This is a genomic window from Desulfosarcina widdelii (assembly GCF_009688965.1).
Classification (GTDB): Bacteria; Desulfobacterota; Desulfobacteria; order Desulfobacterales; family Desulfosarcinaceae; genus Desulfosarcina; species Desulfosarcina widdelii.
Map to the genome: position 1 here is coordinate 1,554,287 of NZ_AP021875.1, position 57,671 is coordinate 1,611,957.

The 57,671-nt window shown below is 55.6% G+C and carries 54 protein-coding genes and 1 pseudogene (2 of these 55 running past the window's edge); 28 read left to right on the forward strand and 27 right to left on the reverse strand.

Annotated elements, in window-relative coordinates:
- A protein-coding gene (locus GN111_RS07200; protein ID WP_155303108.1) for a dynamin family protein crosses the window boundary here: on the reverse strand, positions 1–849 show its start. The gene continues 1,395 nt to the left of window position 1, outside the view; only the first 849 of its 2,244 coding nucleotides appear in the window; its start codon is at positions 847–849; the stop codon falls past the left edge of the window.
- A gap of 302 nt (positions 850–1,151) precedes the next feature.
- Here GN111_RS07200 and GN111_RS34150 point away from each other — a divergent pair, with 302 nt between their 5' ends.
- Positions 1,152–1,274: a hypothetical protein gene (locus GN111_RS34150; RefSeq protein ID WP_269433819.1), complete on the forward strand. Its 123-nt coding sequence runs from the start codon at positions 1,152–1,154 to the stop codon at positions 1,272–1,274.
- Between the two features lie 89 nt (positions 1,275–1,363).
- Here the strand turns inward: GN111_RS34150 and GN111_RS07205 are convergent, their stop codons facing one another.
- A complete protein-coding gene (locus GN111_RS07205; protein ID WP_155303109.1) occupies positions 1,364–1,930 on the reverse strand; it encodes a YqgE/AlgH family protein in 567 nt (188 codons plus the stop codon).
- Positions 1,931–2,262: 332 nt separating this feature from the next.
- Between GN111_RS07205 and ilvD the strand changes: the two genes are divergently transcribed.
- The 6 genes and pseudogenes from ilvD to GN111_RS07235 all read left to right on the forward strand — a co-directional run.
- Positions 2,263–3,930, forward strand: a complete 1,668-nt coding sequence (gene ilvD, locus GN111_RS07210) for a dihydroxy-acid dehydratase (RefSeq protein ID WP_155303110.1) — start codon at positions 2,263–2,265, stop codon at positions 3,928–3,930.
- Positions 3,931–4,030: 100 nt separating this feature from the next.
- Positions 4,031–5,719, forward strand: coding sequence for a biosynthetic-type acetolactate synthase large subunit (gene ilvB, locus GN111_RS07215; RefSeq protein WP_155303111.1), 1,689 nt, complete (start codon positions 4,031–4,033; stop codon positions 5,717–5,719).
- A 9-nt stretch (positions 5,720–5,728) separates the two neighbouring features.
- A complete protein-coding gene (ilvN, locus tag GN111_RS07220; RefSeq protein WP_155303112.1) occupies positions 5,729–6,217 on the forward strand; it encodes an acetolactate synthase small subunit in 489 nt (162 codons plus the stop codon).
- Positions 6,218–6,326: 109 nt separating this feature from the next.
- A complete protein-coding gene (ilvC, locus tag GN111_RS07225; protein WP_155303113.1) occupies positions 6,327–7,379 on the forward strand; it encodes a ketol-acid reductoisomerase in 1,053 nt (350 codons plus the stop codon).
- 72 nt (positions 7,380–7,451) lie between these two features.
- A complete protein-coding gene (gene cimA / locus GN111_RS07230) occupies positions 7,452–9,113 on the forward strand; it encodes a citramalate synthase (RefSeq protein ID WP_155303114.1) in 1,662 nt (553 codons plus the stop codon).
- Between the two features lie 314 nt (positions 9,114–9,427).
- A pseudogene (locus GN111_RS07235) lies at positions 9,428–10,969 on the forward strand (2-isopropylmalate synthase); the annotation flags it as partial.
- A gap of 288 nt (positions 10,970–11,257) precedes the next feature.
- Here the strand turns inward: GN111_RS07235 and GN111_RS33635 are convergent.
- The 4 genes from GN111_RS33635 to GN111_RS07255 all read right to left on the reverse strand — a co-directional run bounded on the left by GN111_RS33635 (position 11,258) and on the right by GN111_RS07255 (position 15,317).
- On the reverse strand, positions 11,258–11,824 hold the full coding sequence (locus GN111_RS33635) for a PEP-CTERM sorting domain-containing protein (RefSeq protein ID WP_197740509.1): 567 nt from the start codon (positions 11,822–11,824) through the stop codon (positions 11,258–11,260).
- Between the two features lie 823 nt (positions 11,825–12,647).
- Positions 12,648–13,229 carry a chalcone isomerase family protein gene (locus tag GN111_RS07245; protein ID WP_170302180.1) on the reverse strand — a complete coding sequence of 194 codons (582 nt, stop codon included), beginning with the start codon at positions 13,227–13,229 and terminating at the stop codon, positions 12,648–12,650.
- Positions 13,230–13,491: 262 nt separating this feature from the next.
- Positions 13,492–14,412, reverse strand: a complete 921-nt coding sequence (locus tag GN111_RS07250; protein ID WP_155303117.1) for a dihydroorotate dehydrogenase — start codon at positions 14,410–14,412, stop codon at positions 13,492–13,494.
- Positions 14,409–15,317 (reverse strand): MBL fold metallo-hydrolase, encoded by a 909-nt coding sequence (locus tag GN111_RS07255; RefSeq protein WP_155303118.1) that lies wholly within the window; start codon positions 15,315–15,317, stop codon positions 14,409–14,411. Before GN111_RS07255 ends, GN111_RS07250 begins: the two co-directional genes overlap by 4 nt.
- Positions 15,318–15,613: 296 nt before the next feature.
- Here GN111_RS07255 and GN111_RS07260 point away from each other — a divergent pair, with 296 nt between their 5' ends.
- The 11 genes from GN111_RS07260 (at position 15,614) to GN111_RS07310 (ending at position 24,751) form a co-directional block, all read left to right on the forward strand.
- Positions 15,614–16,138 carry an NfeD family protein gene (locus GN111_RS07260; RefSeq protein ID WP_197740511.1) on the forward strand — a complete coding sequence of 175 codons (525 nt, stop codon included), beginning with the start codon at positions 15,614–15,616 and terminating at the stop codon, positions 16,136–16,138.
- Positions 16,139–16,153: 15 nt separating this feature from the next.
- Entirely contained in the window at positions 16,154–17,005 is an 852-nt protein-coding gene (locus tag GN111_RS07265) for an SPFH domain-containing protein (RefSeq protein WP_155303119.1), read from the forward strand.
- Positions 17,005–17,886 carry a flavodoxin family protein gene (locus GN111_RS07270; RefSeq protein WP_155303120.1) on the forward strand — a complete coding sequence of 294 codons (882 nt, stop codon included), beginning with the start codon at positions 17,005–17,007 and terminating at the stop codon, positions 17,884–17,886. The genes GN111_RS07265 and GN111_RS07270 overlap by 1 nt, the downstream gene beginning before the upstream one ends.
- Positions 17,883–18,971 (forward strand): GGDEF domain-containing protein, encoded by a 1,089-nt coding sequence (locus GN111_RS07275; RefSeq protein WP_155303121.1) that lies wholly within the window; start codon positions 17,883–17,885, stop codon positions 18,969–18,971. Before GN111_RS07270 ends, GN111_RS07275 begins: the two co-directional genes overlap by 4 nt.
- A gap of 134 nt (positions 18,972–19,105) precedes the next feature.
- Complete coding sequence (locus GN111_RS07280; RefSeq protein WP_155303122.1) at positions 19,106–19,597, forward strand: hypothetical protein; 492 nt, start codon at positions 19,106–19,108, stop codon at positions 19,595–19,597.
- A 15-nt stretch (positions 19,598–19,612) separates the two neighbouring features.
- Positions 19,613–19,996: a hypothetical protein gene (locus tag GN111_RS07285; protein WP_155303123.1), complete on the forward strand. Its 384-nt coding sequence runs from the start codon at positions 19,613–19,615 to the stop codon at positions 19,994–19,996.
- A gap of 160 nt (positions 19,997–20,156) precedes the next feature.
- Entirely contained in the window at positions 20,157–21,626 is a 1,470-nt protein-coding gene (locus GN111_RS07290; RefSeq protein WP_155303124.1) for a dynamin family protein, read from the forward strand.
- 34 nt (positions 21,627–21,660) lie between these two features.
- Positions 21,661–22,509 (forward strand): molybdate ABC transporter substrate-binding protein, encoded by an 849-nt coding sequence (locus GN111_RS07295; protein WP_155303125.1) that lies wholly within the window; start codon positions 21,661–21,663, stop codon positions 22,507–22,509.
- Positions 22,510–22,554: 45 nt separating this feature from the next.
- Positions 22,555–23,775, forward strand: coding sequence for an aminotransferase class I/II-fold pyridoxal phosphate-dependent enzyme (locus GN111_RS07300; protein ID WP_155303126.1), 1,221 nt, complete (start codon positions 22,555–22,557; stop codon positions 23,773–23,775).
- A gap of 32 nt (positions 23,776–23,807) precedes the next feature.
- A complete protein-coding gene (locus GN111_RS07305; RefSeq protein WP_155303127.1) occupies positions 23,808–24,299 on the forward strand; it encodes a pyridoxamine 5'-phosphate oxidase family protein in 492 nt (163 codons plus the stop codon).
- Between the two features lie 101 nt (positions 24,300–24,400).
- Entirely contained in the window at positions 24,401–24,751 is a 351-nt protein-coding gene (locus GN111_RS07310; RefSeq protein WP_155303128.1) for a DsrE family protein, read from the forward strand.
- Positions 24,752–24,869: 118 nt separating this feature from the next.
- Here GN111_RS07310 and GN111_RS07315 read toward each other — a convergent pair whose 3' ends face one another.
- The 6 genes from GN111_RS07315 to GN111_RS07340 all read right to left on the reverse strand — a co-directional run bounded on the left by GN111_RS07315 (position 24,870) and on the right by GN111_RS07340 (position 32,332).
- Entirely contained in the window at positions 24,870–25,232 is a 363-nt protein-coding gene (locus GN111_RS07315) for a hypothetical protein (protein WP_155303129.1), read from the reverse strand.
- A gap of 61 nt (positions 25,233–25,293) precedes the next feature.
- Positions 25,294–30,024: a pilus assembly protein gene (locus GN111_RS07320; protein WP_155303130.1), complete on the reverse strand. Its 4,731-nt coding sequence runs from the start codon at positions 30,022–30,024 to the stop codon at positions 25,294–25,296.
- Positions 30,024–30,614: a pilus assembly PilX N-terminal domain-containing protein gene (locus GN111_RS07325; protein WP_155303131.1), complete on the reverse strand. Its 591-nt coding sequence runs from the start codon at positions 30,612–30,614 to the stop codon at positions 30,024–30,026. The genes GN111_RS07320 and GN111_RS07325 overlap by 1 nt, the downstream gene beginning before the upstream one ends.
- A gap of 10 nt (positions 30,615–30,624) precedes the next feature.
- A complete protein-coding gene (locus tag GN111_RS07330) occupies positions 30,625–31,107 on the reverse strand; it encodes a prepilin-type N-terminal cleavage/methylation domain-containing protein (protein ID WP_155303132.1) in 483 nt (160 codons plus the stop codon).
- Positions 31,108–31,130: 23 nt separating this feature from the next.
- A complete protein-coding gene (locus GN111_RS07335; protein ID WP_155303133.1) occupies positions 31,131–31,790 on the reverse strand; it encodes a prepilin-type N-terminal cleavage/methylation domain-containing protein in 660 nt (219 codons plus the stop codon).
- Positions 31,791–31,813: 23 nt separating this feature from the next.
- Positions 31,814–32,332, reverse strand: a complete 519-nt coding sequence (locus GN111_RS07340) for a GspH/FimT family pseudopilin (protein WP_155303134.1) — start codon at positions 32,330–32,332, stop codon at positions 31,814–31,816.
- 951 nt (positions 32,333–33,283) lie between these two features.
- Here GN111_RS07340 and GN111_RS07345 point away from each other — a divergent pair.
- The 6 genes from GN111_RS07345 to GN111_RS07370 are packed head-to-tail and all read left to right on the forward strand — an operon-like array spanning position 33,284 to position 39,100.
- Entirely contained in the window at positions 33,284–33,790 is a 507-nt protein-coding gene (locus GN111_RS07345; protein WP_170302181.1) for a GspH/FimT family pseudopilin, read from the forward strand.
- A gap of 18 nt (positions 33,791–33,808) precedes the next feature.
- A complete protein-coding gene (locus GN111_RS07350) occupies positions 33,809–34,315 on the forward strand; it encodes a type IV pilus modification PilV family protein (protein ID WP_155303135.1) in 507 nt (168 codons plus the stop codon).
- Positions 34,312–34,917 (forward strand): PilW family protein, encoded by a 606-nt coding sequence (locus tag GN111_RS07355; RefSeq protein WP_155303136.1) that lies wholly within the window; start codon positions 34,312–34,314, stop codon positions 34,915–34,917. The genes GN111_RS07350 and GN111_RS07355 overlap by 4 nt, the downstream gene beginning before the upstream one ends.
- A 27-nt stretch (positions 34,918–34,944) precedes the next feature.
- The gene (locus GN111_RS07360) at positions 34,945–35,481 is read left to right on the forward strand and encodes a pilus assembly PilX family protein (protein WP_155303137.1); all 537 of its coding nucleotides are present in this window, start codon (positions 34,945–34,947) and stop codon (positions 35,479–35,481) included.
- Positions 35,482–35,538: 57 nt separating this feature from the next.
- Positions 35,539–38,664 (forward strand): pilus assembly protein, encoded by a 3,126-nt coding sequence (locus tag GN111_RS07365; protein ID WP_155303138.1) that lies wholly within the window; start codon positions 35,539–35,541, stop codon positions 38,662–38,664.
- Between the two features lie 13 nt (positions 38,665–38,677).
- Positions 38,678–39,100, forward strand: coding sequence for a hypothetical protein (locus GN111_RS07370; protein ID WP_155303139.1), 423 nt, complete (start codon positions 38,678–38,680; stop codon positions 39,098–39,100).
- A gap of 93 nt (positions 39,101–39,193) precedes the next feature.
- Here the strand turns inward: GN111_RS07370 and lpxK are convergent, their stop codons facing one another.
- The 10 genes from lpxK to GN111_RS07420 form a co-directional block, all read right to left on the reverse strand.
- Positions 39,194–40,330: a tetraacyldisaccharide 4'-kinase gene (gene lpxK / locus GN111_RS07375; protein WP_155303140.1), complete on the reverse strand. Its 1,137-nt coding sequence runs from the start codon at positions 40,328–40,330 to the stop codon at positions 39,194–39,196.
- Positions 40,305–41,642: a 3-deoxy-D-manno-octulosonic acid transferase gene (locus GN111_RS07380; RefSeq protein ID WP_155303141.1), complete on the reverse strand. Its 1,338-nt coding sequence runs from the start codon at positions 41,640–41,642 to the stop codon at positions 40,305–40,307. Before GN111_RS07380 ends, lpxK begins: the two co-directional genes overlap by 26 nt.
- 37 nt (positions 41,643–41,679) lie before the next feature.
- A complete protein-coding gene (gene lptG / locus GN111_RS07385) occupies positions 41,680–42,756 on the reverse strand; it encodes an LPS export ABC transporter permease LptG (protein WP_155303142.1) in 1,077 nt (358 codons plus the stop codon).
- Positions 42,753–43,934, reverse strand: a complete 1,182-nt coding sequence (lptF, locus tag GN111_RS07390; RefSeq protein ID WP_231715693.1) for an LPS export ABC transporter permease LptF — start codon at positions 43,932–43,934, stop codon at positions 42,753–42,755. Before lptF ends, lptG begins: the two co-directional genes overlap by 4 nt.
- A gap of 14 nt (positions 43,935–43,948) precedes the next feature.
- Positions 43,949–45,433, reverse strand: coding sequence for a helicase HerA-like domain-containing protein (locus tag GN111_RS07395; RefSeq protein ID WP_155303143.1), 1,485 nt, complete (start codon positions 45,431–45,433; stop codon positions 43,949–43,951).
- 119 nt (positions 45,434–45,552) lie between these two features.
- Positions 45,553–47,109, reverse strand: coding sequence for an NAD(P)/FAD-dependent oxidoreductase (locus GN111_RS07400; protein WP_155303144.1), 1,557 nt, complete (start codon positions 47,107–47,109; stop codon positions 45,553–45,555).
- On the reverse strand, positions 47,102–47,815 hold the full coding sequence (locus GN111_RS07405) for a TerC family protein (protein WP_155303145.1): 714 nt from the start codon (positions 47,813–47,815) through the stop codon (positions 47,102–47,104). The genes GN111_RS07400 and GN111_RS07405 overlap by 8 nt, the downstream gene beginning before the upstream one ends.
- A 603-nt stretch (positions 47,816–48,418) precedes the next feature.
- Positions 48,419–49,297 (reverse strand): hypothetical protein, encoded by an 879-nt coding sequence (locus GN111_RS07410; RefSeq protein ID WP_155303146.1) that lies wholly within the window; start codon positions 49,295–49,297, stop codon positions 48,419–48,421.
- 59 nt (positions 49,298–49,356) lie between these two features.
- A complete protein-coding gene (locus GN111_RS07415) occupies positions 49,357–49,713 on the reverse strand; it encodes a hypothetical protein (RefSeq protein WP_155303147.1) in 357 nt (118 codons plus the stop codon).
- Between the two features lie 554 nt (positions 49,714–50,267).
- Positions 50,268–50,684: a DUF3617 domain-containing protein gene (locus GN111_RS07420; protein WP_155303148.1), complete on the reverse strand. Its 417-nt coding sequence runs from the start codon at positions 50,682–50,684 to the stop codon at positions 50,268–50,270.
- A 173-nt stretch (positions 50,685–50,857) separates the two neighbouring features.
- On the opposite strand from GN111_RS07420, the gene GN111_RS07425 reads away from it, so the two are divergent.
- Positions 50,858–51,046, forward strand: coding sequence for a hypothetical protein (locus GN111_RS07425; RefSeq protein WP_155303149.1), 189 nt, complete (start codon positions 50,858–50,860; stop codon positions 51,044–51,046).
- Between the two features lie 33 nt (positions 51,047–51,079).
- Here GN111_RS07425 and GN111_RS07430 read toward each other — a convergent pair whose 3' ends face one another.
- The 4 genes from GN111_RS07430 to argJ form a co-directional block, all read right to left on the reverse strand.
- Complete coding sequence (locus GN111_RS07430) at positions 51,080–52,390, reverse strand: nucleotide sugar dehydrogenase (protein ID WP_155307939.1); 1,311 nt, start codon at positions 52,388–52,390, stop codon at positions 51,080–51,082.
- Between the two features lie 158 nt (positions 52,391–52,548).
- Positions 52,549–53,424: a radical SAM protein gene (locus GN111_RS07435; RefSeq protein ID WP_155303150.1), complete on the reverse strand. Its 876-nt coding sequence runs from the start codon at positions 53,422–53,424 to the stop codon at positions 52,549–52,551.
- Positions 53,425–53,478: 54 nt separating this feature from the next.
- A complete protein-coding gene (locus GN111_RS07440) occupies positions 53,479–54,198 on the reverse strand; it encodes a pseudouridine synthase (protein WP_155303151.1) in 720 nt (239 codons plus the stop codon).
- Positions 54,199–54,252: 54 nt separating this feature from the next.
- The gene (gene argJ / locus GN111_RS07445; RefSeq protein WP_155303152.1) at positions 54,253–55,437 is read right to left on the reverse strand and encodes a bifunctional glutamate N-acetyltransferase/amino-acid acetyltransferase ArgJ; all 1,185 of its coding nucleotides are present in this window, start codon (positions 55,435–55,437) and stop codon (positions 54,253–54,255) included.
- Between the two features lie 270 nt (positions 55,438–55,707).
- On the opposite strand from argJ, the gene GN111_RS34155 reads away from it, so the two are divergent.
- From GN111_RS34155 to truA, 3 genes are read left to right on the forward strand one after another with little or no spacing between them, the layout of a single operon-like run.
- The gene (locus GN111_RS34155; RefSeq protein WP_269433820.1) at positions 55,708–55,821 is read left to right on the forward strand and encodes a dual CXXC motif small (seleno)protein; all 114 of its coding nucleotides are present in this window, start codon (positions 55,708–55,710) and stop codon (positions 55,819–55,821) included.
- Between the two features lie 37 nt (positions 55,822–55,858).
- A complete protein-coding gene (locus GN111_RS07450) occupies positions 55,859–56,779 on the forward strand; it encodes an AEC family transporter (RefSeq protein ID WP_231715694.1) in 921 nt (306 codons plus the stop codon).
- Between the two features lie 19 nt (positions 56,780–56,798).
- Positions 56,799–57,560 carry a tRNA pseudouridine(38-40) synthase TruA gene (gene truA, locus GN111_RS07455; protein WP_155303153.1) on the forward strand — a complete coding sequence of 254 codons (762 nt, stop codon included), beginning with the start codon at positions 56,799–56,801 and terminating at the stop codon, positions 57,558–57,560.
- Positions 57,561–57,618: 58 nt separating this feature from the next.
- Here truA and GN111_RS07460 read toward each other — a convergent pair whose 3' ends face one another.
- A protein-coding gene (locus tag GN111_RS07460) for a universal stress protein (RefSeq protein ID WP_170302182.1) crosses the window boundary here: on the reverse strand, positions 57,619–57,671 show its 3' portion. It continues 415 nt past the right edge of the window; 53 of the gene's 468 nt are visible here — the last part of the coding sequence; its start codon lies off the right edge, out of view — the gene reads right to left on this strand; the stop codon is at positions 57,619–57,621.

The following is a 57,671-nucleotide window of genomic DNA, read 5'->3' on the forward strand; positions in this document are numbered from 1 at the left end:
TTTGCGAATCATGGACAAAAACCGGATGTCCGCCTGGCGCAGGCCCGTGCGGCTGCTGATCACGTACAGAGTCAGGTGGGCCATCATCAGATAGTCCTGAATCATGGCCAGGTGCAGCGGGTTGGGAGAATCGCTGCCCTGGCAGTCGGCAATCTCTACCCCCTGACCCAAACCGGACCTGTCGATTTCCAGTTGAATATCCTTGAGGTAGACGGCCATGGCGTCGTCGCCGACAAAATCGCGATGTTCGGGAAAACGTCCGTTTTCGAAAATGACGGTCCGCTGGTCCGCTTCGACCAGTTCCCTGACACGCTCGTACCCGTTCAGACAGCATTCCAGAAGCACGCTTCCGGCGCTGCGGGTGTCGTTGGAAATCAATTGGTCGGCGGCCAGATCGTCCAGGGCCGCGGAAAGAACTTGGCGATCCTTTTCTCTTCGAATATCGAAGGGTTGTGTCTCTCCGGATTGGCTATTCGAAGGTAAGAGCACCGACGCCTGATCGATCTCCCGGTTCACCTCGTCCCAGCTTTTCAGGTAGAGGATGGCCCGCAGTCCGGAACCGATTCTCACCCGGGTGACAATGGAGGTCACCACGCCGGCGCCGCGTTTCAGGTAGTCACCGCCAAAAAGGGTGTTGACGAAGGTACTCTTCCCGGACTTGATGGCGCCCACCACGGCCACGCGCATGGTCTCTTGCGATATCTGCTCCGAAATGGTCCGGCAGGTTGACCTCCAATGAGCGATCCCTTCATCGACGCGTTCGGTAATCTCCTCGGCATCGTCGAGAAGACGAGCCGTGTCATTGCTGATTTCGGCGAGCTGGTGCTTCAGGGTTTCGTAAGCGGGCATATCGATCAGTTCTCAGGTTCGGTAACGATTTAGGAAAAAGAGGAATTGCATGTAAATCGGCCGGAATCGGCCCGCGGGCTCCATCCGGACCTCGACGGCAAATGTTTACCGTTAAACGAATCGATTGTCAAAGCCTTACAGACCCGGGACAGACAGCGGCCGGAACTCTTCAAACAAACACAAAGGCTTGTAAATCTTATGAGTTAATGCTATATAGGGCTTTCGTGCGTGTTGAGATGGGCGGATCGCCGTCGCCAAATCCACATAAGGAATACCAGACACATGTCAGAAAAACATCCTGAATGTCCATTATACAACCCCCTGAACTGCAAGGAGTACTACAATCCCAAACTCTGCGCATTCGTCAGGAAGGACAAGGTTTGCCTGAAGAAGAAAAAGCCGAAGCAAAAACCCAAAAAGAATGACGCCCAATAAAAAAACCGCGGTACAATTTCACGCAAACCGCTTTTTTACGGTTACTGCCATTTTGTCGACGACTTCCTGAAGTTTTCCACTAAGCGTGACCCGGTATATCGGAAAGCAGCGCCGGGTCGATACCGATCGTTTTCATGGCCGCCTCCCAGCGTTGATCCACATCCAGCCGAAAGGCGATCTCCTCCGAATAAGAACATGTGATCCAGGCATTGCCACGAATTTCACCCTCCAGTTGACCGGGCCCCCAACCGGCGCATCCCAGAGAGATAATAAAAGACCGGGGCCCTTTGCCCATGGCGATGGCTTGAAGAATATCCCGTGAATTGCTCAACGCCAGTTCTTCGGTAACCATCATGCTGCCTTCCCAGTCAAAAGGTTCGCCGTGAAGGACAAAAAGCTCGTTGGCATGGACCGGTCCCCCGATGTGAACCGGAATGCGGTGGGCTTCGGCAAAAGTCGGGATCTGCAGTTCGTCGAAAATCATTTGCCCGTTGACTTCCGGATGAATCCGCGTGATTACGATCCCCATGGCCCCTTTCTGATTGTGCTCGGACAGGCAGGTCACGCTCTGGTAAAAATTGGGGTCGGCCAGTCCGGGCATGGCGATGAGAAATTTGCCTTTCAAAGATTGCCATGTCTGGTCCATATCGGGAGTCTCCCCGGTCTGAAGGTTGCAGAGGTTGCCACAGTGTAGCTGCGCATCGGCCCAAAGGCAAGAAAAAGCTTGACTTGCCGGAAGCGTACTGTTAGGGGTGAGCCCATATTCGGAAGGCTTGTAGAATCTATGAAAAATCGTTTCGCCCTTATCAGCATTATTGGTCTTATTCTTATCCTCGTAGTGGGTGTCCTTATCCACCACGAGGAAACGGGGGCGATAATGGCCTAAACCAGCCAACACCGGAAATCACAAAATCCGTTATCTCCCCTAAGAGGCGATAACGGATTTTTTTTTGTTTTTTTGGAAAGGAAATATCCGGAATGAAAAGCGACGCGGCTAAAAAAGGAATCGAACGGGCACCGCACAGGGCCCTTTTCAAAGCGATCGGGTACACGGACGAAGAAATCGGGCGACCACTGGTCGGCATTGCCAATGCCGTCAACACCGCCATTCCCGGTCACGTTCATCTCAATACCCTGTCACAGGCGGTAAAGGCCGGAATCTACATAGCTGGCGGGACGCCGGTGGAATTCGGAACCATCGGCGTATGCGATGGCATCGCCATGAACCATATGGGTATGAAGTACTCTCTGGCCAGCCGCGAACTCATTGCCGACTCCGTCGAAGTGATGGCCACCGGCCATGCCCTGGACGCCCTGGTCATGATTCCCAACTGCGATAAAATCGTCCCCGGCATGCTCATGGCCGCCGCCCGTCTGGACCTGCCCACCATTTTCGTCAGCGGGGGGCCCATGCTGGCCGGGGAACATCCGGAAGTTCCCGGCCGCAAAATCGACCTGATTACTGTATTCGAGGCCGTCGGGGCCGTAAAAGCGGGAAAAATGGAAGCCGGGAGCCTTACGGCCATCGAAGACGCCGCGTGCCCCACCTGCGGCTCGTGCGCCGGAATGTTCACGGCGAACTCCATGAACTGCCTTACCGAAGTGATCGGCATGGGCCTGCCGGGCAACGGGACCATCCCGGCCGTCTACTCGGCCCGGGTGCGCCTGGCCAAGCAGGCCGGAATTCGGATTCTCGATTTATGGAAACACGGGATTACTGCCCGAAGCATTATGACCGCCAGGTCCTTTCATAACGCCCTGACCGTGGATATGGCCCTGGGGTGTTCGACGAACACGGTGCTGCATCTGCCGGCCATCGCCGCCGAAGCCGGGGTAGAACTGGATTTGAACCGGATCAACACCATCAGTGAAAAAACGCCTCACATCTGCTCGCTCAGCCCCGGCGGCACCCATCACATTCAGGACCTGAACCGAGCTGGCGGAATCGGTGCCGTTCTCAAAACCCTGGCCGCCGGAGGAATGATCCATGACGACTGCCTCACGGCCACGGGCAAAACCGTTTCCGAAAATATCGCCGAAGTCGGCGTCTTCGACCCCGAGGTGATCCGCCCCCTGGACAACCCCTACCATCGTCAGGGGGGCCTGGCGGTTCTCTACGGCAACCTGGCGCCCGAGGGATGCGTGGTCAAACAGTCCGCCGTTCTGGAATCGATGATGCGCCACGAAGGACCGGCCCGGGTTTTCGATTCGGAAGAGGAGGCGACCCGGGCCATCATGGAGGGCCGCATTGTAAAAGGCGATGTAGTCGTTGTCCGTTACGAAGGACCCAGGGGCGGACCCGGCATGCGTGAAATGCTCACCCCGACCTCGGCCATCGCAGGCATGGGGCTGGACGCTTACGTCGCGTTGATCACCGACGGGCGCTTTTCGGGCGGCTCCCGTGGGGCTGCCATCGGCCATGTCTCGCCGGAAGCGGCCCAGGGCGGGGCCATTGCCCTGGTAAAAGAAGGCGACCGCATCGCCATCGACATCCCCGGCAAGGCGATTCGCCTGATGGTTCCTGACGATGAGATCGAACGGCGCCGATCGGACTGGCAGCCACCGGAGCCCAAGATTCGCCAAGGATACATGGCGCGTTATGCACGGCAGGTTTCTTCGGCCAGTCAGGGGGCCATTGTCCGATGACGGAGGCCGGATGGCGGAAGACGGAGGTCGGAGGCCGGAAGACAGAAACCTGACATTAGAACTCCGACACCGAAAAATTAGAATAATAAGGAATAGATCAATGAAGCTCAAGGGAGCACAGATTCTGATGGAAGTCCTCAAGGAAGAGGGCGTGGATTCCGTTTTCGGGTTTCCCGGCGGCGCCACCATCGACATTCACGACAGCCTGGAGGGAACCGATATCCGCCACTACCTGGTGCGTCACGAGCAGGGGGCCGTGCATGCCGCCGACGGCTACGCCCGCGTCACCGGCAAGGTCGGTGTCTGTATCGTCACTTCCGGGCCGGGCGCCACCAATGCCGTCACCGGAGTGGCCACCGCTTACATGGATTCGATTCCCCTGGTGATCGTCTGCGGCCAGGTGCCCACCCATCTGATCGGCAACGACGCCTTTCAGGAGGTGGATATCGTCGGCATCACCCGACCCTGCACCAAGCACAACTACCTGGTGCCTTCCGTGGAGGAACTTCCCAGAATTCTCAAGGAGGCCTTTCACATTGCCCGCTCCGGTCGGCCGGGTCCGGTGCTGGTGGACATCCCGAAAAATGTGCAGCAGGCGATGACCAACTTCAAGCCCAAGCAGAAGGTCAAGCTCAAATCCTACAACCCGACTTACAAACCCAACGCCAAGCAACTGCGCAAAGTGGTCGATCTGATTAAAGCCGCCCAACGCCCGCTGATCTTTGCCGGCGGCGGCGTGATTCTTTCCAAGGGAGCCGGGGAGTTGACCCACCTGGCCCGCACGGCCCGTATTCCTGTCACCATGTCCCTCATGGGGCTGGGCGCTTTTCCCGGTTCCGATCCCCTCTCACTGGGGATGATCGGTATGCACGGCACCTATCGGGCCAACATGAGCACGGCCGAATGCGATCTGCTTATCGGCATCGGCGTGCGTTTCGACGACCGGGTGACCGGCAAGACGGACTGTTTTGCCTCCCAGGCCAAGATCGTGCACATCGACATCGATCCCACCTCAATCCGCAAGAACGTGCCGGTGAGCATTCCCGTTGTGGGCGACTGTAAAAGCAGCCTGCAAACCATCAACAAATTTCTGGCAGAAGAGGATATGGACGCCATCACGGCCAATCGCGGCCCCTGGCTGGATCAGATCGAGCAGTGGCGACAAAACTACAAACTGGCCTACGACCAGGGAGAAACGGAAATCAAGCCGCAGTATGTGATCGAAAGACTCTACGAACTGACCCAGGGGAAAGCCATTATCACCACGGAAGTGGGTCAGAACCAGATGTGGGCGGCCCAGTACTACCACTTCGACCAACCGGGACATTTCGTCACTTCCGGCGGTCTGGGGACCATGGGATTCGGTCTGCCTGCGGCCATCGGCGCCCAGGTGGCCTTCCCCGATGCCCTGGTGGTGGATGTGGCCGGAGACGGCAGCATCCAGATGAACATTCAGGAAATGGCCACGGCCGTGCAGTATGGGCTGCCGGTCAAGGTGGTAATCCTGAACAACTGTTATCTGGGCATGGTTCGCCAGTGGCAGGAACTGTTTTACGACAAGCGCTACGCCTGTACCTGCATGGATCATGCGCCCGACTTCGTCAAACTGGCCGAGGCCTTTGGCGCCGCGGGACTGCGGGCTACCCGTCCGGACGAAGTGGAAACGGTTCTGCGCCGGGGTCTGGAAACGCCCGGGCCGGTAATCATGGATTTCCAGGTGACCAAGGAAGAGTGCGTCTACCCCATGGTTCCGGCGGGGGCGCCTATAACGGAAATGCTGCTGGTTTAGAGGATTGTGATGGAAGAGAAAAAACATATATTGACCATGCTGGTGGACAACGAACCGGGTGTGCTCTCCCGAATCGTTGGATTGTTCAGCGGCCGGGGATTCAACATAGAAAGCCTGTGCGTGGCGGAAACCATCGATCCTAAGGTATCCCGGATCACTATTGTCACCAAAGCCAACGAACCGCTCGTTGAACAGATCGAAAAGCAGCTTCGAAAACTCATCAATGTGATCAAGCTCAGGGACCTTACCGGGTCACGATCGGTTCAACGGGAAATGGCGCTGATCTGTGTGCGGGCCAAACCGGAGGCTCGCGACGAGATTCTGCGGATCGTGGACATTTTCAGATGCAAGGTGGTCGACGTGGGGCCCGAATATTACATCATCGAGGCCACCGGGACCGAGGACAAGATGCGGGCGCTGGTCAATCTGCTCAAACCCATGGGCATCAAGAAAATCGCCCGCACCGGCACTATCGCCCTGTTCAGGGAACCCAACTGATCCGGTTGCCTGGCCGCCGTCGGGGCGGCAGGCAAAACCGGTGAAACCGACCCGGTAGTGACTGACTGCAGACCTGCCGGTGAAAAATGAACATTTCAAGGAGTATTCGATGGCAAATATCGATTTTGGCGGAACGATTGAAGAAGTGATCACCTCGGAAGAATTCACCCTCCAGCGAGCTCGGGAGGTACTGGAAAACGAAACCGTGGCCGTTCTCGGCTACGGCGTGCAGGGGCCGGGCCAGGCACTGAACATGCGCGACAACGGGATTGCCGTAATTGTCGGCCAGCGGGAAGGGACCGCTTCATGGGACAAGGCCGTGGCCGACGGTTTCGTTCCGGGTAAGACCCTCTTATCCATCGAAGAGGCGGCCCGCAAGGCCACCGTGATCCAGTACCTGCTCTCCGATGCCGGCCAGGTGGCCATGTGGCCCACCATCAAAGATTGCCTCAACGAAGGCGACGCCCTGTACTTCTCACACGGATTCGGCATCGTTTATCGCGAGCAGACCGGTATCGTGCCCCCGGAAAATGTGGACGTGATCCTGGCGGCACCCAAAGGCTCCGGAACCACGGTTCGAACCAACTTTCTGGACGGCAGCGGAATCAACTCCAGTTTCGCCGTTCACCAGGACTTTACCGGCCGGGCCAAGGATCGGACTCTCGCCCTGGGCATCGCCATCGGCTCCGGCTACCTGTTTCCAACCACCTTCGAAAAAGAAGTTCACAGCGACCTCACCGGAGAGCGCGGGGTTCTCATGGGCTGCCTGGCCGGCGTCATGGAAGCCCAGTACAACGTGCTGCGTAAAAATGGCCACAGCCCCAGCGAGGCCTTCAACGAAACCGTGGAAGAACTCACCCAGAGCCTGATTCGCCTGGTGGCCCAAAACGGCATGGACTGGATGTACGCCAATTGCAGCACCACGGCCCAGCGCGGTGCTCTGGACTGGGCTCCCCGCTTTCGCGAAGCCGTCGCACCGGTGTTCGAACAGTTATACGAAAGCGTGATCACCGGAGAAGAAACCCGGCGCACGCTGACCTGCAACAGTGCCGCGGACTACCGGGAAAAATTGGACGCCGAATTGAAAGCCATTCACGACTCTGAGATGTGGCGGGCCGGCGCCGCGGTTCGCGCCCTGCGCCCGGAAAACAGGCGCAAATAAGAACGGGTTCGGGGGTCCGGCGCAAACGATCGGCCGGATCCCCGCTCACAGCCGTTTGAAGGAGAAAGAGCCATGGAACCGCTCCTGATCTACGACACCACCTTGAGAGACGGAACTCAGGGAGAAAATATCACGTTCACCGCGGACGAGAAGTTAAAGATCGCCCTGCGCCTGGATGAGATGGGCATCCACTATGTCGAGGGCGGATGGCCCGGATCCAATCCCCGCGACATCCGGTTTTTCGATCTGGCCAAACGCGAGAGGTTCGCCACCACGCGCATCACCGCCTTCGGTTCGACCTGCAAAGCTGGCATCCCTGCCGCCGACGACCCCAACCTGCAGGCCATTTTGAAAACCGGGACCCCGGCGGCGGCTATTTTCGGCAAGAGCTGGCCCTTGCACGTGGAAGCCATTATGGGCAACACATTGGCCGAAAATATCTCCATGATTTCTGACAGTGTAGATTTTCTCAAGACCAACGGCCTGGAAGTAATCTACGACGCCGAACACTTCTTCGACGGATTCAAGGAATCTCCCGAGTATGCCGTTCAAACCCTGGCAGCGGCTGCCGATGCCGGCGCCGATTTTCTGGTTCTTTGCGACACCAACGGGGGCACCCTGCCCCATGAGGTGGACGCCATCATCCGCTCGGTCAAGCAGGCCCTGGAAAAACAGGGGCTGGACGCCGGCCGCATGAAGCTGGGCATCCACACCCACAACGACTGCGGCATGGCCGAGGCCAACGCCGTATCTGCCGTGAACTGTGGAGCCGTCATGGTCCACGGCACCATCAACGGCTACGGAGAACGCTGCGGGAATGCCGACCTCACCACCCTGATTCCGGTGTTCAACGCCAAAATGAAGCATACCTGCATACCGGAAGAGAAGTTATGCGGGCTGAAGAGCCTTTCGCGTTTCGTCAGTGAAACGGCCAACATCGTGCCTTTAAACAGCCGTCCTTTCGTGGGACGCAGCGCTTTTGCCCATAAGGGCGGCATCCACGTCAGCGCGATCATGAAGGAATCCCGGGCTTACGAGCACATCGACCCGGAAATTGTCGGCAACCAGCGCCGGGTCCTGATGTCCGATCTGGCCGGCAAGAGCAATGTAGAATACAAGGCCAGGGAAATGGGCGTGGACCTGTGTGCCAACGGATGCGACAGCAAAACCATCGTCAAAGCGATCAAGCAGATGGAAGACGAAGGATACCAGTTCGACGTGGCCGACGGATCCTTCAAAATCATGCTGGAAAAGTTTACCGAACAGTTCAAACCGCTGTTCGACCTGGAGTCGTTCCGGGTGACCATCGAAAAGGACAAAGACCTGCCCTGTTCGGCCCACGCCACCATCAAGATCTCGGTCGACGACAGCCACGAAATTACCGCGGCCGAAGGCTTGGGCCCGGTCAGTGCCCTGGACAACGCCCTGAGAAAAGCACTGGGTAATTTCTACCCGGATCTGGACACCATGAAATTGGTGGACTTCAAGGTCCGCGTGGTGGACGGCCGGGATGGAACGGCCGCCAAGGTTCGGGTATTCATCGAATCACGCGACCACGATCAGATCTGGAGCACCATCGGGGTGTCCGAAGACATTATCGAGGCCAGTTGGCAGGCTCTGGCGGACAGCTTCCAGTTTAAACTGGCCAAAGAGGCACGAAAAAATCGGTCGGCCACCGAAAACCCTAAAACCAAAGATCTCAAACTGGGCTGGTCCATGTCATGCAATGCATGATGGATCTGGCTGACATTTAGCCCTGAAAGATGAAACGATCATGAATCCCACCAAGGAAGGTATCAACGCCGCGGGAAAAGCCAAAGGCAGAATCCCGCGGCCCATGCTCGCAGTTGCCTGACCGACCGCTGAATTCTTGTTGCCGTCGTCCCCGCTAAGACGAGGATCCACCGCTGACATTCTTATGGATTCCTGCCTTTGCGGAAAGGATATGAGGGGTGTTCACCAAAAGGTCGGCCACCGGATTGGCAAAATAATTATCCTAATCATTTCAATGAGAAAAGAAATCCTTATCTGTCTATAAAAGGAGAACAACAATGACCGAACGCGTAAAAATATTCGATACCACCTTGCGGGACGGCGAGCAGAGCCCCGGCGCCAGCATGAACACCAACGAGAAATTGCGCCTGGCCGTCCAGTTGGAAAAGCTGGGTGTCGACGTTATCGAGGCGGGTTTTCCGGCCGCATCGGAAGGCGATCTCGAAGCAGTTACGAAGATCGCCCAACGGCTCAAAACCAGCGTGGTTGCCGGGCTGGCACGGACCAACAAGGAAGATATCGACCTGGCATGGTCGGCCGTGCAGCATGCGGCCAAACCCTGCATCCACACCTTCATCGCCACGTCTGACCTGCACCTGAAGTACAAATTGAACATGAGCCGGGACGAGGTACTCAACGCCGCAGTGGAGGCCGTCCGCTACGCCAAATCTTTCACCGACAATGTTGAGTTTTCCGCCGAAGATGGCTCCCGAAGCGACCGCGACTATCTATGCAAGGTGTTCGAGGCGGCCATCGAGGCAGGTGCCACCACCATCAACCTCCCGGATACTGTGGGGTACGCCATTCCCCAAGAATTCGAGGAGATGGTCCGGTATGTCATGGCCCACACGCCCAATATGCACAAAGCCACATTGAGCGTCCACTGCCACAACGATCTGGGCCTGGCCACGGCCAACACCGTTGCGGCCATCAACGCAGGTGCCCGCCAGGCTGAAGTGACCATCAACGGCATCGGCGAGCGGGCCGGCAACACCAGCATGGAAGAGGTGGTCATGGCCCTGCATACCCGCAACAACCTGATGCCCTTCGAGACCGGCATCCTTACCGAGCACATTTACCCCACCAGCCGTCTGGTGAGCATGATCACCGGCATCATGGTTCAGCCCAACAAAGCCGTCGTGGGGGCCAATGCCTTTGCCCACGAAGCCGGCATCCATCAGGACGGCGTGCTGAAAAACCCCATGACCTACGAGATCATGAAACCGGAAACCATTGGCCTGAGCAAAAATCAACTGGTCCTGGGCAAACACTCCGGTCGGCACGCTCTTCACACGCATTTGAAACAGTTGGGCTACGATCTTTCCGACGAAGAGTTGAAAACGGTCTTCAAACAGTTCAAGGCGTTGGCTGACAGGAAAAAGCACGTCATGGACGAAGACCTCGAGGCCCTGGTCACCGAGGGTGTGCTGCGGTCCTCCGAAATCTTCAGGCTGGAGTATCTGCATGTGACCTGCGGTACGACGGTCATGCCCATGGCCAGCGTCAAGCTCTCCATCAACGACCGCAGCGTCAAAGGCGCCAATTACGGCAACGGTCCCATCGACTCGGCCTTCAACACCATTGCCCAGTTGACCGGCACCGGTGCCGAACTGCTGCGCTTCACCGTCAGCGCCCTGACCGGCGGCACCGACGCTCAGGGCGAGGTGACGGTCCGGTTGCGGGAAAACGGTCTGGTTGCCCTGGGCCGCGGCTCCGACCCGGACATCATCACCGCCAGCGCCAAGGCCTACGTCAATGGGTTGAACCGGTTGGAGTATTTGAAGGCCCATCCGGTTAAGGCTTCGCAGACGCTGTAGGTTCAGAGGTCGAAGGGCAAAGGACGGACGATGGATGATGGACGATGGAAGTTCGGATGGGGAAATTTCGGGATTGGGGAATCATCCAGATCCGTGAATGTCGAACATCGAACGTCCAACTTTGAACTTCGAATAAGGCATGCTATCGTTTTTGATACGAATTAAATCGCGGTTGGAAGCCGCTCCCACGTTGAGTGGTGCTAAGCCTTTCACGCAATAAAAAATCGGGTACCGCGCCCATCGCGGTACCCGATTTTTTAAGGAAAAAACTTCTAGGAGGGTTTTTTCCTAACTTATGAATTTCTTGCGGCTCAATCCGGCCAGGCCTATGAGTCCGGTACCCAGAAGCAGCATGGTGGCGGGTTCGGGGACGGGTGCAGCAACCAAGTAGTTTTGACTTGTCTCGCTGAATGCGAGTGACAGGGCACCGATTCCATTGGTCCCATAATTAACGTCTGTAAGTGCCTCGATTATACTCTCATCTCCGCTATATGTCTTAATACCGAGCACATCCCATATGGCAACCTGATACATGCTCTTGGTAGCACCTTCGTAATGAGTGCCATAGAACCACTCCGTTGCTAGTGCAACTGCTTGTTTATTCAAATCGCCTGGAACAGAAACTAGCGTATAATCGTAGGGTTTCTGAAGAGGCGTAGCATCTACGCAGAAAGCTCCCAGATAATCGGAACCAGTCTGATCAGATTTAAAACCATAATCAGTAGCCCAACCGGTCCCATACGTGCCCTCTGGCGAACTATAGGATACTTCTACGTTTGTTAATGAAATAGCCATGGCATTTGGCACGATCAACAACATACTTACTAACAATAAAAATAAAACCCGTTTTCTCATAGCAATTTTTCCCTTTTTGGTAGCAATTGGAATGAATTTTCTGACAGCCGTCTATTGAATAGGAATATTAAGCAACTGGAATGCCAAAACTATAAGCCAGCCCAGCATTTTTCCTGCATCTTAATTATTCTATCAATTTTAATACCTTAGATAATCGATGGCTGTGTGATGGGCGAAAATGAATTGGTAAGGATTCCCATTCTGAATTTTTTAGGGTACTTAATAGCATAGTTGGGTGGATAACTATGAAAAGAATTTCACAACTTCGAGGTGAGCCGCATGCAATCACTGGTTTGATCATTGAAAGAAGCCGAGGCGTCCGGACAGTCTCCTGCAATGGGGGTACAATATGCAATGCGGGGTGGGCCACGTTGACAGGCGGCGAAAATCAATTAGAAATGGAAGGTCATTGGTGTCCGGTCGGGCAACAAATACATTCAGATTAGAAGGTATGGTAAGAAATTACGTCCGCAATGTTGACAAACTCGTAAAAAGTCACTGGCACGTCATGCCGGACTTGATCCGGCATCCAGAACATATTGAAATCACTGGATTCCGGCCCACGCCGGAATGACGAAAAATTGGAATTTCCTACTTTTTAAGGGACCGTCAAGGTATCATCCAACCGCTTCAATAGTAAGGTTTTGGCTTTGAGTTCCAATGCCATTAACTTAAGCCGCTATTGGTGCCGAAGCAGCCTTATCGGGATCAGAATCGCTATCGCTATCGCTATCGGTTTTTTCGATTTCGATCCCGACAGCGATAGCAACCCCGACTTATTTCCGATGGTACTTCGATTAAGCGAATGGCATGGCGTTGCACCTTATAACCCCAACAACCCCTCCCGTATCTTTTTATCCGCTTTCTCGCCAACGTTATAGCGATAATACATTTGTGCGAAGGTATTACCCGGAATGGTACCTTTGACCTGCCCCTGATAGGTCAGCGTGATGCCCTTGCCAGGAACGTAAAGCGATTCGGAAGTCAGTCCCGGCTCCATATCCTTGTCCAGCCAGGAGGCGTATTTATCGATGTCGGCGCGGTTGGCATCCACCAGATCTTTGGGATTGCCGGCTTCCATCAGTTCGACGAATCCTTCGCTGATCTTTTTGGCTGTGGCCTTGCTGGTCAGGTAGTGGGTGAGCATGTATTTGACCTGTTCGGATTCGATAACCTCTTTGGGGTCCTTGGTGGGATTTTCCAAGTAGAGGCCTACAGCGTAGACTTTCACAAAACCAAATTTTTTGAGATAAGACACACCGTTGAGTTTGAGGGTTTTGCCCTCGATGGTCTTCTCGGTGGGGAATTTGACGCCCAGAATCTCCACCTCCCCGGCAAAACCGGCACCGGCCAGAACAAAAACGAAAAACAGTGCTACGGTACATGCAACCACTCTTCTGCTCATAATCCTCTCCTTTGATTGGTATCGAAATGGTTTCAGCATCAAACGGTATCTTGGGCCAAACCGGATCAGGGTTTTGTTGCCATTGCCAACATTGTCTTTGAATTTACCCGATTCGTTTAAAAATGCAACGCCATATTTTAAGTCAGGAAAATAGAATCAGGACGAAAAGCCGCTCCAACGAGGCCGGGTCTCAGATCTCAAATCCCACGTCTCATATCCCATACCACTTCTCCTCCCTCGTCCACCTTCCTTCATCCCTCACTCACATCGTCTCCAACGTTCCAATCAACGCCTTCACATCCCCGATCCCCTGCTCCTCCAGCCAGGCCGCCATGCCGTCGATGATCTCCATGGTTCCGCCGGGATTGACGAAATTGGCCGTTCCCACCTGAACGGCAGTGGCGCCGACCAGCATGAATTCCAAGGCGTCTTTCGCAGTCATGATGCCGCCGACACCGACAACGGGAATCCCGACGGCCTGAGCCGTCTGCCAGACCATGCGCAGGGCCACGGGCTTGATGGCCGGTCCCGACAGGCCGCCGGTAATGTTGGCCAGTTTAGGGCGACGGGTGGCCAGGTCCACGGCCATGCCGGTGATGGTGTTGATCACCGAAAGGGAGTCCGCTCCGGCATCTTCGGCGGCCCGGGCGATCTTCACGATGTCGGTAACGTTGGGAGAAAGCTTCACCATGAGATGTTTGCGCGTTTTCTCCCGGACGGCGGCAACAACCTCGCGAGTGATTTCAGGGTCCGATCCGAACGCCACACCCCCCTCTTTCACATTGGGGCACGAGATGTTCACTTCCACCCCTTTGACGGTATCCAGCGGTTCCAGGCGCTCGGCCAGCAGGGCATACTCGTCCACGGTCTTGCCGTATATATTGGCCAGGGTGGGTACGGAAAGGGAACGCAGAAACGGCAGTTTGTCATGGATGAAGGCCTCGACGCCCACATTCTCCAAACCGATGGCGTTGAGCATGCCGCAGGCGGTCTCCACAATGCGCGGCGGCGGGTTGCCTTTGGAGGGTTCCAGTGAAAGTCCCTTGACGATGACCGCACCCAGGCGGTTCAAATCCAGGTAGGCTTCGAACTCCCGGGCATAGCCGAAGGTGCCCGAAGCGGTCATCACCGGATTTTTAAGCTTCAGGCCGCCGAGGTCGACGGTCAGGTTGGGTTCAGTCATGGCCGTTCCTCTTTCCATTTTCTGCGAATCGTCTGGATACGGGCCTCAAGATTGAGCACGTAAGCCGGTTCGGGTTGCCGGATGCCGGGTTTGCCATCCCACTCGAAGGCCTTGACCCGCTTCATCACCGCCTGGACATCCCCTTTCTCCTCATCCAGAAAGTCTTCCGCCATGCGGCGAAACCGGCGGCTTTGAACCAGGGATTGGTCCATATGCAACCGGGCATCGATGCCGGTGCAGGCGTAAATATGGCCCAGGCAGAGGGTCTCGACATCCAGCGTATTCAACCGCTCCATGGACCGGTAGTGCACATCGTAATCCACCAGACAGTCGGTTACGATATAGCCGGTCTCGTCCGGCGTGCCCAACGCTTCGGAAGCGATCAGCAGTTTTTCGCCTGGAAGGTAGTAGGAGAGAAAATCCCGGGTGTGCCCCGGCGTTTTCATTACCTGGACGATCCTGCCCGGGGAAATTTCAAACCGGTCCCCTTCCCCGGCAATCTCGTCCACGCCAAAAGACGCAAACGGTGCGTCTCCCTGTGGAACGCCGAATTCGGCGGCCATACCGGCCGCAAAGTTGTTGAGATCGGAAATCATAGAAATGGCGTTGGGTCGCTGGAAAACATCCGCCGCCTTTGCGGAGCAGACTACCTTCATTTCCGGAAATTGCTCTTTTAGATGGGCCACCGCGCCGCAATGGTCGAAATGGGAGTGGGTTAAAAAACACCAGGCCGGATGGCGGCCTTGCAGGATTTGCCGAATCTGCCGAACATAGTCCGGGGCCAGGAAAGCCAGTCCGGCATCGAAAAGCGCCGGCCTTTCGCCGTCCACCAGATAAATCGGCACGGCACGATGGCCCAGCATGTTCACGCCTTTGGCGATCTCTCCGATCTGATTGACAACCATTTTCCCCTGCGGGTGCTATTGTAAGATAGGGTTGCTCCGAAACAGGAAATGAGAATCCCAAAAAAATCGAAAACGTACTATAGACGAGTCGAAAATTTTGATCAACCCGAACGTTTGGGGAGAACATTACAGCTTTTGGGCTTCATCGGTAAATAGAACCTCAGCTTTTCCCAACTTACCATTTATGCTAATGATACACTTTACAGGCAGATGCAAAATACAGACAGATTTCCTTTTGTCCGGGGAAAAACGGCCGATATTTATATAATGCCGGAAACGGGAGTCGGCCAAGACAGATGCAGGCGATCGACTCGCCCGGTATGTGCATCGCCGCTTTTTCCAACCGTCAACCCAATTCAGGAAGCTGCATGGACATCCACATTCAGTACTGGTACTGGCTGGTGTTCGGCATGGTGCTCATCATGGCCGAAATTTTCGTTCCTAGTTTCACCATCTTCTGGTTCGGCCTAGGCGGTCTGCTGGTCGCGGGCCTGATGCTGATCGTCCCGGACATCAGTTTCTCCTGGCAGTTGTTCGTCTGGGCGATCGCCTCCTGTGCATTCACTTTCCTGTGGTTCAAATTCATTCGACCGCAGATGGCCGACCGAACCAAGGCGGGAATCTCCCGCGAAGCCGCCCTTGGCGAGACCGGTCAGGTCATCCGGGAGCCGACCGATGGACGCCGGGGCCTGGTGCGCTTTGCCACGCCGCTTTTGGGCTCCGACGAGTGGCCGTTTATCTGCGAGTCGTCCGTCTCCCTCGGTGACCGAGTTATTGTCGCCGACATCTCGGGCAATACTCTGATCGTCAAAAAATCATAATTATTGGAGGATAACATGGAAGGATTGATCGTTGTTGCCGTTTTCGTGGTCCTGGTGATCGTTACCCTTGTTCTGGGCGTTCGCATCGTCCCCCAGGGCAGCAAGCATGTGGTCCAGCGGCTCGGCAAATATCACAAGACTCTCGGTCCGGGCCTCAACATCATCATCCCCTATATCGATTCGGTGGCCTACAAGGTGACCACCAAGGACATCGTTCTGGACATCCCTTCCCAGGAAGTCATCACCCGTGACAATGCCGTAATTATCGCCAATGCCGTGGCTTACATCAACATCGTGTCACCGGAAAAGGCCGTTTACGGCGTAGAGAACTACCAAATTGCCATTCAGAATCTGGTGCAGACATCGCTGCGTTCCATCATCGGAGAGATGGACCTGGACGACGCGCTCTCTTCCCGCGACCAGATCAAGGCCAAGCTTAAGAGCGCCATATCCGACGACATCTCTGACTGGGGCATCACCATGAAAACCGTCGAAATCCAGGACATCAACCCCTCTCCGACCATGCAGGCCGCGATGGAAGAACAGGCCGCGGCCGAACGCCAGAGACGAGCCACGGTGACCCGGGCCGACGGGGAAAAAGCCGCCGCGGTTCTCGAGGCCGACGGACGGTTGGAAGCCTCCAAACGCGATGCCAAGGCCAAGGTGGTGCTGGCCGAGGCCAGCCAGATGGCCATCCAGAAGGTTTCTGAAGCCATCGGCGACAACGAGATCCCCGTGATGTACCTGATCGGCGAAAAATATGTGGATGCCATCAAGCGGCTGTCCACCTCGGACAACGCCAAGGTGGTCCTCCTGCCGGCCGAAATTCCCACCGCCATCCGGGGTATTCTGAGCGGGGCCAAATAATGAAAAAGGTTCTTGGCATCGTCGGTTCGGCGCGGCGCCTGGGCAATTGCGAAATCATGGTCAAAGAGGTCTTTCGGGGCCTGGACCAGCCCTGCGAATTGCGTCTTTTGCGATTGACCGATTTTCGGATCGAACCGTGCCGGGGCTGCTATGCCTGCCTGTTCAAGGACGGTACCTGCTCCATTGGCGACGATTGTTCCGTTGTCGTGGATGCCATCGCTGCTGCGGATGCACTCATTCTGGCAGCCCCCGCGTATTTTCTGGGCGCCCACAGTTCGCTGAAGCGTTTTCTGGACCGCGGACTGGCCTTTTATAGCGCCCTGGACCGCCTCTGGGGCAAACCGGCCGTGGGCGTCGCCATCGCCGGCGTCCCCGGACTGGAGGGCAGTACGCTTTTAGGCGTCGAAAACTTTTTAAAAATGGTCCTGGCCGACGTCCGGCAAACCCGGGTGGTATATGGTGCCATGCCCGGCGAAATTTTCCTGAATGAAGACAACCGTGCGGCCGCCCGATCCCTGGCGGGCAGCCTGTTTGGCACCAGGGTCCCCAAGACGGCGCCCTGCTGTCCGCTGTGCGGGGGCGACACCTTCCGCTTCCTGGGTCCGGGCAGGGTTCGCTGCATGTTGTGCAGCAACGCCGGCACCATCCGCATGGAAAACGGCACCGCTGTAGTGGAAATCGAAAAATCCGACCACCAACTCTTTTTGACCCGCCAGGACGTCCTGGACCACAAAGCCTGGCTCGTCGGCATGAAAGAGCGCTTCATGTCTCTTCGCAAGACCCTGAAACCCATTACCGTCGACTACCGGAAGGAAGGCTCCTGGGTCAAGCCCCATCAAACGACAACATCCCACGGACAAAATGAGGATGACGCGCCATGAAACTGTTTGGCAAATCCAATCCCGACGACACCGATCCGGCTCAAACCGCGAAAGAAACAGGTGAAGCCAATCAACGCGCCGAGATGCTGCTGGCATGTGTCAACGCCCTGTTTGTTTTCCTGCGCGAGTACACGCTTGATATCACGGAAATCGACTCGGAGCGATTCAAAACCCAGCTTGCAGCCCTGCAGGAAAAATTCCGGGTCGAAGAAAAGACGAAAACCATCGCCGCACAGTTCGACCACCACAAGTCCGGCATCCTGGACCATATCCAGCGGCAAAAAACCTACATCGGCGAGCGCGAATCCGAATTCCGGGAAATCATCGATCTGATGACAGCGGCAATGACCGGCATGGACAACGAAAACCGTGATTTTTACAGCAGTATCCGGAGCCAGGGAGAACGATTCGAGGAGATCACGCTTCTCGACGACATCAAGCGCATAAAAAACGAGCTGGTTAGGGAAGTGGAGAACATGCGGGCCATGGTCCGCAAGAAAGAGGGGCAGGACCAGAAAACCCTCGATGCGCTGTCCAGCCAGGTGGACAACCTGAAAAAAGAGCTGGACGCGGCCAGACATTCGGCCAATACCGACGGCCTCACCGGCGTGAACAACCGGAAGGCCCTGGACGAGTACCTGCGAAGCCTGGTGGAACGCAACAGCATATCCCGCCAGCCCTTTTCCCTGCTGATGATGGACCTGGACGATTTCAAACAGCTCAACGACACTTACGGTCATACCGTGGGAGATCGGATGCTGTTGGCTTTTGCCGAAAAATGCCGCTCCTCGGTGAGAAGCGGTGATTTTCTGGCCCGCTATGGCGGGGAGGAGTTCACCCTCATCCTGCCCGGTGCATCCTTGCGAAACGCCAAGAAAAAAGCCAAACATCTCTGCAAGACCATCGCCGGCGCCCGCTATGCTGCCGACGACTCTCCGAAAGCCGATATTGTCTCCATCACCGTCAGCATCGGCGTTTGCGCCTATCGCAAGGACGACACGGTAAAAACACTTGTGGAGCGGGCCGACCGGTGCCTGTATAAAGCCAAAGAGGCCGGCAAAAACCGGGTGGTGGCAGAAAACTGATTCTATCCCCCATTGCTGCTGTGCGGCATGAACCGCAACCCATCTTTCCGGCCGTACCGGTTTACATACCAGAATTATCGCTTATCTTATCGCCAGTTTAATTTGGTTGAACCGAAAAAGGAGGCTATCGCTACATGCTCGCGACTGATCGATATATCGACCACCTTTTGGAACTGCTCAACGATATTGGAAACCCTGCAGATCTTTTGACGCTGCCCGAGAACGATCTTAATACTTTTTTTAAAATGATCACCGTCGACAGGGTTCGCATCGGACCAACCGACTGGCAGGGATATCCTGCCACGAGCCTGTTGTGGAATCTGCCCAACCTGAAAAAGGCCGGGAAAACGGCATTGGCCGGACATGTCCTTGAACGTTGGCAGAAATTCTCTGCGTCTGCAGTTCCACGGGAACCCGCACTGCAAACAGCCGTGGAAATTCCCCGCGAATCCCAGCATGCCGAAATTCCGGTGGCTGAAGAATCCGGAGAAAAAGATACAGTCGAAGTTCTACCTCCTGCATCTTCGGAATCCCTGCACGTTCTCACAGGCACAGCCACCATTCGTCGAGACTGGTTCGACCGCCTTACGGACTGGGTTGCAGCCCTTGTTACCTTATGGAAATAACCATCGGAGGACCCCATGACCCGAACCAAACCCACCATAGAAAACCTCACGAAGGTATCCCTGAACATAACGGCTGAAGGGAAAACAACGCCAAACGATCAAGCGGCTGTTTTCGAATTCATTTACGGTGTCGGCGCCGATGGCATCACGCCGTTCGAAAAAGTCCTTTTCGGCAAATCCGTCGGCGATCACGTCCGGATGGACATCGGACCGGCCGGGTATCGTGAGACCGTCGGTCACCTCGAACTGCCCCTTTTTGAACAAATTGGCATTGCAACGGCAACCTGTTTGATGGCGACCGTTACAGGCATTACCAAGCCCGAGGATCGAGAAGTGGTGAAAGCCATGGCGTCCGGCGGCAGTTGCAGCGATTGCGGATGCGGATGCGGCGGGCACTGATTCAGAGGACGCTCCCATACACGCGCTACCGATATGCAAGCTGTGCCGTCCGGTATCGTTATAAGCTTGATTTGTTTACAGGAAACCCTTATACCTACACTAATTTCACAGTTGATCGACAGGCATGAACCCAAGCGGCATCCGCCGGCCGGAGACATCCATGTACCGTGACAATTATATTACCGCACTGCGCACCGAACTGCTGGAAATGGTTTCCGAACAACTCACTCCGGTGGCCATGCGTTACGGTTACAGCGAGGTGCCGCTGGAGACCAACATCAAGTGGCGGCCCCAGGTTCTGGTTCTGGGCAACTATTCCTCCGGCAAATCCACGCTGATTAACGAGTTTCTGGGAGCAAAAGTCCAGGGTACCGGGCAGGCGCCCACCGACGACTCTTTTACCGTTATCACCTACGATGAAAGCGAAACCGACGGCGGGGCGATCCGGGTTACCGATCAACGGGACGGCAAGTTCCTGCTCAACGATCCCGAATATCCCTTTGAAACGTTAAAAAAACACGGCCAACGGTTCACCTCCCACTTTAAACTGAAAAAGGTCAACTCCCCTTTCCTGAAAAACCTGGCTATCATCGACACGCCGGGCATGCTGGACAGCATCAGCGAAAGGGATCGGGGGTACAATTACCAGGACGTCATCGGAGATCTGGCCCAGATCGCCGATCTGGTACTGGTGCTGTTCGATCCCCACAAGGCCGGCACCGTCCGCGAGGCCCACACCAGCCTGAGGGATACGCTTCCGTCCAAGACATTCGAAGACCGCGTGCTGTACGTACTGAACCGCATCGACGAGTGTTCGTCCATGACCGATCTGCTGCGGGTCTACGGGACCCTGTGCTGGAATCTTTCCCAGATTACCGGTCGCAAGGACATCCCCATGATCCGTCTGACCTATTCCGCCAACGCGGCCGAGAAAAGCGGCCGCACGGAGGACCCCCAGGCCGCCTATCTTCACTATCTGGAAAACCAGCGCGAGGAATTGAAAAAAGCCGTACTCCAGGCGCCCTGCCACCGGCTGGACAATCTGGCCTCCTTCGTGGAGACCCATGGGGAGCGGTTATGCCACCTGCTGGAAGGAATGATCAGTTACCGCCGCAAGGCACGGATGTTCCGGCTCAAATTCTTTTTCACCGGGCTGCTGGCATCCCTCGTGGGAGGCGCGGCAGGCTGGATGGGATTGATGATGCTGCCGCCCATCGGCGGTCTGGATCCGACCCTGCAGATCGCCGGTGCCGGATTGCTGAGCACCATCATTCTCGTTTTCTGGCTGACCCTGGTGCAAAAATTCCTCTATTCCCGCTTTCTTAAAAAATGGCTGCGGCAATTGGACAAATTGACGCCTCTTTCGAACCAGACGCGCCGGGACAGTTGGGCAGCGATCCGCGACCTGCTCTACGTCAATCTGAAGGAAAGCAATGGTTCCTATTCCCTCTCCCAAGTGCTGGGGGAACATGCCACCGTCAAGCAGATCCACGACAGGGGCTCCAAGGAAATCCGCGAGGCTTTAAAGGAACTGGCCGGGCTGGCTCCGGAAGACGATGCCTGGTTCGGGGAGGGCCCCGGTCCCGTGCCTTACTGGGCCAATACGGACGGAAAAACCGATGAGAAGTAAGGATGTCGTTCCGTCATCTGCATAGGGGCCCGTCATGAATGAAAAAGCCGGCCTGCCGATCATTCCCGATTCGCGTGAAGACGATCTTCATCCCCCTCAAGCGCCCTTAGACAGCCAGTTGAATCTTTTCATGGCCGGCAATCAGTTCATGGTCATGGAAGCATTGATCACAGCTTTCAAGCAGCAACATCCTCACATCCAACGCATCTATTACCAGACCCTGCCGCCGGGCCTGCAATTGAAACAGATTATGGCCGGGGGAGCCACTTTTCGGGGGCAACGCATCGATGCATCGGCGGACATCTACACCTCGGTCAGTGAGAGCGCCATGGAACAACTGGCTTGGGCCGGTAAAATTGAGCCGGGCAGCCACCGCCTTTACCTGCACAACCGCCTGGTGCTGCTGGTCCCATCCGGCAATCCTGCAGCCATCGCCACGGTTGCCGACCTGGCCAAGGAAAATATTCGCATTTCGCAGCCCGATCCCCTGAACGAGGACATCGCCTTTCCGATCATGGAGATGTACCGGGATGCCGGCGGGGATGCCCTTGTTCGGCGGATCATGGATGAAAAACGCGCCCTGGGAACGACCATCATGACCGTGGTCCATCATCGCGAAACGCCCCTGCGGCTGGGAAAAAGGACTGTCGACGTCGGTCCGGTCTGGGCCACGGAAGCGGCTTACGCCCTGGACCGGAAACTGCCCGTCGAGATGGTCGATCCCGGTCCGCGCCTTGATCAGCGCCAACACATCAATTACTATATATGCAAGCTGACCCGATCACCCAATCCGGAAAATGCGGAGACGTTCCTCCAATTCATGGCGACCCGCCGCGCCCGCACCATTTACGAGCAATACGGGTTTATCGCTCCAAGCGGATGAATCGATCCGTTTTTCAGGACATCCGATAAAAAAAGGAGGTGCAGCATGATGGATTTCAATCCAGAGCAATCCTTGTGCGAAACCCGCAGGGAGTTCGGCGAGCACGGCGGTGTGACGCCTTCGATTTCCCGGTCGTCGACCTTTACCGTCCTCGACCCCGAAACCATGCCGGAAATTTTCGGCGGCATCCGGGGGCCGGAAAAAGGCGGCTGTTTTCTCTACAGCCGGCATTTCAATCCCACGGTGGACATTCTGGCCCGCTACCTCTCGGCCATGGAAGGCAGCGAGTTTGCCGTGTGTACCGGCAGCGGCATGTCGGCCATCTCCTGTACCCTGCTCCAACTGTGCAAAAGCGGCGACCACATCGTCTCCAGCGATACCGTCTACGGCGGCACCCACGCACTGTTGAACGACCTGCTGCCGCAGTTCGGCATTACCACCACTTTTGTGGACCCCACCGACCCGGTGGCTTTTAAGCAGGCGATCACTCCGCAAACCCGGGTACTGTATACGGAAACGGTGGCCAACCCGACCTTGAAGATCGCTGACATTCCGGCCCTGGCGAAAATCGCCAAATCGAACGATCTGTCGTTGGTCGTCGACAACACCTTCACACCCATGGTGGTCTCGCCGCTGCAACTGGGGGCCGATGTGGTGGTTTATTCCATGACCAAATACATCAACGGTGCCAGCGACCTGATTGCCGGCGCGATCTGCACCTCCAAAGCCATGGTCCACGACCTTATGGATCTGCATACGGGCAGGGTCATGCTGCTGGGACCGACCATGGATCCACGCATGGCCTACGACATCGTCCAGCGTCTGCCCCATCTGGCCCTTCGCATGCGCGAACACTCCCGACGGGCGCTGGCTATTTGCCAACGTCTGGAGCAGTTGGGGGCGGTCGTCACCTACCCGGGTCTGAAATCCTTTGGACAACACGATCTGGCCACCGCTTTGTTTAACAAAGGCTATGGCTATGGCGGCATGTTCACCATCGACTGCAAAAGTCGAGAACGGGCCGACGCCCTCCTCGATCAACTTCAGAACAAGGAGGATTTCGGATACATTGCCGTCTCTCTTGGGTATTTCGACACGCTGATGTCCTGCTCCGGCGTGAGCACCTCTTCGGAAATCAGCTCGGAGGATCAGAAAAAAATGGGGCTTTCGCCGGGCCTGGTTCGCCTGTCCATGGGCTATACGGGCAGCCTGGAAAAACGCATTGAGCAGATGGAGCGGGCGGCAAGGGGCGTGGGACTGGTATAAAATTGGAAGGAGCGTTTGCCGCAGAAAAAACGATGCCGCCCGAAGATCCGCAAAAAGATGCCCTGGACCTGATTCGAAGCGAATCCGTTCTGACCCTGGCCACCTGCGACGATACCGGCCCATGGTCCGCACCGGTCTATTTCGTTTGCCTGGGCGGCGGTTTTTATTTCTTTTCTTCGTACCAAAGCCGCCATATCCAGCAAGCCATACGATCCGGCAAGGCATCCGCCTCCCTGTTCTGTCGGGCCGATTCCTGGCAGGCGATCCGGGGCATTCAGATGGAGGGGAGGATGGATCGGATCGGCGATCCGGCCCTGTCGCTGAAAGTGATTTCCGCCTATTTGAAGCGCTTTCCCTTTACACGGGATTTTTTTCCAGCTATTCGGAAACCGGACCCGAAAACTTTTTTCGACCGCTTCAAGGTGAAACTTTTTGCCTTCATGCCCACGGAGGTGTATTACGTGGACAACCGCTACGGGTTCGGTAACCGCCAAAAAATCGCATGGAAAACGCAGGCGCCATAATTGAACACGAGAAATGGATGAGAAAAAGCGTGTAAGAAACGGTCTCTGCGATGCAACATCAACCGGATTGAGCAAAATGCTCAAGGAGAAAGGAGTCGGAAATGTCCAATTTTCTGTTCGTGCTGAGCAAGGATGACAACGAAGCCCTGACCCGCTGCTGTCAATTTGCCAAAATCGCCCATTCCAAGGGGCACCATGTGGACATGTTCTTCATTGACGGGGGGGTCGCCTGGGCCAACAAGAAGCGCGACTTCGACACGAAAACCGTCACCGGAGACTGCCCCAACGACTACTTACCTTACATCGTGGAAAACGAAATCAAAATCGGTATCTGCACGCCATGCGCGAAAAACCGGAATATGGACGAAGCCAAATTCTTCTCCAACATGCAGTTGGACGGCGGCCCGCATCTGATCGATATGGCGACGGAGGCCAAGGTCTTCAACTTCTAGATAGTGCCCATCGTAATAAGAAATGCCGCCCTCCCTTGCGCGGATGACGGCAAAACGTTTCTATCGAATCGGCAATTCTCATCAACGCGTCGGCCAACCTGCCCGAATCAATCTTCACCTATTCGGGCAGGTATGGGTCCTTGTCCTGCTTTCTTCTCAGCGTTTCGAGTACCGTTATCTTACGTGCCACCGACGTCCCCGACTCCGTTGTCTCATAGGCAACCTCGGCCCGGCATGGCAGACGGATATATCGAAGATCCGAAACATTCCCTTCCGTATCCACTAAAACCGTCTTCTCGGTAAGGAGAATAATCCCGGCATCGCTCGTGAAATTGTCCTCGGTCGTCTCGGTGATCACCATGGTTGCCGTCTTTGCCATGGCCTCACCAATATTCATAGCCTGAAAGACAAAGAGAAAAACAAAGATGAGCAGCCATGGCCCGGCTTTCGATCGGATCTGGCTCCTTTTATCGTGTCCCATGGAATACTCCTTTTTAAATGGTTTCATCGCAATCGCGTGTTCTATCGGTCGAATGCCCTGTTTACGGATTGAGGATCCAGTTGGTCAGTGCACTTTTCAGGGGCAACGCCGTATCAATGTCGATATCGGCGATTTCACCGGTGCTGAGCTGTAAAAACGCCCTAGCCCCTGTGGTGCCGCCTTGCCGGCCGACATGGATACCGACAGCCGGAGGCGGCGCGCCGATGCTGGCGGTACTGAGCTTGACATTGACCTTCTCGTAGTCTTTCGAACCGTAAGTGATGGTCGAACCGTCCCATTCAAAGACATGCTTGGTGTATCCCGTGCCGGTTTCATAATACAGCCCGTAGAAGCTGGTCGTTCCGCCAAAACCGCAGACATCGCCATTGGGCGTGAATGTAGGGGTCAGCACGATGCCTCCCAGAACCGAACTTTTAGAAACCACCCGTTCCGAGGGTCCGGCGGACACCTCCAGTTCCCGGATCCACCCGTCCATGGCACCGGCATCGTCGACCACGTTGCTGAAGCCGGCGCTGGACAGGTTGCCGCCATAGGGACCACCAGTGCTTTCGATAAAGGCGTACCCGGCGGTGGTTACGGCGATGTCACTGGCATCGAACAGGTTGTTGCTGGTCAGGGTCTTGGACGAGGCGAAATTATGGTAATAGGTACCATTGTAATCTTCATTGTAGAAGGGATCCTTGATTCCGAGCATGTATTCCTGGTTCTGGGTCGTTTTGTCCGCCTCCCTCAAATAGCGGCCGGTGCCGACGTAGACCCATCCATTTTCATCCGAATCCACACTGAGCGCCGTAGGGGCCGTAAACGGGGCCGTGGCCTCGTAGAGCACCGTTGGCGAAAGCCATAGAGTGGGGTCGTCCTCATACACGGGATCGGGATTGCTCAGGGTGGTATTCCAGTCGCACGGGTCGCAGTAGACGGGGATTTTATAGATTTTCCCTTCGAATTGTTTGGGGCTGATACAATCGGCGCTCTGGCAATAGGTCTCCCCAATGTAGATAGCATCGACATTGTAGTTCAGGTTTTTGTCCAAGGATGTGGGCGAACTCATGAAGGCAAAGTCCTCGCCCAGTTCGAACAGCCAGTCATCGCTTCCATTGGTATAGGGCGCCCCGGTTTTCAGATCGACAACGAATATTTTTCCGGTTTCCGTGCTGGTTCCGTCATATGTCGTGGGGCCGGAGCCGAACACGGCGAACCACTCTTCCCCCACTTTGACGATGGCGGGGCTGGACTGGCTCAAATTGAGTCCGGAATAGCTTCTCTCCCAAATGAGGACGGGGTTGCGGGGCTCGGTGATGTCCATACAGATATAGGTCGGATCGAAGTATCGGGGCGAGTCGCTGGCATCGACGGTCCCGTCTCCGCTTGTATCGAATTCGTTGGTCCAGATGCGTTTGCCGCCCAGATTCAGGCCTACGATGATAAACGTGCCCCAATTGGGGTCCGTGTCAGCATCGGTGTAGTGGGTATTATCCGGCAGGATCTTGGCATCGAATACCTTGGGCTTCATATCCACATAGTACACATGGGTGTAATCGGGATCGGCCAGAAATTTCAGGTGCGGCAGCAGGGTCTGGGGAATGTAGGCCCACAGCTCCGACCCCAGCGACATGTCGACGGTTAGGTTGACCGTACCGGTGGCGTCGGCAACCGAAACCGTCATGTCGGCCGGATCGGTGTACTGCCCATTTGCACTGTTATATGTACCGGATGTAAAGGCGTGCAGCATACCGTCGTTGGCCCCGACATAGACCACGGTTTCCCTGCTTTTAACGGCATTGTAATAATTCTGATAGGATTGATCGGAGTAGATGATGTGGTAATTGTCCGTGGGTTTGGAAACGCTGACCGGTGTGGAGTGGACGATATCGCCCAGTTTCCAGACATGGTCGCTGCCGTCGATCTCGTTGGTGGTCCGGTTGCGCATGGTCGGATTGTGATAACCGTCGAAAAAGTCCACCCCGCGGATGTAATCGATCAGATTGTCCACCCGGCTGGCATGGTCCGCTCCCAGATAATCGAAGCCGTCGGCGCTGGAACCGTTGATCACCCCGAGGTAAGGCGTTAACGCCGACACATTGTTCTTGGAAAAGGAGATCACTTCGTCCGATGAATCGAAGGCATCGTAGGCGGTCTCGTCCACGACGCCATCCGAATCGTCATCGATGTAAGTAAAAATTTTGCGTTCCTCGGGTTCTGCCAGGGCCAGCAGACGGCCGGCTTCGAACAAGGGGCTGATCGCATCCAGGGGCACCTCTTCGTAGCAGGATGCGGCTGCGATGCCGTTGGCCGTGCAGTAGTCGTCCGGTGTACCCGAATAGTCGCAATAGTACGGGTCATCATGATTGGGATGGGCCTTGTAGCGACGGATCTTGGTGTTGGAGGTGGCATCATCGAAGACGTACTCGATAATCGGATCGATGTCGTTCCCTTCTATATCCAGTGTCTGGTTTCCGTTGGCGTCCTCGCGCAGGTTGCCGCAAGCGTCCACCCACAAGGACTGCAGGTAGCCGCTCCAAGTCACCTTGACCGGGTTGGAATTGTTGTCGATAGTGGTGGAAAAGGAAGGACGAAAATAGGCCTGCACCAGGTTGCCCTCGCCTTCGCTGTTGGTGGCCAGCACCGATGCCGCGGTACCGGAGGCCGAGCGCTCGAGAATGTCTCGTATGGCCTTTCCCAGGGCGGCTTGAAGCTTGGCGCCGTCCGAGGCCTCGAAATATGTGTCAGGCAGGCCGTCGCTGTCTTCGTCCCACTCCAGGCGATTTTCTGGACTATCCGTCACCAGGCCGCTGGGCAGGCCGTCGCCGTCGCGGTCGATGAAACCGCCGTTCTTGGCCGCCTGCTTGAGCAGTTCGCGTGCATTGTCTTCCTGCCCGAAAGCATAAACTGTGTACAAAACGATGCTCTGATCGTCCTGGATGTCCGTGCGGATGTCGTGGGTGCGGGCCCACAGGGCCACGTCCTTGAGGTAGTCGGTGCCCGCCGAGCTGTATTCACAGCCGCCGTAAGGATATGACTCGCTGCAAGTCGTTGTATTGGCAGTGGATGTGAGGAAGTCGTTTGTGGCCGCGTTGCCGCTTTGGCTGGCATCGGCATAGTCCTTGACATCGGACGGCAGGATGCCATCCATGGTGGAGGCCCCGTCGGTGATCAGCAACACGAAATTCTTGGCGCAGTAGGCCGATCCATCAAAAGGATCGTTGAGTGTGGTCCCCGCGTTGTTGGAGTAGTTCAGGGTGCCGTCGATGGCCTCCTGCTTGAAGTATTTCACCGCCGTGTAAACCGTTTCGGCCAGGGGCGTCCACGTATCGGCCGCCGTATTCTGGAAGTCGTTGAGAAAGTTTTCGGAAACACCATCAGCCATGGGATTTGAAATCACGCCGCCGTTGCCGTTGTTTACGGTGTCCGCTCCGTTGTTGTTGAACCACAGGTTGCCCCAGCGGGCCGCATCTCCGTAGCGCTGCAGTACGCCAACGGTAGTTAAACCGTTGCCGTCCAGGTCGGCAAAGTCGTTGGGTTCCTCGGTGGCGATCTTCTCCACGACGATAGAGTATGTTCCCTGACTGACGCCTGAGCCGTTGTAGACGGTAAAATTTCCTCCGTCCACATCATACGTATAGTTGCCGCTGGTGAAAGGGGTGATTTCCGTGGTCCCGCTGCCGTCATATTCTTTCTCATAGGCGCGGTTGGACGGCGAATTCTCACCGGTGAGTTTCTGGGTGCCGGTGGTGGTACGCGGATTGGCCAGCCCGCCCATCAGCACCTTGCGGCCCACGTCGATCCGGCGCATAGTGAGCCAGTTGAGGAAATTGCCACTCCAGGCGCCATTGGCATCCCGCGAAAAAATGCTGCTGGCATATGTGTAGTTCGACGTCGGATCGAAGTAGCCGTAGTATTGCTGGCAGCCGGAGAACTCCACGTGCAGGACCGGACCGTGGGTGTGATCGCCATTGTCGTACGACCGGGCGTCGCGTCTGCCCGTGCCGGTGATTTTGAAGGCAATGGAAGACCCAGGCACCCATCCGGCTCGATCGACGATCTGCTGTATGAGGGCTTTGAGCTCCGGTGTCTGGTATTTGGTTCCCGCGGTCCAGTGGGGCACATCGTTCCAGGCAACCGACGCAGCGTAATCCCGGCTCACAATATTGTTGGCAGAGTTGTCGTAGATTACAGCGTCGTCCGTGTCTTCGACGGCGATAACAAAATCCGTATCTGCCGGCGGTGTACCGAAAGTGGTAGTCGTCCCGGTGGTAGTATCCGTTATCGTGTAAGAACTGTTTTCTATGGCCTCGAACTCGATGTAGGCTTTCGTAATGGTCGCATTTTTAGGAATGCCCACGGTGAACCGAAGCCCCACAACTGAGGAGGTATAGCCCGTGTCGTAAACGAGAGGGTCACTGGAATAGGTAAGATTATGGTTGCCCAGGTCCAGATCGGAGTCGTAATAGTATGTCGCATTTCCGGATCCAGAGTATTCTTCGGCATCGTCTTTGCTCTGCGATATTGGGACATCGATGTTGCCGCAGGCGTAATTGTCGCCGGTGACCAAGTTGCCGGCACCCTGAAATTCTCCGTAGGCCGGGTAGTTCATGCTTCCCGAATTGTCCATGATGATCATGATATTGGGCGCCACCTCGCTGGACATGAACAGCGGATAGGAGGTGTAGTTGGCGATGGCCGGTTCGGCGGCATGGGCAATCGATACCCCCAGACCACTGGTGAGCAAAATTACGTAAATTAATAATTGATAGATCCGATCCTTATTCATTATAAACCTCCCGGGAGTCCCAGCACCTTGCGATACTCGGCCCGAACATTGGCCACGCTCTGGCGGGGCCCGGGGCCGATGGAGTCCAGCGTATAGAATATGTTGACGCCGCCGGTGGAGCCGACACCGACACCCTCGGCACCGCTGGCGAATTCGACGCCGCCGCCGGCAACGAGCTGCTGGCGGGTGCGCCGGATGTCGACCTCGATGGTATCGTTGTAAACATTACTGGTCATGCTGATATCGGTGATTCCGTTGTCCCAGTTCGCGTATCCGAGGATCTGGTCATAGAGGGCGTTTTCGTCGGTGCTGTTTTCAAATGCGAATCCGAATAACCCCATCACCGTTGCATCCTGGGGAGTGCTTTCATTGATTGCCTTGGATACCAGTTTCGGGGTGACGTACACACCGCTGTCCGCATTGGTATAGGCGATCTTGTGAAACTGGTCGTTGGACGCAATCTGATATTCGATGACAGTGGTGTTCGAGGCCCAAATGCCCATGATCGTGAGGGTAATCAGGATCAGGACCGCCATAATGATCACCGAGCCGCTTTCGTCGGACAGTATTTTTCTGGCTGATTCGTACATCGCCGTCTCCTTAAACGATCTTGGGAATGCGGTTCTGAAGGCTGATGGTTCGAGTTTCGCCTCCCAGTGTTTTGGTTACGGTAACGGTAATTATCTTGTAATTGTAAATATCCGTTCCGATACTGGGTTGCAGGTCCACCTCGTTGACCGTCCAGGAGATCGACAGCGGCCCGTTTTCCCCGGCTTCGTCCACGGTACCATTGTAGTTGTTGTCGATGCCGTCGACATCCTGGGCAGGGGCTGCCGAAGCGACGGCATCGTAGGCGGTTGTGCTCATCATTCCCTGAGGAAGCAGGGTCTCGACCCGATCCAGTGCCCATTCGGAGCTGTAGGTAACGCTCTGGGCCCTGCGGTTGCCTCTGGCGCTTTCGAGCTGCATCAGGCCCACGGCCATAAATCCGACGCTGAAAATGGCCAGGGCAATCAGCACCTCGATCAGGGTAAAGCCGCCATTGTCGTCATACAGATTCTTGAACATCCTTTTTTTTTTCATGTGTTCTCCTTACCCGCCAATGCTCACATTCCCATGTTCCGGCACCAGATGTTGGTGCTTAAAAGCGCCCTTCTGGAGGTGTCGTTGGGCGCCGCCAGAACAGTTTCTCCGAATTGGTTGGTGTAGGTCTCGTCGTTCACCTGTTTAAATGCCATGACCGGGTCGTCCGACCGGGCAACGAGGGTCACCTGGACCATACGCACACGATCCAGTTCCGACTGGTTGCCCGCTGTGGGCGTAAACCGGCTCAGGTTCTCGTCGAAGTAGATAAACTGCAGAGCGTCAATGTTCTCTGCAACCGGTTGGAGTCCCCCGGCTCCGCCGGTCTCGCGCCCCAAGTTCGTGCCGCTCAGGGCATAGCGGATATCTTCGTTACCGCCGGCAATCGCACCATCTTCATCGGCATCGATCTGAAAACGGAAGTCACTGGCCGTGGCCGTCAGTACCGTTGCGTCAGCCGATGCGGTGGGGTCGTATCCCGCCATCTGGATCTCCGATTTCATCAGATGCATGGCCGCCCGGGCATTCTGGTGCATGTCGACGATGCTTTGCTGGGTCAGATGCGTTCGCATCTGGTTCTGGTAGGTGGCAACGATGGCCGCCATGACAATACCGGCGATGGCCATGGCCACCATCAGTTCGATCAGCGTAAACCCTCTATTATTTTTTATATATGCGGTCATTTCGATCACCCTCTCGATGATGGCTAGTACTCGACCCGAACTCTCCCGGCCAGACTTAACACAAGGCTCCGTTCCTCTCCCGCCGAATTGACGATGTCTACTCTGCCTATGCCATCGGGAAGCCCGCTGCCGCTAAAAGTTACAGAATTATTACCAAACGTGGTGGAATCGATGCTCACCCCGGCTGGAATTCGATCCGTACGAAAAACGGTTTCCGTACCATCGATAATCCCGTTGCCGGCGGCGTCCAGCACACCGTCGCCATCCAGATCGTCGGTGGTCCCCGCCCCATCGTCGATAAACAGGGCATACTCTCGATCCGTGACGCCGGTGGGCGCAAACGAGAGCGTGACATCGGCGTTTTCCTTGGCGGCCCGGGCTTTTGCCAGCTGAAAGGCGGAATAAAGATCCCGAGCGCCGTCGCCCAGTTTGGCGCGGTTGCGCCATGCGATCATGTTGGGAACGGCAATGGCGGACAGCACGGCGATAATTGCGATGACCACCATAAGTTCATAAATACTGAATCCCGCATTCCTGCGCATCGTTCCCTCCAAAATTATTTAATGATTTGGTAATTAGTTCCCATTTTTAAGCAAATCACGCGCCATGAACCTTTAAAAACGTCCTTGTCATCATCGCTATATTTACTTAACAACCCGTTTTATTAAATTTTATTTCTATGGTCTCACTGAATTATATTCGTCCGCAATAGCCGATAATCCATCCTCTTCAATCAAAAAAAAACAAATAACCGACCCAACCATTAAAATATTTAATAGCTGTTTCAAATGACGGCAACGACTGTGGAGAAGTGGAGCAAACGAACGGAGCGTGAAATCAGTGGGGAATGTGGAAGCTACAACCTTTTAGACAGTTCATTTCATATCAGCTCAATTTTATAGTCAGTTATGCAATTTTTGTGCTTAAGTCAATCGCTGCGTTTCCAATTAATAGAAATATCGGTTTTTACGGCACGCCTGCGAATAGGTGTGTCAGTTGTGGCTTGATATTAAATTTTTATTAAGAATGATGGCAAAACAGCGGATACAGCGGATTGCATCGTTATTGACTCCTCACAGACCATCTCGATCCGAGTCTCTTTACAGAATTTCGTTTCATCGGGTACGTGTTTGTGACGTCTTCCAGCCCTCCAATACTGCCCTTGGGCCGAAACAACAAAAATCTTTAGCGCCCCCAATAACTCCAACACATAGCAACCAAACCTTATTGAAGCGATACAGCCGCTTCAGAATCAATGCCATCCTTCAAGGCTCGCATGAAATCGAAAACCATTAAATTATCTTAGATCTCTCCTCTATCAGCATGAGAAAAACAAATTCAATGAGAAAAAAAGCTTTCGGCTTTTAACCATCCGCCGCTGCTACTTACTGTTTTAAAAGAGAATTACCACACTTTTGAAGTCTTGGAACAAGTTATGGCTTTGCTGGCATAACCTTTGCTTAGCTTTTGCCTAAAAGCAATGGAGGATGGAAATGAAAGATAACGCCGGATTTACACTGATGGAGTTGGCCATTACCGTGGCAATTTTCGCCGTTCTTGCGGTCATTGCCATACCGAATATGATCGCCTGGCGCAATAACGCCGCCCACAGAGGGGTGGTCAACACGTTGTCCGGTGATCTCGCCATGGCCAAACAGTCTGCCGTCCGCTACAACTGCAACGTTGTTGTCGATTTTTCCGCCGATGGCTACCTGATTTACATTGACGATGGTGACGGCACGGCCGATGCCGATGCCGACGGAGTTCCGGACGGAATGAACAACGACACCCAGGACGGTACCGAGAAAACCCTGCGCGACCGAGAACTGGCACCGGGCGTGACAATCAATCTCACGGCCTCGACCTTTGCCGGCAACAGCACTTTGTTCGACCGCACGGGAAGATGCCCGGCGGCATCCGTCGGACAGGTTGTCGTTACCGGCGCGAATCTTCAGAATACCATCGCAATCAACCGTCTGGGTCGGATATCCGTCAACTAATCTTATTGGAGAGCGATAATGAAAAAACCGCGATTCAGTGCTTCACTTTTCAGGAGCGACCGGGGATTCACTCTGATCGAAGTCATGATCAGCATGGGGATTCTGTCCATCGGTTTGCTGGCTGTCGCCCTGATGCAAACTTCCGTCGTGCGCAACAACAAAACCGGCAACACATACACCCAGGCCACGGCCCTGGCCCAGGCGCAGATGGAAATCCTGAAAAACAGTGCCATCGACGATGACGACGGGTTGCTGAACCCTGCCGCCCTTGACGACACCGACCCCGACTCGGAAGTTACCACCAATGATCCCAACAACCCACTGGATGAAAATGGGAATCCCGGAGGGATCTACAACCGATCCTGGACGGTCGGCAACTACCTGGAAGACACCGATGACGACGACGTTGGCGACACGGCCAGCCCGTTCGCCAGGACGGTAACGGTGACCGTCTCCTTTCCCTTTGTGGGCGGCGGAACTAGACAGGTGGCACTCACCTCGGTCACCACGGGAGGTGGAATATGATCACAAACAAAAGAAGACCGATTGCTTTTCACGACAACAGCGGATTTACCATGGTCGAACTGCTCGTCGCCATGGCTGCCAGTCTGATCCTGATGGCGGCGGTCGTCGGAATGTACACCGTCCTTACGCGCTCCTACACCACGGAAACTGCACGGGCCAGTGTCCAGCAGGACCTGCGCGCCGGGCTGGCGCTGATGTGTCAAGACATCCAGCACGCCGGCCTGGACCCCCTTGGAACGGCCGGCGGTGGGTTTACCGTATCGAGCGCCACCGATATCGAATTCATCGCCGACATGGACTACGACGGGGCGGTAACGGCCGGCAACAACGAACGTGTGAGGTATCATCTCAACGGAAGCCAACTCATTCAAAGTCTGGACAACCCCGCTGACCCGAATGACCTCGACGATTCCAATAATGCTGTCCTGCTGGACAATGTCAGCGACCTGAGTTTTGTTTACCTGGACCAAGACGGCAATGTCACAGCCACGGCGGACGAAATCCGCAGCATCCAAATCGAAATGACGGTCCAGGCGCCCGCGGGACGGGCGGGGACCGTTGCCCGCACCCTGACCGAACGGGTACGGTTGAGAAATACGTAATCGCACACTCAATTACGGGAGCAAACCATGTTCGATTCCCTGGTAAAAAAAACAATCGGCAATGAAAGCGGAATGGTTTCCATTCTCAGTCTCATGACACTGGTCATCTTGACGGTGGCCGGTGTCGTGGCCATTACCATCTCCAACAATGAAACCGGTATCGTGAGAAACGAGCAGATCGCGGCCATAGACTTCTATGAGGCCGAGAGCGGGCTCAACGATGCCCGCGTCAATTACAACAACTGGCTGGACAACGACTTTCTGACCGAGGCGCAGACGGCGGCCAACAGCACCTTCGACACCATTGCAGAAGACGAACACGGCAACCCGCTGGCGACCGTTCGAGCCCGCTGCATCGAAAACAACAATAGCGGGGATGTGACCCCCATCTTCAACAATGTCGCCGACGAGATGCCGGCCATGGCCCACATTGGCAACCCGCCGGAAGGATCGGGGTACAGCCTCAAATATTTCGAAAGCCGACGCTACAGCCTCACCGCCACATCCGGTAGCGGTAACACCATCGTGCAGGCCGGGGTGTGGAAAGTCTTCAACAAGTATTAACCATCAGCCACTTGAATCGGGAAGGATCGTAAGCCCCCTTTCAGGAAGGATCGAACCATGAAAAAATCAATTTTCATACTCACTTTGACCATTCTCGGGATGGCCCTGGCACTGCCCCTCCAGGCGGACGACACCAACATATATGGCGGCGGAAGTGTTTCGGTGGAACCCAACGTGCTGATCATTTTCGACACCTCCGGCAGTATGGATACGGAAGATGTGCCGTCAGATTATTATGATCCCGACACGACCTATACGGGGCCCTATGACACGAATAAAGTATGGCGATACAGTAGTTACTCGGGTTGGAGCGTCTTCGCCAACGATGTGGCAGACTTGAACTGCACGGCCGTGAAAGATGATCTTATAGCAAACGGAACCACTGAAGGCTCCATCTTGTTTAGCGGTGATGGTTACGCCTGCGGTGGATACACAAAAAGGTTGTATCTGGGCAACTACTTCAACTACGAAGGGCAATCCGGCTCGGACCGTTCGAGAACCGAGGTGGCCAAGGAGGTCATCACCAACCTGATCCAGAACACCGACGGTGTGCGTTTCGGCCTGATGCGTTTCAACTACGACCAGGGAGGACGTATAGTCAAGCCGATTCAATCCGTCACCGGCGACGACGCCTACCGGCAGGAGTTGATCGACGCGGTCAACGCCCTACCGGCAAGCGGCATGACCCCCCTGTCCGAAACCCTGGCCGAAGCCGGGCTGTACTTTGCCGGCAAGAGTAGCTGGTTCAACAATTACAACAGTTATTCCGACGACGTCCTGACCAGTTCCAACACCTATTCCAGCCCCATGCAGTACCGCTGCCAGAAAAACTACATCATTCTGATGACCGACGGCGACCCGACCAGTGATAACGACTGGAAGCTGTCCTCGGGCACCTATATCAACGGCGATAGCATCGGAGACTACGACAATGACGGCAACTCCGGGGACAGCACCAGCGACTCCAGTTCGGACTTCCTGGACGACGTGGCCAAATACCTGTACGATAGAGACTGTAACCCCACCATGGGCACCGGGGACATCTCCTTCGAAAAGCAGAACGTCATTACCTACACCATCGGCTTCCAGTCGGACCAGCAGCTTCTTCAGGACGCGGCCACCAACGGCGGCGGAGAGTACTATGTGGCCAACAGCATCTCCGGCCTGTCCGAAGCCTTCGAATCCATCATCAGCAAGATCCAGGAAGTCAATGCGGTTTTCGTCTCCCCGGTGGTGCCGGTCAGCCGCATGAACCGCACCTACGCCGGCAATTCCCTGTATGTCGGCTTTTTCAAGCCCCAGAACAGCGGTCGCTGGGCGGGTAACGTAAAAAAATACGGCCTTTCCGATTACGGCGACATTCTTGCCGTCGGCGGGTCGGAGGCCACCAACGCAGACGGCAGCATCAAGGACAACGCCCGGTCCTACTGGTCCAGCTTGGCCGACGGACCGAATGTCACCGCGGGCGGTGTAGGCGAAGTACTTCTCGACAACAACAGCCGCAACCTCTACACCTATCTGGGCACTGAATCGGACCTGACCGACACGGCCAACGCCTTTTCCACGGCCAACACGGGTTTGACCGCAGCAGCACTTGGCGTGACGACGACCACCGAACGGACCACCGTCATCAACGATATTGACGGCGACAGTCTGGACTGGAAGATGGGCGATGTGCTGCACTCCCAGCCTGCGGTGGTGCACTACGACACTGATGCCGACGGCGATTACGATGATTCCTATATTTTCGTAGGCACTAACGGCGGTACGATGCACGCCTTTTATGACAACGACGGCAGCGAGACCTGGGGGTTTATTCCCCCGGATCAGCTCAGCCGCCTGCAGCTTTTGTCCGACAGCACGACGGACCACGACTACTACGTGGACGGCCCCCCGTCAGTTTACGAAAGCGCCACCAGCAAAACCCTGTTTTTCGGAGAGCGCCGGGGGGGCTACAACTACTACGCCCTTGACATCACCGATCCTGCGGCTCCTGCTTACAAATACAGCATTGGTCAAGGGCTCTTGGCTGCCATTGACACCGACGGAGACGGCACGGTGGATGGTGCCGCGGCCAACCTGGGACAATCGTGGGCCACACCGACCGATCACACCATCAGAACGGGAACCGGTACCAGTGACTACGAGGATGTGCTGCTGCTGCCCGGCGGCTACGACACCAACCAGGATCTGGACACCCCGGCGGCCGCCGACACCGTGGGCCGAGCCGTGTTCGCCGTCGATGCTACCGACGGGTCGGTCAGCGCCCTGAATTTCAATGCAGCCAACTTCACCGGAATGAATAACTGCTTCACCGATGCCATGGGGTTCGACTCCAACGGCGACTCGTACACCAACCGGGTGTATGCCGGCGATCTGGCCGGCAACATGTGGGCCTTCGAGGATGACGACACAGCTCCGGCCGATACGATTGTCGGCGGTGACGGAACCTGGAGCGGCCGCAAACTTTTCTCCGCCGGCGCGGTGGACAGCGTCCAGCGCAAAATTTTCTACTCTCCCGACGTCGTGGCCGAATACGGTGAGGACATGATCTTTTTCGGCACCGGCGACCGAGCCGACCCCGAAGAAACCGGGGTGGTCAACCGAATATACGCCATCCGCAACGACTGGGAGGAATCGTCCACCTTTACCACTCTTACGGAGAGCGACCTGGTGGACGTGACGGACAACTTAATCCAGAACGGTACGGAATCCGAACAGGAGGCCGTTAAAACTGCTTTGGACAGCAGCCGCGGTTGGTATTTCAGACTGGAAAATTCAGGCGAGAAAATCATCTCATCGGTGGTTGTCTACGCTGGGGTTCTTTACTTTACAACCTATACACCGGAAGATTCTTCCAGCACCACTCCATCGACGGACCCCTGCACCAGCATCACCGGCCGCGGGGTGGCCAGGTTCTATGCCGTTAATTACCTGACCGGCGCGGCAGTCAAAGACTATAGTTCGGCTACGGAAACAGATTCGGAAGGCAACGTGATCGATGGCCTTGGCAAGAGTGATCGCAGCAAAGTCATTGGTACCTCCATCGCCTCTTCGCCGGTTATTGCCGTGCTGCCCAAAGGGGCGGTCATTTTAATCGGTGTCGAAGGCGGTATCGAAAAAGAAGATCCGGTGGAGCAAATCAGCATGCACAAATTCTACTGGCGTCGGGCGTCAAACTAAAAAGGGGGGTAATATGCGTAAAACCAGAACCATTTATTTTTTCTCGATCACCATTACGGCCATTCTGATCGGTACGGGATTTCTTAGCGTTCCTTGCACCCATGCCAGGGAAAAAGCATCATCCTCTTTTTCCGGAATCGTTATTTATTCTGGAGACGTAAAACCGTTTGAGATCGTCGCCACTGTCATGGAGATTCACCCTTACGAAATCCCGCCCAGGATTAATGTTGCCGAAATCGACATTTTGCTTACGGCATATAAATACGAAAATCAGGTGAAAGAACCACGGCTGACGAATCAAAATGGAAGCATCGTCGAAATCCAGGATTTTGAAAAAGGGCAGCGGGTGAAAGTCCGTGGATTGGAACGAGAGGATGGAACCGTTATCGCCGAACAGATCCAGATTCTTCCGAAATGGAAAAAGAAAAAAAAATAGAAATCTACCAAAAACCAACCAATAAATAAAGTAAGATCCCCAACGCTCTCACCGGCAAAAAAATGTGGCCGGTGGGAGCGTTTTTTTGTTTGGCTAAAAAATGTTCAGACCGAGTGCATCGGCGATGAAACTCTTGAAACGCCTTCTGTCGGTGCAGAACTCGATGTCCACATCCACAGCAACCAATTGGCGGGTCCACCCCCTGAATGTGGCGACTTTCACAAAATCCTTGAAAGTCGTAACGACCATTTCGGCACCCAATTTCTCTGCGGATTCGGCAATGGCCGCAAGCTCTTCGATGCGATACCGGTGGTGGTCCGGAAAAAAGTACTTTTTCAAAACGACACAGCCCACCTCTTCCAACGAGTCGAAAAACGTTCGATTGTCGGCAACACCGCCGAAAGCCACCACTCTCCTAAACGCAAGCAGAGAAAGATCCGTCGATTCGGTCAGCGTCGGACCGGCCTTCGACACCACGGTTCGAATCACCGGTGCATGTTTTGTACAAAAGATCGGGCGCGGTCCGGGGAAGGTTCTCGGGCGCAGAGGCGTGCAGGAAGGCTGACCGCAGCGCGTGTACACCACCGCATGGGCCCTTTCCAGGGCCGACTCGGGTTCCCGCAACGGGCCCCGAGGCAGCAGATACCCGTTTCCGAAGGCCGACCGGCTATCCAAGAGCACCAGATTCAGGTCTCTTTGCAGTCCCATGTGCTGGAAAGCATCGTCGAGGACAATCACATCGGGATTGAATCGATTGATGGCCAACCGGCCCGTTTCGTAGCGCCGCCGGCCCACCAGTACCGGTATCCCTTTCAACACCCTGGCCATCAGGGTGGGTTCGTCACCGGCATCCTCCGGTTCCAGGAAAATCGTTTCGCCATCGCTGACGATGCCCCCCGTGGTCTCGAGCCGCCCCCGATAGCCTCGGCTGATCACGACCACGCGATAGCCCATATCCCGGATAAGCTGGGCGACCAGGATGGTCATGGGTGTTTTGCCCGTACCGCCGGCAGTGACGTTGCCGATGGAGATAACCGGACAGGGCAGGCTCCGGGATGGCAGGACGCCTGCCGCATACATCCGAGCGCGCAGCCGCATCATGCCACCGTAGACGAAGGAGAGAATCAGCAAAACGGTTTCAAAAGAGAAAACCGGTGTCGATTCCGTTTTTCGGATGGCAGACGCGATCCGACCTTGAAGGAGCTCAAATATGGTTTTCAATCCGGCCATGATCGTTTTCCATCTTATTCGCCAGTATCGTCATGATCCGATCCACAGCGCCACGGTGATTGGAAAAAATCCCGTACGCCCGTTGGCCGAGTTTTGTACGCAGTTCCTCATTGTCAATCAATCTGCAGACCTCTTCGGCAAGCTGTTCGGAATTGAAAACCCGTATGGCGCCGCCTTCTTTTTCAAGGGTCCGGCAAATCCAGGAGAAATCCTCGGTGTGAGGTCCGTATAGAATCGCTTTGGCTGCCGAAGCCGGCTCCAAAGGGTTGTGGCCGCCGGCTTTCACCAGACTGCCCCCCACAAAAGCGACGTCTGCCAAAGCATACAGTTTGCGCAGCATACCGATACGGTCAATCACGACAACCGAAATCGATGTAGATCTCTGCTCGATTTCTCCATAAACGGCTGCGTCGATACCATCACGCTGGAAAATCCCGCATGCCTGTGCGGCCCGTTGCGGATCCCTGGGGGCAATGACCAGGAATATATTCATGCCGCTGGCGCAAACTTTCCGGTAGGCCTGACACAATAGCGCCTCTTCCCCCTCGTGGGTGCTGCCGGCCACCAATATGTGCCTACCCGTAGTTTTCAGAGAATCCGACAATTGCTGCCGTTCCTCGTCGGATAGGGCCGATTCCGCCTGGTCGAATTTCATGTTGCCAACCATGGCCAATTTGCTGTCAGGAACGCCAAGCTGCCGGAACCGTTGCCGATCGACATCGCTTTGCACCCCGATGGTGCCGAAAACAGAGAGCAGCGGTTTCATCATAAAACCAAGGCGGCGATAGCCGTTGAACGAGCGGGCCGAAAGCCGGGCGTTGACCAGTTGGACAGGAATGCGTCGCTTTTTCAGCTCATAGAGAAAGTTGGGCCAAATGTCTGTCTCCACGATGACCACAAGCCGCGGTTGAATGACTGCCATAGCGCGTTTAACTGAAAACAGGATATCGTAGGGAAAATATCGCAGCGCAGAGACATGGGCTGAAATCACACGCTCGGCCGTTTGAAAACCGGTACGGGTGGAAGTCGTAAAAACAAGTTTGTCCGCACTGTATCGCTGGGCCAAGGCCTTTACCAGCGGCTCGGCCGAAAGAACCTCACCGACAGACAGGGCATGCACCCAGATTGCACGACCGTCGGCCATTTCCGAATCCCGACCTCCTGACCGGGCAACCGATTCCATGAAGAGGCGTTGGAAAAAGGGCCGGCCTTGCCTTTTCCGGCGCACCAGAAAAGAAGTCCATACCGGCCACAGCAGGCAAAGCGTCGCGATCATGAGAAAATTGTATGCGAACAATAACTTGGCCATCATGAAAGCATCTTTATTTTGAAAGATTCCCGATCACGGATCACCTCGCGTTGAGCAGTAAAAATCCGGCTGCACACGAAAAAACCAGGTTGGCGACCCAGGCGGCCATTACCGGTGGCATCATCTCGGCATACCCCAAAGAGAGGCAAAAGCTGTTGAAAATCCAGTAGAGAAATGCGATCCCCAGACCGTAGGTAATGCTGACCGGCATCCCTTCCCGCAATTTTCCCCTCAGGGCAATTGCGGTACCGAGGACACTGAGAAAAATACAGACAAAGGGCGCCGCGATCTTCCCGTGATAATCGACCCGGTAGCGGGTTGCTCCGTATCCTTCCCTTTCGACCTTTTGGATATAGCGGGCCAGTTCTGCCAGGCCCATTTCATCGGATCGTTTGGCCGCCCGGGAGAGATCTTCCGGATTCAGGTCGATCCTGGCGACCATTTGTTCATGGGCCTTGACGTCAATGACCTCGGCATCGTTTCCGAATGTTTGCTGGAGGATGTTGTCAAGGTGCCACTTTCCGTTTTCATAGACTCCCGATTTGGCGTCCACCCGCTCAATGAGCCTGAACGCCTCGTCGAAGATGTGGATGGTGACCCCGGAAATCCTTTTGTCGTCAGGTGAGTACTTTTTGATATGAATGATCTGGTTGGGGGCCCGCATCCAGATATCTTTGGTCCGGGTTGCATATATATTCTTTTTACGCACTTCCTGGAGCCAGATCCGGTTGGCATTGTCCATAAACCTCGGCACGACAAATTCGCCTACCGCGAACAGCAACCCGCAAAAAACAAATCCCATCACCAAGATTGGGTGAAGGAGCCGCGATTTGCCGATACCGCAGCTTTTCAGGGCGATCACCTCGTTGTTTTTGCTCATCAGTCCCAAAGCAACCAGAATTGACAACAAAAAACCAACCGGGGCAATCTGCACGAAGATGTAGGGCAGTTTATACAACAAAAAAATTACGCACCGGCTGGCTGGAACCCCCTGCTCCATGAAATTGTCGATCTTTTCGATGAAATCCACCGCAACATAGATGCTTAACACCGCCACCAGCACGATAAAAAAGCAGTTCAGGACTTCCCGCGTCACGTAACGGTACAAAATGCTCATCTTTTACTCATCAACGCTGAGATGGAGAACCAGAGCGATTCCAACCAACGAATTGTCACCGGTTTTTCTTTGGCCGACCGGACCAGCAGGAAGATCCCGGCGCCTCCTAAAAGGGCGTTGGGCATCCACATACCGATCACCGGCGGATAGCTTCCATTTTCTCCAAAGGCCGAACCGATGGACAGCAGCATATAATACAGAAGAAAAAAGAACAGCCCCAGTCCGACCCCGAAAGCCTTTTTCGAGTGCTTCGCCTGGATTCCCAGGGGCATGGCCAATAGTCCCATAGCAATACAGGCGAACGGGATGGAAAACTTCTTATGCAGTTTCAACAAAGCTCCGTAATAGTTTTCTTTACTCTTACCTTTAACCTTACGGATATATCGGGCAAGTTCTTTGGGCGTCATCTCCTTGGGACTCTTTTTCGCAACGCTGGCGCTGGCCGCGGCAGCCTTAAGGTCCAGCCGGATATCATAGGTATCGAAACGGACGATATGGGAAGCGCTGTCGGCGATATCCATCTGGTTGATTGTTCCGTCGAAAAGGCGCATATGGTAGAGCATTGTTTTCGGATCGCCGACAATCTTCCCCCGACGCGCAATAACCGTATTGCTGACGCCTTTTTTTCGCCGGTCCTCAATAAACACATTGAGCAGTTCTCCACTGCGGGGGTCGATCTTGTTCACATAGAGCATGATGTTGTCGAAACTGTCGTTGAAGGTACGCTCTTTCAGGCTGACGTTCAGGTTGGTCGACGCCACGTCCAACAGCAGGGTTTTGAATCGAAAGGTCCCGTGGGGCACCCCGTAGACGGTCATAAACCCAGCGGCCAGCGTTCCCATCGCGCTGAAGATCAGAACCGGCGGCACCAGCCGGTAAATGCTCACGCCGCTGGCCTTCAGGGCGATAATTTCGTTGTCGCCGGACATCCGCAACAGGGACATCAGAACCGCCATCATCACGGACATGGGAATGATGTACTGGAGGAAATAGGGCATCGTGTAGATCAGCAGCAGGCAGACGGCCCCCAACCCTACATTATGATTGACGATCATGTCGGTAATATCGAGAATCTGTTTCATCAGGAAGATAAAAGAGAAAAATGCCAGATTGATGAAAAAAGGGGGCATCATCTCCAGAAACAGATGTCGAAAAAGAATGGAAAATGGATTGATCAATGGAAGTTTCCGGCTCAGCGTTTTCCGAAAAGAGATCCCAAGACGCCGCGGATAATCTGGCGGCCGATGCTGCTTCCGATGGATCTGGCGGCGCTTTTTATCATGGCCTCACCGACACTTTGACGTTGACGCCCGCCAACGTTCTTTTTTCGGGCCTCCTGCCGCTTCATTTTCTCCCGTTCCGCTTCCCGCAAGTGCCGGCTTTCCGAAATTTTTGCGGTCTCAGCTCTTTGTTGGAGCATTTCATAGGCTGATTGCCGGTCCACCGCGTCGTCGTATCTCCCCCTGATGGGCGACCGCTGGATCACCGCGGTTCTCTCTTTCTCGACAAGCGGGCCGATCCTTCCCTCCGGCGGCGCGATAAGCGTTTTTCTCACCGGCTGCGGCCTGCCGTCTTCACCCATCACCGACACCAGGGCTTCGCCGATGGCCAGCGCAGTAACCGTATCGGTCGTTTTGAAGCGTGGGTTGGGGACAAACGATTCGGCAACGGCGCGAATGCTCTTTTGATCTTTGGGGGTAAACGCCCGCAGGGCATGCTGGACCTTCAACCCCAGTTGCCCCAGTACCGTTTCTGGAATGTCCATTGGATTCTGGGTGATGAAATAGACGCCGACGCCTTTAGACCGAATCAGCCGAACCACCTGCTCGATCTTGTCCAGCAGCGGTTTCGGCGCCCGGTTAAAAAGAAGATGGGCCTCGTCAAAAAACAGGACCAGCTTGGGAACGGACAGATCACCGGCCTCAGGCAATCGTTCAAACAGGTCGGCCAGCAGCCACAACAAAAAGGCAGCGTACAGGCGCGGCGCCTCGTGAATCAGCGGGCTGGCGTCCAAGAGGCTGACCACCCCGCGGCCGGAAAAGTCGATGTGCATCAGATCGGCCAGTTGCAGGGCCGGCTCTCCAAAAAAACGCTCGGCCCCCTGCTCTTCCAGCACCAGCAGACGGCGCTGGATGGCACCGAGGCTGGCGCTGGTGATGTTGCCGTATTCGGCCCTCAAATCCTTGCTGTTCTCCCCCATCCAGGCCAGCAGCGCCCGCAGGTCTTTCAGGTCCAGCAACAACAACCCCTGGTCGTCGGCCAGATCGAATCCGGCATACAAGACGCCGGTCTGGGTGTCGTTGAGTTCCAGCAGGTTGGCTAACAGCAGCGGCCCCATCTCCGAGATGGTGGTACGAACCGGGTGGCCCGCGATCCCCTCGACATCCCACAGCAAGGTGGGGCAGGGCTGCCGCCGGTAATCGGGCAGAGGGATTGCCGCCAACCGCTCGTCGATTTTAGGGTGCGCTTGGCCCGCCATGGCGATGCCGGCAAGATCGCCCTTTACGTCTACGGCAAACACTGGCGTACCCATGCGGGAAAAACCCTCGGCAAGAGTTTGAAGCGTAACCGTCTTTCCGGTGCCGGTGGCGCCGGCCACCAATCCATGGCGGTTGCACATGCGCCCGGGTTGCTGCACCAGCAGGCCGTCTTCTGCGCCGATGATCAAATTTGTCATAACAGGGTTGTCTCCGCAGATATTGACGCTTCGGGAACAAGGGGGCCCTGCGGCCCAACAGAAGTCGGTGCCCATACTAAGGCATCCACCGGAAAAATGAAATGGAAAACTGGCTGAAATCAGTCCTGCAGAAATCCGGCAACGGCTACGGCCACCCGTTCCCCGTCCACCGCGCAGGAGACAATTCCCCCAGCGTACCCGGCCCCTTCGCCGCAAGGAAACAACCCGGTGACCGAACCGTGCTGTAAGGTCTGCGGGTCCCTGGGAATCCGCACCGGAGACGAAGTTCGCGATTCCACCCCCACCACCACCGCGTCGTTGGTGAAAAAGCCTTTCATACTGCTTCCAAAAGCCTTGAATCCGGCCTGAAGGCGCAGGCGAATGGGTTCGGGCAGCCATTGGTGGAGCGGAGACGCCACAACGCCCGGTGGGTGGGAGCAGGCCGGCAGGCTGGACGAAGCGCGGTTGACGACGAAATCCACCAGTCTCTGGGCCGGTGCGACCATCTGTCCACCGGTATGCTCAAACGCGATGCGTTCCAGCGTCCGCTGATAATCCAAGCCGCCAAGAGAAACGGTGTTCCGCATATCGGGAATGTCCTCCAATCGGGTTTCCACCACGATCCCGGCATTGGCGTAGCCTGAATTGCGCTTGGCAAAGGACATGCCGTTGACCACCACGCTTTGCTGCTGTGTGGCTGCCGGAACGACGATTCCGCCCGGACACATGCAGAAGCTGTACACGCCGCGCCCATCGATCTGCCGGACCAGGGAATAGGATGCCGGGGGAAGAAATGGACCTCTTTCCCGACCGTGGTACTGAATCCGGTCGATGAGCTTTTGCGGGTGCTCCACCCGCACCCCCATGGCAAAGGGTTTGGCTTCGATGGCAATGCCCTGATCTGCAAGCATGCGGTAGACATCCCCTGCGCTGTGCCCGGTGGCCAGAATGACCGCGGCACCGTCCACCTGCCGGCCGTCATCCAGGACCACACCCACTGCCCGGCAGTCGACGATCTTCAAGCGAGTTACCTTTCTGCTGAAATGGATTTCGCCCCCGTGTGACACGATGGTGGCGTGCATGGCCGATACGATCTGCGGGAGGCGATTGGAACCGATGTGGGGATGGGCATCGAGAAGAATCTGCTTGTCAGCGCCGTGCTGATGAAAGCGATGCAAAACGCGGCCATGATCACCTCTTTTCTTGGAACGGGTGTAGAGTTTCCCGTCGGAAAAGGTTCCGGCACCGCCCTCGCCAAAGGCATAGTTGGATTCACAGTTCAGTATGCCCCTCCGATTGAGCGCGGCCACGTCTTTTCGCCGGGGTTTTACCTCTTTCCCTCGCTCGATGACCACGGGCTTGAGGCCCAATTCGAGCAGGCGCAGGGCAGCGAAAATGCCGGCCGGCCCGGCGCCCACGACGATCACCGGTGTGGCATTGCCGATGTCCCGATAGCCAAAAACCGGCCGATCCGAAGCCACCGTTTCGCCGTCGGCGTAAACCTGAATCCCCAGCCGCACCCGTATTCGGGCCATACGAGCATCAATGGATCGCCGGACAACCCGGTAGCGGCCAGCATCGATGCGACGGCCTAGCTTGGCAGCAACGGCCCGGTCAACTTCCCTCGGGTCAGCCGCCCGTTCCGGCGATAAATCGAAAAATACCGTCTCAGGCATCCGTGGCCATGCCTTTCCGTTGGCGGCGATTGTGATCGTAGCGCATCTGAAGCATTTCAACCAAAAGGGCGAATCCCATGGGCAGGTAGATATAGGCCTTGGGCACATGCTTGTGCATGCCCTCCATGAAAATGGTCACGCCGATGGTGATGAGGAAAGAGAGGGCCAGGATCTTGAGGGCGGGATGGCGTAGAATGAAATCGCCGATGGGCCGGGCGTAAAAAAGGATGCCGATAAAAGAAAGCACCACCGCCGTAACGATGATCCACAAATGCCGGGTGAGCCCAACCGCCGTGATCACTGAATCGACGGAGAAAACGATGTCCAACAGCACAATCTGGGTAATGATGGCGGTAAACGACCCCGTCCTCCCTGCTGCAGCCCCGTGGTCTTCATCCTTGATTTCCACGGTGTGATGGATCTCCGTTGCGGCCTTGTAAAGCAAAAACAGTCCGCCGGCCAGGAGAATCAGGTCCCTGACCGAAAAATCGGCGATGACGGGTCGGGTTAGGCTGGCCAGGGCCACAACCACGGCCAGCATGACGATGCGGGCCACCATGGCCAGGCTCAGTCCGACGATGCGGGCTTTTTGCCGCTGGTCTTCCGGAAGCCGCCCCACAAAAATGGCAATCACCAGTACATTGTCGACTCCAAGAACCAGTTCCAGCCCGATGAGCAGGACCAGCAGCCCCAATGCGTCTCCCATGGATCACCTCTCCTTTTTCTTATGGGTCTTGAAAAATCGGGCAATTTTCTGTACACCTAGATTAAACACGAATAACGTCAGGTTTTAAAAGGAAGCAGCCGTTCTCATCGAGGGCAGATACCATTGAAGGCGTGCCCTGCATTCCCGCATGTGGCCGTGCCAAGGGCAGTCGGGAATACTGTTCAAATACTTTCTTTAAAGGAGCGATTGTACCCGAGATCGCCATATCGTACCTGTTCCGACTGTGCAATCGAAATTCGACCAGGTTGAACCATGGCCAAAACCGTTTCAATCAACGAAATCCGTGAACGGAAAAAGTCCTCCGAGTCTCAGCCATCGCCCGGCCAAAGCCCTTCCAGGTGCTCATCCCCGGACGCCTATGTGATCCTGCTGGATGAGTCCGATGAAACTGCTTCACGCTCTCAAGGAGGCACCCGGTCCAACACCAATAAGGGCCGCACCAATAGGAAACGGCCCGGAAACAGTCCGACACATTCTCGTTTAAATAAAAAGTTGTGATTGTGGAAATGCGGGGAACCTTCCACCGGCAAGCGGGGTAGTTGCTATATCCGTGCCCCTCGGCGTCAGGCGCATATGCAGGACTCAGGGAGCATCGGCAGCCATGGCCGCATACAAAGGCATCAATGCATCGAAAAATGCCGCCACGTCAGCAGCAATGGCCTGCTTTTTTTCCAGCGCTGCCGTTTTTTCCATCTCTTTTTCAATTCGCAGGTCCAAAGACCCGGACTTTCCGGCCTCTGATAAAAACGCGCTCAGGGAAGCTACGGAGTTATCCGGACCGGCATGGAACCATTGTTCTTCCCTGTTTTCCAATCTGCCGCCGAACCCCTGCCCGCCAAGATCGACAAGATAGATGCCATGGGAAGTGCACTGTTTTTTGAGCCAGGCGTCGTTTTCGTCCCTGCCCAACCAGGTTAGCAGGGTCTGCCAGTCGCTTTTTCCGCTCGCATCCGGATCGGCTGTAGGGATGTGCACCCCGTAGCAGAGACGGTTTTGGTCCACCCGGGCAAAAAATTTGGCCTGAAAGGGAAGATCTTTTTGCTTTTGCCTTTTTACGTCCAACCAGTTGACTTCGGGCTTGCGCAAAACGGCCCAGGAGTTGAATTTAAACTGCTTGGTTTTGAACCGTTGGGCAACAGCACCGCCCAATTGTCCGCGTCCACGCCAGGATGTTTTGGATACCGTATTCCCGAAATCGCTCTCTTCGAGACCGGAAAACTGTTTTCCCGCTTTTGAGGAAGCCGCCTTCGCCTTCTTGGCCTTCTGCTTCGCCTTGGCTTCCTCCATCTCCTTTTCATGCTCCATCCGTTCGATGATCCGCTGCTGAAGTTCGATGGGGGTGGTAATCTCTTCCCCGTTCTCCCAGCGGATATCCATGGAGTCTCTATGAATGGCAATAACCTCGAAGACGCCTTTCATGTTTTCGTATTTACCGCCAACTTCAAACTGTATCTCTTGCATCCTGCAGTTCTCCTTGTAATGTAGTTCCCGATTCCGCCCCATCCGATCCAACGGTGGACTTACTGAAGCGTGGGCGCATCGACAACCGACATTTCATTGTCGTCGAAAAACAGCTCGATACAGTGATCGGTGTCCTCGTCGATAAGCGCAATCACCGATTCGGCAATTTTCTCGGCGTAACTGGCAATGGGGTACAGGTTCGGGGTTCTCAGGGTTTCCACCAACTCGCCGGGACCACCGGCTGCGGAACGGACGACGGCTGCATAGTCATAGTCCTGTTCGCATATTAAACTGAAGTGATCCTCGCGAAGCATGGTCGAATCCACATTTTTGGTATCCTTTTCGACAACCGCGAACTCCTTGATGTTCAATATCTTTTCTTCCTGCATCGGGCAAATGCGATACTTTTGTCTCATGTTCTTTCTCCAAGCCGTTCTTTTTTATGCAATGCCGCCAGTTTCCGATGTCATCCCCGGATAAAAGCGGTTTCCAATTGCAGGCGGCTCGTATGCTGCCATTTTCATGGCAGCCCAGGGGATGCCGTCCTTGCTCGCGGGAGGGAAAAATTCACTACCGGTGGGCAGGGTTGGAAATGGTACGACGATTTAATTTATCGATTAAGTTTATAGGGAAGCTATGCATTTGTCAAACAACCGTCGCCTATCTGGTTGAGAAGGCGACAACAGCGGGAAAGGTGAAAGGATTGTGACCGGTCATCAGTCCCTGCAGGCAAACGGGTAAAAATGGTTACCGCGATATCCTCTGGAATCACTATACACACGTCCAAAAGGATGATTTTCAACACAAAAAGCGTCAAAGAGCCGTATTTGTAATACAACGTTCAAAAACAGAACCCCGGCTCCCGGGAGGCAAACCGGGGTCACAATCGCTTTGTGGCGTAACACCGCCCTGCGCACTGGTGCCCGGAAACAAAGCAGATGCGGTGCCCTGTGAACGCTTACCGTGAATCTTACTGGCAGGGGCCGGTACGCTTGCCGCTCATCTCCGTTACGATGACCATCCCCATCATTTCGGAAGTCGACTCGCCCGTGAAGCTGTCTCCGTGGTAGGTGATTTTCCCTTTGCTCTTCATTTCGCCGCCCTCGGTCTTACAGACCATTGTCCAGGAAACCGTATTTCCACTGGTCTGGACATCCGAAACCGTGCAATTGCCCTGCTGACTGGGATCGTTGTTTTGGGGGACCATGTCTTTTTTGGTGATGCACTGGGAAAAGGTCTGCGGCGGAATCTCCATACCCTGCATTTTTACCTTCGTGGTGATCTCCCACATGCCCTCTTCCATATCCACAGCGGAGCCTGCATAAATCGTGGTTGTAAAGAGAACTGAAACCACAACGAAAAACCACATCAGCATCCTTTTGGCCATGTTCGCCTCCTCCTTTTTCTGAATACCGGAAAGATAAAAATCAACCGTTCGCTGTCAGCATAATCCTCATTTTTTTGAACAACAACAAAAAAAGTGCAATCGGTGTGACCGTATCTGTCACAACCAGGTGTTATTCGGGAGATACGATGTCAACCCTTCAAAGGAGAAAAATCATGAGAAAACACGAACTGACCACCGATTACCACGATTTTTTCGAGTACTTCGGCAACACCGAAATCGAACGGATCAGGCAGCGGGCCGGTCGCGTCCTGCGCCGGGACTGGATCATTTTCGACACCGTGGAGGAAGCCATGGATTTTTTCAACAGCAAATGTGGGGAGTTCACCGGCTGCTACGCGTAAACGGGCACAGGAAACACAACCCCGCCCGAAAACTTACAGCCGCCAGTAGGAAATACCCTGCCTGGCTGCCGCATCGGGGTCGAAAACACTCTTGACATCCACGATTACCGGCCGACCGCCGTTGCACAGCGCGGCGAGCTCGGTCATGCCCATGGCGATGTAAGGCCGGTGGGCGACAGCTAGCACCAGAGCATCCACACCGTCCAATCGGTCCAACGGTATCAGATCCACACCGTAGTAGGCCTTGGCCTCCTTTGCGTCAGCCAGCGGATCATGAATCAGAACTTCAATGCCGTAGTCTTCCAGTTCGGCAACGATGTCTACAACGCGGGTGTTGCGCAAATCCGGTACGTCCTCCTTGAAGGTGATTCCCAGGACGCCGACCCGGGTGTGGTTGATCTGCTTGCCCTCCTGGATCATCAGCTTGACGGTCCGCTCGGCCACGTACTTGCCCATGCCGTCGTTGATGCGCCGGCCGGCCAGGATCATCTCCGGATGATATCCGACAGATTCGGCCTTGAAGGTCAGATAATACGGATCAACGCCGATGCAGTGGCCGCCCACAAGACCCGGTCGGAAGGGCAAAAAATTCCATTTGGTGCCCGCGGCCTCAAGCACGGCTTTGGTGTCGATATCCATGATGTCAAAAATCATGGACAATTCGTTCATCAGGGCAATGTTGAGATCGCGCTGGGTGTTTTCGATCACCTTGGCGGCCTCGGCCACCTTGAGCGTCGGCGCCACATGGATGCCGGCCTTGACCACACGGCCGTAAACTTTTTCTAAAAGCGCTGCCGTGGGCGCATCGGAGCCGGAAATGATTTTCATAATTTTGTCAAGGGTATGGACCTTGTCTCCCGGGTTGATCCGTTCCGGCGAATAGCCCACGGTGAAGTCCTGACCAAATACCAGCCCCGATTCCTTTTCGAGAATGGGAACACACACCTCCTCGGTGGCACCGGGATACACTGTGGACTCATAAACCACACAACTGCCCGGAGTAAGATGCCGTCCTGTGGTTTCCGATGCGCCGCGCAGGGGCGACAAATCGGGAATGCGATATTCGTCTATGGGTGTGGGAACGGCGACGATAATCAACCGGCAGGCGCCCAGCGCTCTGGGATCGTCAGTGTAGCTTACCGTTGCGGCGGCCATCTCGTCATCGGTAACTTCCAGGGTCCGGTCTTTCCCGGCCTTGAGTTCGGCAATGCGGGCGGATTGGTAGTCATAGCCCACCACCTCGAAATGACGTGAGAGGTGAACGGCCAGGGGCAGCCCCACATACCCCAGTCCCACCACGGCAATTTTTTCTTTTTTTGACGATAGCGCTTCGAAGGGAACCATCACCCGTGCCTCCACAATTCAATTACTATTTTCAATAAAAATTTGCATTTTAATATCTGCGGCCACCCGGTTTCAAAAAAATAACCGCTTGTGCAACATACACGAAAATCGCCTGGGAAAAAAGAATGATATGCATCATCCTGATTCGGCCGCAAGGACTACTGGTCTCCGATAAAAAAGGGTCTGAAATCCGATTCCGGCCGCTTCAGGGCGGCATCGATCTCCTCTATCAAACGGCCGCGACATTCGGGCAACCGGCCTTCCAGGTTGAGGTAATTGGTGTAATGGTCGCTGGTCAGTTGCGACGGCGCATCCAGCAGGCGGATCAGGTTCGCAGTCTCCTTTAAAACTCCGTGGGGCCCCAGCATCTCGAAGGCACCGCTTTGAACCATCTTGAGCATGGGCGTATTGATTTTGGGCACAAAGGTGCGCAGGCGTATAAAATCCGGCGCGACGCGGTTGAGCACCTGTGCCGTGCGGCTGGCGTGGGCCACGGTTCTGGCCGTCCCCCCGATGCCCAGAATGACATAGAGGCTCAACTGGATACCGGCTGCCATGGTCCACAGGCCGGCTTCCACCTGCTGTTCGGCGGTCGTGCCTTTTTTGATCATGCGCAGGATAACATCGTCGCCGGACTCCAGGCCCACATGGATGCGGCTTAAACCGGCATCGGCAAGCTGTTTCAGATCCCCGGGTCCCTTTTTGTGGATATATTGGCTCGAGCCGTATACGGTGACCCGCTCCAGATGCGGGAAAATGCGGTGGGCGTGTGCGCAGATGCTGCACAGATCTTCGGTAGGCATGGCGATGGTGTTTCCCGCGGGAAAAAACACCCGTCGTACTCCGTCGCCGTGGGTCTGACGGGCCTCTTCCAGATCGGCGACGATATCGGCCATCGGCCGCACCCGGTAGCGGGGCCCCTTTTTGTACACCATGCAGAAGGTACAGCGGTTGTGGGGGCAGCCGATGGTGGCCTGCACGAGCAGCGAATGGGCTTCGCTGGGCGGTCGGTAGATGGGACCTTCGTAGTGCATGATGCAAACCTGACTGATGTCGGGTATTAGGGAGTGCCCATCCAGAAATAGGCACTAACGATGATCGTTCAGTTGCAGCGTATTCAGAAGCTGTCGGACCTCCCCCTTGGTCAGGTGCCGCCATTCGCCTTTGCCCAGCCCCTCCAGTTTCAAATCCGCAACCCGGATGCGGTGCAGGCGAACCACTCGATTGCCCACTTTTTCAACCATCCGCCGGATCTGGCGGTTGCGGCCCTCCTTTAAAACGATAGTAAACCGTTTGGCGGAAATACGGCTCACCCGAGCCGGACGGGTCATGACCCCGGAAAGGCGCACGCCCTTTCGCATGGCGGTCAGACCGGCCTCGTCGATCGGCTGCTGCACGGTTACGTCGTACTCTTTATCATGGTCGAAGGAAGGGTGGGAAAGGCGGTGATGGATGCGGCCGTCGTTGGTCATCAGCAGCAGCCCGGTGGAGTCCTTGTCCAGCCGGCCTACCGGAAACAGGCGCTGGGGCAGGTCCACCAAGTCCGTGACCACCGGCTCCCCCCGGTGACGGCAGCTGGTCACCACCCGCTGCGGCTTGTTGAGCATCACGTAAACCAGACGCTCTGATCGAACCACCAACTGCCCGTTGAGGTGAACCGTATCGGAGTCCGGATCCACCTTGGTGCCCAAGATGGTCACCACCTCGCCGTTGACGGTTACATGTCCGCTACGGATATGGTCCTCCCCTTTTCTCCGGGAACAAACCCCGGCTTCGGAAAGAAATTTCTGAAGGCGAATCAGTGGCATTTCGGGCCCGGCAAAGATAGTGACCTGTGCGGCCATTTATGAAAGGGGCGTGCTTCAGCTCCGGTAATCGGCATTGATCTTCACATAATCCAGCGAAAAATCGCAGGTGAGCATACCGGCCGTTCCGCTGCCCTGATTCAAGTCCACGGTGACGGAAAATTCGGGCAGCCGGAGGACTTCGGTAGCCTCTTTTTCCGCCTCGAGACCGCACCCCCGGCCGTCTTTGACCATCTGCACGTCGTTGAAAAAAAGGTCCACGCGGTCCGGGTCGAAATCGACGCCCGCCCTGCCCGCCGCCGCAATGATCCGCCCCCAGTTGGCATCTTCACCGAAAAAGGCGGTCTTGACCAGCGGCGAGTGGGCGATGGTATCGGCAATGAAATGGGCTTCGTCGTCCGAACGAACCCCGCGCACCGTCAGTTCGACCACTTTGGTGACGCCTTCGCCGTCCCGGACCATCTGGCGGGCCAGGTCCCGGCACAGGTGGGTCACCAGCCGCTGGAAGGCCGCCAGATCTTCGGCCGTTTGAATGCGGGCGCCGGAGGCGCCGTTGGCCATGAGAATCGCCGTATCGTTGGTGCTGGTATCCCCGTCGATGGTGATGCAATTGAACGAAGTGTCCACCGCCTGCTTGAGCACGGTCTGCAGATCGGCCACGGCAACTTCGGCGTCCGTCCAGACGAAGCACAGCATGGTGGCCATGTCGGGACGAATCATTCCGGATCCCTTGGCTACGGCGACAATATGGTATGGGGTACCCTCAGCCTCACCCTGACGCTCTCCCGTTTTGGGCAGGGTGTCCGTGGTCATGATGGCACGGGCCAGATCGTCCGTACCATTTTCATCCAGACGGTCCACGAGAACAGGGGCCGCCGATTCGACCTTTTCTATGGGAAACGGTGCGCCGATGACGCCGGTGGAGGCGGCCAGCACCTGGTCTTCTGCTATTCCCAGCGCCCGGGCCGCGACGGCGGTCATGGTCCGAGCCGCGGTCATCCCCTGCTTGCCGTTGGCACAGTTGGCGTTGCCCGCATTGACAATTATCGCCCTGCAGATGCCGGCCTTCACCCGCTCCCGGTCCAGAACCACAGGTGCCGCCTGGACGATATTTCGGGTAAACACCGCAGCGACGGCGGCGGGCCGGTCGGACACCAGCAATCCCAGGTCCGGATCGCCGTTCTTTTTAATGCCCGCAGCCACTCCGCAGGCTGTAAACCCCTTGCATGTCAGTGGAGACATATCCGATTCCTCTTGAACGCGCTTTTAATGAACTGCAAAATGGTACTGGCATTTCATTGCCCAATTCCGCGATCATTGTCAATCGGGGAAAAACCAATGCCTTGCAAACCGGCCGGTTTTGACATAAAAGGCGCGTGTCTGGAAAGCGATGCTTACATCCGGAAAACAATATCACCAAAATGGCTCATGGAAAGAAACCCAATGGCTGAAGACATTCCCCGCTGCGACCATTGTAGTCAACCACTGGAACTGAAGCAGAGCTGACGCTCGGTGAATTTTCGCTGCAAGGGCTGCGGCGCAAGCTTCCCACTGAGCCGGTTCATTCACCTCATGGACGAAGCCATGGAGCAGCAGTTGGCTTTTTTGCGCTGCGACAGACTATAGAAGCCGTCTACCTAATTTTCTGTAAAACGCCACTGCCATGATGCTGATCCTAAACAACCTTTTCCCCGTATTCGCCCTCATCGGACTGGGCGCCGGACTCAAGCACCTGCACCTGGCCGACGAATCGTTTTTCAAGGCCTCGGATCGGCTGGTCTACTTCATCTTTTTTCCGGTCATGCTCTTCTGGAAAATCGGTGCCTCCCCAGCGGTTGACGACGGCGCCACCGACCTGATCCTCGCCGCCATCTGTGCCGTGGCCACGGTCTACCTGATCAGCGCCGTCTGCATCAAGCTCTTTGCGGTAAGGGCTTATGCCGCCGGATCCTTTTCCCAGAGCTGCTATCGGTTCAACACCTATGTCGGCATGGCCGTGATCCTGAACACGTTAGGGGAAACCGGCGTTTCGCGTTTCGGCGTTCTCATCGGTTTTATCATCCCGATCATCAATGTGCTGGCCGTATCCACTTTGATCTGGTTCTCCGGCCGGACCATCGACAACCGACAGCGACTGTGGATCACGCTGCGGTCTTTGATCTCCAACCCGCTGATTATCGGATGCCTGGCCGGCATGGCTTATGCCCGTTTCATCGGGTGGTTTCCGGTTTTTATCGACAACACCTTTCGTCTGGGCGCCATCGTGGCCCTGCCCCTGGCCCTGCTTTCCATCGGCGGCGCCCTGACCCTGAAAAATCTGAAATCCCATATGGGTCACTCCCTTTTGGGAGCGGCCGCCAAACTGCTGATCCTGCCGCTCGTCGGCTGTTTTTTCCTCAGACTCCTGGGCGCTTCGACCCTCTCCTTTCAGGTGGGCATGCTCTTTTTCGCCCTGCCCACATCGCCGGCCATCATCGTGCTCTCCTCCCAACTCAACAGCGATACGGAATTCGCTTCGGCAGCCATTGTCGCATCTACCCTGCTCTCCTTTTTCTCCATGAGCACGGTTTTGCTGACCTTTTAGGCCGGGAAAGGCGTGTGCAATGAGTTCAACGGCATCCAAAACATTCAAACTGATCATCGAGTACGACGGATCCGGTTTTCACGGTTGGCAGCGGCAAAAAAACGACCGGTCCGTGCAGGAAACCATCGAAAAAGCACTGTCCGTGATGACCTGCGAAAGCGTAACCCTCATCGGTTCGGGCCGCACGGACGCCGGTGTCCACGCCCTGGGCCAGGTGGCCAGTTTCATCACCCGAGCCCGCCTGGATGCCGACGCACTGCGCAACGGTCTCAACAGCCTGCTGCCCGACGATGTCGTCATCCAAACTTGTGAGCCCATGCATGGGGGATTTCACGCGCGCTTCGACGTGATTTCCAAACACTATTGCTACCACATCCTCAACCGGCCCATCGCCCCGGCCATCGGCCGCCAGTTCGTCTGGCATATCCGCAAGCCCCTGGACATCCAGGCCATGCGCGCAGCGGCCGACTGTCTGATCGGCACCCACGATTTCAAAGCCTTTGAAGGGACCGGCAGTCCCCGCAGTCATACGGTTCGCAAGGTCAGCGTCTCCGCCGTAAAGGAAACCGGGGACGGCAACCTGACCTACGACATCGCGGCCAACGGATTTTTGCGTTTCATGGTGAGGAATATTATCGGCACTCTGGTGGAGGTGGGTCTGGGTAAAATTCCGGTGGAAAATGTGCCGGAAATTTTACAATCCAGGGACCGTTCATGCGCCGGGGCCACCGCACCGCCCCGGGGACTCTTTCTGGTGGAGGTGTCCTATCCACCAAAATAGCGATATCATCTTTTTGGAACGGACGGGCTAAGCTGTAAAAAGGCGAGTTATCGGGGGATCAGGCGCGAATCGGCGGCTCGACGATGCGCGAACGGATCAGCAAAAGGGGCC

Bases quoted from the DNA above. Each gene is read 5' to 3' on its own strand.
- GN111_RS34150 (WP_269433819.1), top strand. From the start codon at position 1,152: ATGTCCATTATACAACCCCCTGAACTGCAAGGAGTACTACAATCCCAA.
- GN111_RS07205 (WP_155303109.1), bottom strand. From the start codon at position 1,930: ATGGACCAGACATGGCAATCTTTGAAAGGCAAATTTCTCATCGCCATG.
- ilvD (WP_155303110.1), top strand. From the start codon at position 2,263: ATGAAAAGCGACGCGGCTAAAAAAGGAATCGAACGGGCACCGCACAGG.
- ilvB (WP_155303111.1), top strand. From the start codon at position 4,031: ATGAAGCTCAAGGGAGCACAGATTCTGATGGAAGTCCTCAAGGAAGAG.
- ilvN (WP_155303112.1), top strand. From the start codon at position 5,729: ATGGAAGAGAAAAAACATATATTGACCATGCTGGTGGACAACGAACCG.
- ilvC (WP_155303113.1), top strand. From the start codon at position 6,327: ATGGCAAATATCGATTTTGGCGGAACGATTGAAGAAGTGATCACCTCG.
- cimA (WP_155303114.1), top strand. From the start codon at position 7,452: ATGGAACCGCTCCTGATCTACGACACCACCTTGAGAGACGGAACTCAG.
- GN111_RS33635 (WP_197740509.1), bottom strand. From the start codon at position 11,824: ATGAGAAAACGGGTTTTATTTTTATTGTTAGTAAGTATGTTGTTGATC.
- GN111_RS07245 (WP_170302180.1), bottom strand. From the start codon at position 13,229: ATGAGCAGAAGAGTGGTTGCATGTACCGTAGCACTGTTTTTCGTTTTT.
- GN111_RS07250 (WP_155303117.1), bottom strand. From the start codon at position 14,412: ATGACTGAACCCAACCTGACCGTCGACCTCGGCGGCCTGAAGCTTAAA.
- GN111_RS07255 (WP_155303118.1), bottom strand. From the start codon at position 15,317: ATGGTTGTCAATCAGATCGGAGAGATCGCCAAAGGCGTGAACATGCTG.
- GN111_RS07260 (WP_197740511.1), top strand. From the start codon at position 15,614: ATGCAGGCGATCGACTCGCCCGGTATGTGCATCGCCGCTTTTTCCAAC.
- GN111_RS07265 (WP_155303119.1), top strand. From the start codon at position 16,154: ATGGAAGGATTGATCGTTGTTGCCGTTTTCGTGGTCCTGGTGATCGTT.
- GN111_RS07270 (WP_155303120.1), top strand. From the start codon at position 17,005: ATGAAAAAGGTTCTTGGCATCGTCGGTTCGGCGCGGCGCCTGGGCAAT.
- GN111_RS07275 (WP_155303121.1), top strand. From the start codon at position 17,883: ATGAAACTGTTTGGCAAATCCAATCCCGACGACACCGATCCGGCTCAA.
- GN111_RS07280 (WP_155303122.1), top strand. From the start codon at position 19,106: ATGCTCGCGACTGATCGATATATCGACCACCTTTTGGAACTGCTCAAC.
- GN111_RS07285 (WP_155303123.1), top strand. From the start codon at position 19,613: ATGACCCGAACCAAACCCACCATAGAAAACCTCACGAAGGTATCCCTG.
- GN111_RS07290 (WP_155303124.1), top strand. From the start codon at position 20,157: ATGTACCGTGACAATTATATTACCGCACTGCGCACCGAACTGCTGGAA.
- GN111_RS07295 (WP_155303125.1), top strand. From the start codon at position 21,661: ATGAATGAAAAAGCCGGCCTGCCGATCATTCCCGATTCGCGTGAAGAC.
- GN111_RS07300 (WP_155303126.1), top strand. From the start codon at position 22,555: ATGATGGATTTCAATCCAGAGCAATCCTTGTGCGAAACCCGCAGGGAG.
- GN111_RS07305 (WP_155303127.1), top strand. From the start codon at position 23,808: ATGCCGCCCGAAGATCCGCAAAAAGATGCCCTGGACCTGATTCGAAGC.
- GN111_RS07310 (WP_155303128.1), top strand. From the start codon at position 24,401: ATGTCCAATTTTCTGTTCGTGCTGAGCAAGGATGACAACGAAGCCCTG.
- GN111_RS07315 (WP_155303129.1), bottom strand. From the start codon at position 25,232: ATGGGACACGATAAAAGGAGCCAGATCCGATCGAAAGCCGGGCCATGG.
- GN111_RS07320 (WP_155303130.1), bottom strand. From the start codon at position 30,024: ATGAATAAGGATCGGATCTATCAATTATTAATTTACGTAATTTTGCTC.
- GN111_RS07325 (WP_155303131.1), bottom strand. From the start codon at position 30,614: ATGTACGAATCAGCCAGAAAAATACTGTCCGACGAAAGCGGCTCGGTG.
- GN111_RS07330 (WP_155303132.1), bottom strand. From the start codon at position 31,107: ATGAAAAAAAAAAGGATGTTCAAGAATCTGTATGACGACAATGGCGGC.
- GN111_RS07335 (WP_155303133.1), bottom strand. From the start codon at position 31,790: ATGACCGCATATATAAAAAATAATAGAGGGTTTACGCTGATCGAACTG.
- GN111_RS07340 (WP_155303134.1), bottom strand. From the start codon at position 32,332: ATGCGCAGGAATGCGGGATTCAGTATTTATGAACTTATGGTGGTCATC.
- GN111_RS07345 (WP_170302181.1), top strand. From the start codon at position 33,284: ATGAAAGATAACGCCGGATTTACACTGATGGAGTTGGCCATTACCGTG.
- GN111_RS07350 (WP_155303135.1), top strand. From the start codon at position 33,809: ATGAAAAAACCGCGATTCAGTGCTTCACTTTTCAGGAGCGACCGGGGA.
- GN111_RS07355 (WP_155303136.1), top strand. From the start codon at position 34,312: ATGATCACAAACAAAAGAAGACCGATTGCTTTTCACGACAACAGCGGA.
- GN111_RS07360 (WP_155303137.1), top strand. From the start codon at position 34,945: ATGTTCGATTCCCTGGTAAAAAAAACAATCGGCAATGAAAGCGGAATG.
- GN111_RS07365 (WP_155303138.1), top strand. From the start codon at position 35,539: ATGAAAAAATCAATTTTCATACTCACTTTGACCATTCTCGGGATGGCC.
- GN111_RS07370 (WP_155303139.1), top strand. From the start codon at position 38,678: ATGCGTAAAACCAGAACCATTTATTTTTTCTCGATCACCATTACGGCC.
- lpxK (WP_155303140.1), bottom strand. From the start codon at position 40,330: ATGGCCGGATTGAAAACCATATTTGAGCTCCTTCAAGGTCGGATCGCG.
- GN111_RS07380 (WP_155303141.1), bottom strand. From the start codon at position 41,642: ATGATGGCCAAGTTATTGTTCGCATACAATTTTCTCATGATCGCGACG.
- lptG (WP_155303142.1), bottom strand. From the start codon at position 42,756: ATGAGCATTTTGTACCGTTACGTGACGCGGGAAGTCCTGAACTGCTTT.
- GN111_RS07395 (WP_155303143.1), bottom strand. From the start codon at position 45,433: ATGACAAATTTGATCATCGGCGCAGAAGACGGCCTGCTGGTGCAGCAA.
- GN111_RS07400 (WP_155303144.1), bottom strand. From the start codon at position 47,109: ATGCCTGAGACGGTATTTTTCGATTTATCGCCGGAACGGGCGGCTGAC.
- GN111_RS07405 (WP_155303145.1), bottom strand. From the start codon at position 47,815: ATGGGAGACGCATTGGGGCTGCTGGTCCTGCTCATCGGGCTGGAACTG.
- GN111_RS07410 (WP_155303146.1), bottom strand. From the start codon at position 49,297: ATGCAAGAGATACAGTTTGAAGTTGGCGGTAAATACGAAAACATGAAA.
- GN111_RS07415 (WP_155303147.1), bottom strand. From the start codon at position 49,713: ATGAGACAAAAGTATCGCATTTGCCCGATGCAGGAAGAAAAGATATTG.
- GN111_RS07420 (WP_155303148.1), bottom strand. From the start codon at position 50,684: ATGGCCAAAAGGATGCTGATGTGGTTTTTCGTTGTGGTTTCAGTTCTC.
- GN111_RS07425 (WP_155303149.1), top strand. From the start codon at position 50,858: ATGAGAAAACACGAACTGACCACCGATTACCACGATTTTTTCGAGTAC.
- GN111_RS07430 (WP_155307939.1), bottom strand. From the start codon at position 52,390: ATGGTTCCCTTCGAAGCGCTATCGTCAAAAAAAGAAAAAATTGCCGTG.
- GN111_RS07435 (WP_155303150.1), bottom strand. From the start codon at position 53,424: ATGCACTACGAAGGTCCCATCTACCGACCGCCCAGCGAAGCCCATTCG.
- GN111_RS07440 (WP_155303151.1), bottom strand. From the start codon at position 54,198: ATGCCACTGATTCGCCTTCAGAAATTTCTTTCCGAAGCCGGGGTTTGT.
- argJ (WP_155303152.1), bottom strand. From the start codon at position 55,437: ATGTCTCCACTGACATGCAAGGGGTTTACAGCCTGCGGAGTGGCTGCG.
- GN111_RS07450 (WP_231715694.1), top strand. From the start codon at position 55,859: ATGATGCTGATCCTAAACAACCTTTTCCCCGTATTCGCCCTCATCGGA.
- truA (WP_155303153.1), top strand. From the start codon at position 56,799: ATGAGTTCAACGGCATCCAAAACATTCAAACTGATCATCGAGTACGAC.